The organism is Lactiplantibacillus pingfangensis (genome assembly GCF_005404945.1).
GTDB classification, from domain to species: domain Bacteria; phylum Bacillota; class Bacilli; order Lactobacillales; family Lactobacillaceae; genus Lactiplantibacillus; species Lactiplantibacillus pingfangensis.
The window spans coordinates 1-57,276 of sequence record NZ_BJDG01000012.1; the positions used below are offsets into that span (position 1 = coordinate 1).

The following is a 57,276-nucleotide window of genomic DNA, read 5'->3' on the forward strand; positions in this document are numbered from 1 at the left end:
GTCGTTGATTAAAGTATAGGTCTCCATGGCCTATTTGTTTACTTTACTTGGTGTTGCACTTCAATTTTAAATCCGGGAAGCCGATTAGGTCACAAAATCTTGGTTCTGCGTACTTGTATAAAGTTAGCAATAGGGAATATTATAGCGACATCAGAGCAGATTAACAGTTTTTCCAAATACGTATAATCGGTAAGTTGAAATAGTTAAAAATATTGCTGAAGCGAGGGTTAAATAATAAATTTCGGAGTTGATAAAGAGCTCTACGCTCCATTTAAAAGGAAAAAGCCATGCTTTAATTGCATATGAGGAACATTTTCATTTTCCTTATCCGCTTAATTTTGTCAGCGATGATACGATTGAAGAAATCCATCATGCAATTGCCACTAATACTGAGTGGGGACCAGATACGCACGGTGGGGAAATAATCTATTAATAAAAGTGTCCGGGACGCTAGAAGGTTTATTATTTATACAAAGGTTCTTTCTAAAAAATTATCACTATTGATATTGTTAGCAGTCAATAATGGGTAAATTTGAAGGTGTTAGTTAGATTGAATCAGAGTATGCTCGATGCATTAATAAAGGTGTCTAGAGCATTAAGCACTCAGATTGAAAGTCTGAATGCTTGTCTCATATGATAATTCTATTCAAATTAAATTACTAATATTAAAAATTAGAGTCGATTTTTTTCTCAGTATTTACCAGTTCCTCTTTCAATCGTTTAACCAGTCAACTATAATAATTAAATAGATAAATTATTGTGGTATTGGAGTAATACTGCTTAAGGGGACGATCAGGGTGAAACACAGAAAAGTCTTTGACATAATTGTGAGTAGTTGCGTGATGGTGGCAATTTGGGGGAGTGCTCGTTTAAGCGCACACGCCGATAACACCATGACTGATGTGACGGCCACGTTGACGACTGATAATCGCCAAGTCGGGAAAAATGACTCATTAGGAACAATTATTTATCCAAAACTTGAAAAAGTTATGGCAAATAACGTGGTTAATGGTCAAATAACTCGCCGAACGGATACATTTGAGGTGACCTACAGTGGACAGTTGGGGATTGGTTCAGCTTATGCGTTCAAGGCAGTTTATTCTGCAGTTCTGAATCCGTCAACGATTAAAGCTGGTAGTCAAGATTTATTGGCGCAGCTAGGGGTGGCGTCCAACAGTACTAATACGCTGAATTTGGATGGGGTAACGGCTACCAGTGTGTTATCATCTTCAATTGGTAATGGGACGGGGTGGTATCTCGGTTTTAACGTCATGGAGCAGAATCAAGTCAATGGGAACCGGGTCGGAATTGCCCAAATGCCTACCCCGGTGCAATATCCGTTAACGCCGACAATTGACAATGATCCAATCAGTGATAGTTCAACAGTGATCACTGGGAAGGGAACCTTTGCTGGGGACACCGTTTCCAGTGATGCAAGCAGTGCCACGGCTAAGGTTGGTAAGGACTTAACGTATCAGCTGGCTGTTGGGACTGGGCTGAGTGGGAAGAGCAATGTCACCGTTACTGAGAATTCTGGTTCAACCTATGACACGCCCGGCACTGCGACAGCGACGGTTAAACCGGCGGCCGTCTTAACAATTAGCAGCGTGACACCTAATGTTCAGTTAGTGCCGGATGATGTTGCGACGTTGACGACACAATCAGATAGTGATGTGATTAATTGGCTAGTGAAAGCAGCCGGTATCACGGCGATTGACGAAAATACGGGCACTAGCGATGACATTACTTTTTCAAGTGATGATACTGATTTAGGCACTAAGATTAACCAATTGGCTGCGGATGGGACCCTAACTGTGCCAATCTATGCGACTAAAGCCGGGGTGAAATCGACTGCGGTCAATGTCACAATTAGTAAGAGTGTTGGTAGTTTAAGCTTTGGGTCGGTTTCAAAGAATGTCGCGTTCAAATCGACGGAAGTCCCAGTATCGGAAACGTTGATTCCAACCACCGATAATTGGGATGTGGCAATTGAAGATACCCGTGAAAATGGGTCGCCGTGGTCGGTTTATGCGACTGCTTCAAAGATGCAGTCAGCTGACCATGAGTTGGCCGGAAACGTGGTTTACGTGGATGGCACTGAGCAGACGGTGATGACTAATAATTCAGTCTTGATCAAGTCTGGTACGCGGCAGAATAACACGAGTACTAATCAGATTACTAGCGATTGGTCAGCAACCAAGGGGATTTTCTTGGATGCACAACCGGGAGTCTATGCTGATAGTTATCAAGGAACGGTCGATTGGTCACTACAAGATACTGCGACTAATTAATTAAATCAAAGCGTTAATGCGCTCCTGAACTAGTTGAGCAACTAGTTTAGGGGCGCATTTTTAAGTACTGGTTAAGCAGTTCATTAATTTTATTGGAAATTATTTCTGGGTAACATTAAACCTGTTCTGAGAATAAATTTTATAACTATAACTATCATCCACAATTAGAATAAACAAGAATACTAAAGTTCCGGTAACTGCTGGCCACTCAAAAATTGACCACCAGCTGTCAAACATATAGGTATGCGTCTTGTCGGCTGCTTTTAAAATCGGTACGAATAGTAAGGCATTTCCAATCGTAGCTTGAATAAAGACAATTAACCCATAAATTTCTGCCTCAATCCGTTTTTCAGTCATAAGATCTTTCAAAGAAAAGCCAATCAGCTGTAATTGACGAATGCTAGTCGTTCGCTCAGAACTCGAAATGATGGTTAGTGAAATCGTATTGGCTAGGATAATCAAAAATGGCGCCCCAAGAAAGAGTGAGAGGGTTCCGACAATTTCGGCTAGATTGCGCTTGCTGGCAACGTTTGCCAAGTCGAAAATCATATACATGAAAAACGATGCGATTAAGGAGAAGATGACAAGTGGGACTGCAACTGTTTTTAAGAAGTCTTTTTTGTCTAAGACGTTCCAATAAGCGGTTTTAAAAGTTTTGATGAGAGTCGTCGGAAAAACAAGGGTCAAAAGTTTGACTAACCCGGGCAAAATGACCGTTTCAGCCGCATTGATTGTCATAATCATTAAGAAAATCAGTGCCAGCAGTGCTTGTGAATACGTCTCCACTAATGAATGACCGCCGAACAGGGCTGCTAGTCGCGTTGATCCTTGGAAAAAAAGCAGATAAACGTAAGCTAGGCACCCAACCACCATGACGCACCAAAGCCAGCCAAGGATGGAAAGGTTGCAGCTTCTTTTTTTGGTCAAGCGGTGTATTTTATGCCCATCAGAAAATACTTTTTTTGCATTGATGATGCCCGTAATGCCAATAAAAGCCCCCAGAATTAGGACGGTTAAAGTCAGCGAGCTAAGCTGCAATTTCATCTTAATTGCGGGAAACTCACGCATTCCTGGGGTGGAGATCACCCAAGCATAGTAAATTCTAACAATTGGCAAGGCCAAAAAGTAGCCTAAAAAGCCACCAATCATTCCCGACAAGCTCATTTGGCCGCCAATCAGCAGGGCTAGCTGGTTTGGATTTGCACCTAAGATCGCCCACAAGTTGTAATCAGTTTTGAATTTTGTAATTAAGAGCCTGGTGATGCCAGTTAAAATCAGCATTAGTGTGATTAGGCCGAAAATTGCGGGGGTTGCAAAAAAGGCGACTGGATTATAGTTGCCGTGGCCTAAATGAACACTAATTGTGGAAATGGCACCAATCATGGTGACGCCTAAAACAATGCCGGCGGCGATAAACACAACTAGCGCCCCAATCCAGGCTTGCCAAGTATAACGCAGTTGCAAAATGATTAGCTTAAACAATTGGCTCATCCTCTCTCAATTTCAGCAAGAATTTCTGAAGCAGTGGGGTTAGTTAACCGCTTGATGAGCTGACCATCCCTCAAGACCAATGACCGGTCTGTCATGGCAGCCAGCTCAATATCATGTGTCACCATGATCACACAAGCGCCGTTATCGGCCAGCGTTCTTAAACAGTCAAAAATAATCTTTTTCGAATTGGCATCGACAGCGCCAGTTGGCTCATCCGCAAAAATTATTTTGGCATGCGTGACTAGTACCCGTGCGATTGCAACTTTTTGTTGCTCGCCACCGGACAAAGTCGTTACAAAGCTGTCCATGTCAGCTGTAAAATTCAACTTTTTCAATAATTGTTCGACACTGGCTCGGTTGACTTGCTTGCCAGCTAAACGGAGTGGCAACACGATATTTTCAAACACCGGCAATGCTGGCACAAGATTATACGATTGAAAAATGAAGCCGAGGGTCGTGCGTCGCATTTTAGCCGTTTGTGAGGGGGACAATTGGTATGGATCCATATCATCAATACTGATTGAGCCGTTAGTTGGTCTTAGGAGTCCCGATAAACATTTCAGCAAAGTCGATTTACCACTGCCTGATGGCCCGACAATGCTGATAAAGTCATTTGAAGCCGCAGAAAATGAAATGTTTTTTAGAATATGAATTGATTTGTGCTTGCCTAGACTAAAGTCCTTTGAGAGTTCCTGTACCGCGATTACTTTTTCAGTCATCAATAGCTACCTCCGAATAGTTTAATCACAAAAGTTATTTGTATTTCAGCAATGATGCTAATTAATATTTTTTGAGTCGTTAATGTTATAATCATTTCCACCTCAGCTTTCACTCTAAGTAGACTACTTGGCGAGCATGCTGACTAACAATTAATTTGATAATCACGGTTTATGCGGGGGATTTTTTTGTTGTATTACATGTGTTAATAGATTTGATCAGGAGGCTGCCTTTCGTAAAAAAGTTGTAACAGGTGCCTAGTAACGGAAAACTAATCTTTGAAGCGTCAGCATATTGTCTAATACAAACGACGGTAACTTGAACAGCGCAGGTTGCTGACATAATAGTTGTATTGGTCAAATATCTAGTATTAGCAGGCTCCTAATCTGGACTAATGATTGGCTTAAACTAAACCAAGTAGTGGCAATTTTTTTCTGCATAGTTCAGTTATTCCTGTTTGCGACAACTGAGGGTCACTAATTTAATCGGATTCCAACTTCGTGCAGCCCGTTTTAACAGCAATTATCAAATAAATTGTTGGCACTATCTGCCTGTACATGGTCTACTTAAGAGGAATACTGAGGAGGACATAACGATGGCGGATACGATTGGACAGCGCATTAAACAACAACGTGAAAAAGTGGCTTTAACACAGGCACAAGTAGCGGAACGATTATATGTGACACAGCAGACGGTTGCACGTTGGGAAAGTGACAAACATGTGCCACCCGTTAAAGCAATTCAAGACCTGTCCGAACTCTTTGGTGTTGAGACTGCCGCCTTTTTTGGTGACGATCGGATTGTTGCGCATCAATTTAACTTATTGGCATTGATTGGTAGCGTCATTGTCAATGGCATATTCTTTGTAGTGGCACTGGTCGTGTTGGTGCCGCTACAACTCAGTTTACTAGGGCTAACTTTTGCTGGGGTAATTGCGCCGGTTGTCACAATTTGGCAAAGTCTCCAGCAAATTCAGCCGTTAACCCTTGGCAGACTGTTAGCCAGTCTAACCATGATGGCGGTGGCATTAATTGCTTTGCCGATAATTAAGCAGCTAAGTTGCTATGCTGGGCGGCTTTTACGGGCCTATTATCGTTATAATTTGACGGCGATTGTTTATGAAGTGGTGCCGAGAACTCGTGATTGATCAGGTTAAGGAAACTAATATTAGTTGACACTGGGGAAGCAAGCCTAAAAAATCACCTAATTATCTGAAACACACCTGACAAGCTCGTCATTGAGTCTGTCGGGTGTGTTTGTTTTATTGACGGTCACATTTCGTAAAAAGCTTTGTGGGGCTAAGCATTTTAATGAACAGGTCATCAACTCACAGTAATGCGTCTTAAAACATGACATTTGTCACCTAAGAGTCATGACAAAATCAACTACCGATGACGGACTAGGCTTGCTATGCTAAGACCAGTCAAAAGGAGATGACACTGATGCAACCAATCATTCAAGCGAACCATGTCAGTTTTAGTTACGGCAAGCAGGCAGTCCTAAAAGATATTAGTCTCACGATTAATCCGGGTGAAATCATCGGCTTAATTGGTGAAAATGGTGCGGGTAAAACCACACTTTTAAATTTATTGTTGGGAATCCGTACGGTGAAAACGGGTGAATTGGCCCTCTTTAATCAGCAGCCTGGTGGTCCATTAGCAAAGCAAAAAATCGGCTCGATGTTACAAGGGGATTTACCGGTTCGGGGTGTCACGGTCGGGGAATTACTGACGATGGCGGCGACGCACTATGCGGCGGCACTGTCACCGACGAAGTTAATGACTGATTTGGCGTTAACGAAACTGGCACAGCGGAAATTGACGACGTTATCTGGTGGTCAACTGCGACGGGTGACTTTCGCGTTGGCGCTAATTGGCAATCCTGACCTATTATTTTTGGATGAACCAACCGTGGGGATGGATACGAACGCACAACAGCTCTTCTGGCAACGTGTCCAAGACTTGAAAACCCAAGGAAAAACCCTGATTATTACAAGTCACTATTTACCTGAAATCGAAAAAATCGCTGATCGCATTTTACTATTACGTGCCGGTGAGTTCATGTTTCAAGGCACTTTTGCCGACTTACAACGTCAATATCAACACGTTGAAATTAAGTTTCAAACGGCACTTGAACTTACGACATTTGAACAATTGGCTGGGGTGACGAAGGTGATGCAAGTTCATGATCTCGTCCAACTGACTAGCACGGATGGTGACCAAACATTACAAGCCTTGGTCCCATATTTACCGCAGTTACATCAACTCACGCTCAATCGAGAATCATTGTCTGATATTTTTGTCCAGTTGACTAAGGAGGAAAAAGCATGAAACCATTTTTAGCACAGTTGAGGTTTGATGGTCGGCGATTAATCTTACGTAACTTTTCATTTCAATTTTTCTCAATTCTAATGCCGGCCGGTTTTTACTTGTTGTTCACTAAAGTGATGGTTTCCGGATCGGTTTCAGCGAGCTTTAACGTCAACTATATGGCTAGCATGATTGTGTACAGCGGGACGATCAATGCCTTATTCGGAATTGCGGCAATTTTAATGCGCGACCGTGAACAAGGGTTATTGCAGTGGTATCAACTCACGCCAACTGGGGTGCAACCTTATTATTTATCCGTCGGCATTTGGAGTATGGTCATGAACGGCCTGGCGGTGGTCGTTTTAGGGGCACTGGCCGTTGGGGTGAACCAGGTGAGCTTGACGGTTGGTCAATGGCTAGCAATCGCTGGCATTGCCTTAATTGGTCAACTGCCAACACTGTTACTCGGGGTACTGATTTCATTTATCAATCGTGCCGAAACGTTAAGTGTCGTTAGTAACCTCATTACATTTCCCATGGCGATTCTCAGTGGGCTATGGTGGCCGATGTCGATGCTCCCAAATTGGGTTCAGCCGATTGGCAAATTAATGCCAACTTATTTTGTGAATAATTGGTTGGGCGCGGTGGCAACTCATGCTACACTTAAATCAACAACAGTAATTGGCGTGGGTGTTTGGGTTGCTTGCTTATTAGCGCTCGTGATTGGCGGCACCCGTCAGTTACTTAAACGGGGTGATGGGGTTGTCAAAGCCTAAGTGGTCGACCAGGGTTAAAAATCTTGAATGGACAAGTTACATTTGGCTGGGCTATTTGCCCTATTCTGTGGCAGTTTATTTTCCAGTTAAAACGAGCCAAGATTATTTTTGGCTGGGACTATTAGTCGTTTTCTTAGTGCTATATATTTTAGTTGTTGAGAAAGCGGCTTGGCGACCAGTCACAATCCCATTGGAGTTATTAGTGACTGGGCTGTTTTCAGTTTTTGGTGCTAATAATTATTTGATTATTTTTCCGGGTTGGCAAGTGGCCTTCATCTTGGCACAACGGCCCAAAAAATATTTTTATTGGTTTTTAACGGGCTATTATGGCTTTATCTTGATTGGGATTATACAAGCTTATTCATCAGATCCGAGCCTTTTTGGCTGGCATAATGGTGAGATCATGGGCCTGATATTCCCATTATTGTCGCCAATCTTGGCCTATACATTTTCTAGATCAGTGCTTCGTCAACGTCAATTGCGCCAGACAAATCGGCGATTACAAACGATGGTCCAGCGAGATGAACGTGACCGCATTGCTAGAGATTTACATGACAACTTAGGACAAAGTTTTTCGATGATTACGTTAAAGACGGAATTGGCTAAAAAGCTACTCGTCAAAGCGCCCGATAAGGTTGCTTCAGAACTCGATGATATTGAGCGGACGAGCCGTGAAAATTTACAACTGGTTCGTTCAATCGTGAATGATTTGCACCAGCAGTCAATCAGTGAAGTCCTATTTGAACAAAATCGTAATTTATTAGCGGCCAACGTTTGGTTAGGGACGACTGGCGAGAAACAAGCCATTCAGTGGCCAACAATGGTTCAAGGCATTTTTGCCGCCACGCTAGTCGAAGCTTTAAATAATGTGATTCGACATGCGCATGCGCACCAAGTTCAAGTGGACTTTACCGAAACGCCCACTGCTTACCAAGTCGTTATTCAAGATGATGGCCGAGGGGGGCGCTTGGAACGCGTGGGTGCCAATGGTGTTGTTGGGATGCGAGCGCGATTATTAGAAGCACAGGGGACGTTTAAAATTGAGCATCCCAGCCGTGGAACCCAGTTAAATTTAAGCTTACCTAAGGAGGCGGCACAGTCATGATCACAATCTATTTGGCGGAAGATCAAAGTATGCTAAATTCTGCCTTGACGCAGTTATTGGAATTGGAAGATGAGTTACACGTCGTTGGGGCTGCCGGCGATGGTCAAACGGCTTGGCAGGAGTTACAACAGTTACAGCCGCAAGTGGCAATTTTAGATATTGAAATGCCGGGCCTATCCGGTTTAGACGTGGCCGACCGTATTCAGGTGAGCGACCTCTCGACTAAAGTTATTATTTTGACCACCTTTGCGCAAAAGGCATACTTCGAACGCGCGGTTAAGGCCCAGGTTGCGGGATATTTGTTAAAGGATAGCCCGAGTGATGATCTCATCGCGGCGATTCGCCAAGTGATGGCGGGCCAGACAATCTATGCGCCAGAACTGGTCGTGAATATGTTATCAGCCGATCAGAACCCACTGACTGAGCGTGAACTTGCCGTTTTAAATGCGGCAGATCAAGGGTTGCCGACTAAAACGATTGCCACTGAGTTATATTTATCCGCTGGAACCGTGCGCAATTATTTGTCGGCAATTTTTAGTAAGTTGGGTGTACACAACCGGCTGGAAGCCATACGAGTGGCGAAACAGAATAAGTGGTTGTAGTCTTGGTCGGTATGGTTAAAAAAATACGCTTATTAGGAGCGAATCCGATGGCTAAAAGAATCTTATTTTAATTGGTGGACCAATGGGCGTTGGGAAGACGACGCTTGGAAAATATCTCGTGGACCATCGCTTAAATCAGGCGGTATTGTTAGATGGTGATTGGTGTTGGTATATGCATCCCTGGATTTTTAATGACGAAAACAAAAAAAATGGTAATGCGCAATAGTCAATTCTTATTAAACTCATTTATTGCGAATAGTACGTTAGAAAATATTGTCTTTGTGTGGGTCATGCATCAGCAAGCAATTATTGATGACTTATTAAGTGGGCTTGAGGGTGATTTCACGACTTACTCGTTTTCCTTGGTTGCCAATGAGGCAGAACTGACAAAACGCTTTAGTCAAGATATTGCTAGCGCCAAACGAAAGCCGTCGAACTTGCCAGCAGCTATTCAGCGTTTGTCTTTTTATGAGTCAGTCGACGCAACAAAAATTGATGTGACCGGGCGTGATTATCCAGAGGTGGCGCAGTTGATCTTGGATCAGATAGCTGGGACTCCCGAATAACCTCATTTTGGTGTGTGTGACGAAGATGGCTAGTTTGAAAGAACTTACAGCTAAGTGTAAGAAATCATTTAAGGTAGTGATCCACTGGTGGAATTGTTGAAGTACGGGTGGTTTTTCATGAACCAATTTCTGCGCGTGACCTTCGGCGGTGTGACAGATGTAAAATTTAATTGCCAATAGGGTGGTAACAAGCTTGTGTTGGTAAGATAGTGCTAGGGATACTTTTGAAGTAATCCTAGCGCTTTTTTGATAGTCTCAAGGACATTGATAATTTTTTATGATCAGTTTCGGATAGCAGTGAGTTTTTCTACTACCAATTGTATATAGCAATTACCAATTTAGCGGTTAGCGTCACCATGAAAACCGATTGACTTTTCAAATTAGCCGTAACATAATATTATATGTTGCTAATTATTATATTATTAATTGATAGGCCGACTTTTGACGCATTTTTTGAGAAAATTAAAAGTTAACTTTACTAACAAATAATAGACCACTTTAACAACTGTGCTACACGGTTAGGGTGGCTGATAACTAGCTGGAATCGTAAAAGTTATGGGGGAGAATTGATGAAAAACAGTTTCAAGAGTGCCATTGGGGGATTATTATTAGGATTGTTAGTTGTAGAAGTGATTGTGATGATTGGTTGGACGCGATATCGGTATGGTGGCGATTATTATTATATGAAAATTAACCATCCAACCAGTGTTTACCAAGTGACAGTGCCAGTTGCATATGCAGTCAATGCGTTTTCTTATCGTGGTCAGGCCGTCGATGCTGAGGGACATAAAATGGTTGCAACGCTAAATACCGATGCGACTGATCCGGGACCGTTTAAAAAAGGTCAAGTCGTGCGCCTGACCGTTAATGAGCATTATGGTATTACCAACTATAAAGTTGTTAATGACAAGAATCTTATCACAAAGCTCAAATTGGACAAGCATTAGCAATTATTCAGAATATGTATAGTGTGATTGCACATAACAAAGCCGCTCTACACTTGGTGAAAACTAGTGTAGAACGACTTTTTTTCGTGATTTAAAGAACAACTTTTTTCAAATAAGTCATCAATTGAGCATTGCTGCCATTCGCAAAGATGTAATCAAACACATCCTGTTTTTGGCTGATTGGTTTCATGAAGTCTGCTGACAGTCCGGCGATAATTTTCGGCATTGTCGTTTGTGAAAGTTGCTTGATTTCCTGTAACATCTGAGTGTCATGTACTTTGCGGTTAGCTGCTTCCTGGGGGTAGCCGATGTTCATTGGACCCGCAAATAATTTTTCTAATGTGAATTGAAGATTTAATTCACCAGCCCAACCAAAGTTAAGCCCCAAAGGCAGGGACGCACAGTTGCCGTGATTGATACGTCCGAATAAATATGCGTCACTCGGAGTTGGTAAGTAGCCACAAGTCACGTTGGGCAGGGTATTGCACGCGATGGTCATCCCGTTGCCAGAGCTACAGCCAGTCACAACGTAGTCGACAGCCCGCGTATTTAACAGTAAGCCAATCAATATGGCGACTTGGACGTAAGACAGGACTGGCTCATTTTCAAAGACGCCAAAATTAATGACTTCATTTGAGGCGCTGGCTACCTGCTGAGTGGCTTGGAATAGTAGCTTGTTTTTACTAATTTGGGTGGTAGCTTGAATGACGGCAATTTTCAAGAGTAGCAGATCCCTTCATCTATCAAAATAATTGTACCGCTTTTGAGGCCATGATTGGCCGAAAATTGAAAAGGCAAGCATAACCAGATTGTCCCATTTTCTGATTGTGCTTGCCTTTTCAGTTTTAGTCAGTCATGGCTTACCTAGTAGTTAAAATGGGTCACGACGGCGTAGAAAGGCATTATCAATGTGTTCAAAACGCAACTTCGGATAGTAGGTCATGGCGGTTGGTGCAGCTAATAACACTAGCGAAACCTGTGGACCAATTTCAGTTTTTAGATGATTTACCAATTCTCGGCCGATACCTTGGTGTTGATAAGCTTTAGCGACGGCCAGGTCGGATAAATAACAGGCGTAACTGAAATCTGTCAGTGCTCTGGCAACTCCGACCAACTGGGAGCCATCCCAAGCAGTCCAAAGGCTATCGGCATGGTCTAGCATTTGCTGTAATCGCGGTAAATCGCTTGTCGGTCGATGAATTCCAGAACTAGTAAAGAGCCTCGCTAAGTCTATCGCCGTCAATGGTGCCTGATTAGTATAAGTAATCATTTGTTGTGCCTTCTTTAATTAGATTCTAGTCATTAATGATATGCTGGCTGACTGTTTTTGTAAACTAGCAAGAGTGACACAATCATTGCCGACAATCATTTGTGGCGTGACCCTTTCGTTAGAAAGTATGAGTAGGCGTGAGTGCGCCACATTTCATTGATCGTATGATAACTGTTTTGTTTTAGACATGTTTAAAGCAAATGTTAGTAGCATCAATAAATTAAAGCCAAGAATTAGCGCACCGAAAATAAGGGTTTCAGGCAAGATACTGTTACCGATTGACAGGGTACTACGAAAGGCATCAATCGAGATGCTCATTGGCAAATACGGATGAATGACTTGGAAAAAATGATTTGACAGTTGGATTGGATAAGTTCCCGCCGATCCACCTAATTGAATAATCATAAAGATTAACATCAGCCAAGCACCGGTTTTGCCTAGGACTAAGTTGAAAAAGGTGACAATGCTGCCAAATGTCCAGATGGTTAAAACACAAAATGCCCAAGTCTTGAGTGGTTGTAATGGTGTTAGCTGGTTAATCCATAACAACAGTCCATACATGATGCTGGCAGCTAGAAAGGCGAAAGTTAAGAAGAAAGGTATTTTTTCACACCACCAATCAAACGCATTTCTGGGCCGACGATGCGGTGTGAACATATCGTAAATAATATTAAACGTAATACAACCGACAAACAAGGCGACTGACATCAGATAGGGGGTCATGCCAGTACCATTATTTTTGACGTGGGTCGTATCAGTGTGTGCTAGTTTGACTGGCGCGACGAGTGTCTTGAGCTGTGCGGGTGTGCTAGCGGCGGTACTGGTGAGTTGATTGCCACCTGCTTTGAGGCCAGTGGCAAGTTTAGCGTTAGTTTGTTGAACCAGATTAGTTCCTTGGGCAACTTGCGTCTCATGATTAGCGATAGTTGTCGCTGCTTGACGGAGCTGAGTCGTTCCGGTATTGAGACTGGTTATGCCGGCCTGAGCTTGGGTATTCGCGGTGATCAGCTGATTGGCAGTGCGTGTGTTGGTATTGAGTAACTGTTGCGCTGATTGGGTGCTCGTGCTTAAGGTTTGCAAATGATTAATCGTTTGCGTGAGTTGTGAATTGATCAATTTAAGTTGCGCGATAGTCGGATTTTGACTGGCTAAAGCTTGGGTTAGCCTTTGGTGTTGCGCGGTAATTGATGCGATCAGCTGAGGATAGTTGGTTGTTTGAGTTGTCAGCAGCTTTTGTAATTGTTGATCATTTTTGGTTATTAATTGTTCGCCAGTAATGGCTTGTTGGCTGCCGTTGGCGAGTTGGGTTAATCCCGTGGCAACGGCTTTTTCGTGGTTGCTTAAAGATTGGGATGCCGTTGCCAACTGGGTTTCACTAGTGGTGACGTGATTGAGGCCAGCGGTGGTTTTAGTGAGCACTTTATCAGCGGCCAAGAGTTGATTACCAGTCCCGGTTAGCGCCTTAGACAATACTTGGAGATAACTGGTGGTTAATTGTGCGTTAACTGAGGCTTGGACTTTCTCCGCCGTGGTCGTGGTCATTTTCATGGCAATAAAACTGAAGCCCGCGTTAGTATGGTCATTGAAAGTGATTGGTTTAAAATCACGGTGGCCTAATTGTGTCGCGCGTTGAGAAAAATTTTTAGGAATGGTGATGACCATATAAAGACGACCGGTTCTAAGGTCTCGAGTCGCTTGAGCTGGGGTGACTGTCTTGAAGTCAGCCGTTTGCGACTTGGTCAAATTGGTGGTAAGTTGTTTTCCCAACTGGTACTTATGATGGCTTTTGATGATGGTCGTGTCATTATTGACGACCCCAACGGGCAAGTGTTTGACATTCCCATATGGGTCCCAAAGTGAAGCTAAAAAGATGACCGCATAAAAAGTTGGCACTAATAAAATCCCCAAAATGATTTTCAGTAAGCCTTTAGTACGAAAAACGTGTTGCCATTCATCTAAGAACATAACTAAAGCCCCCAAGCTTTATAATGAACGATTCATTCATTTGACGGATTAAAAGAAAAACGGTGTTCTTAATCGTCAACTAGACGGTCGAGACCGTTTTATCAGTAGTTTAGGTATAACTCAGTGTGAGCTGTTGTAAGACGCAATTTTCCATTTGTTGGCGGTCAAAATGGGTGGTTACGGTGTCAAATGAGTCGTAAGGCTTATGTGCAGACCACCAAAAAATTTGGTCGATAATTAACATGGCGTCATTTTCGGGATGCGCCAAATAACGAATTTCGCCAGTGGTTGCTAAACTAGTGAGTAACTCAGCGATATCGTGATAGAGTTGTTGGCGGTAATGTTTATATAAGTTTAATAGTCGGGCGTTCAGGTGTGGATTACGTTCGAGCATTAAAAAGTAAGCACCATATTGATGGAAGTTCTTGAATAGATAAGCTAGAATTGCGGCAAATCGGGTGTCGGCAGGATGCTGAGCCACGATGCTGTGTAAGTTAGCGGTCGCCTGTTGGTAGACTTTAGCCGTGCGTGTGACGAGTTCATCATCTGGGACCGGTTGCACGGGAAAGGTCTGAATCTGATCACTGATAGTCGGGTCGAGCGTACTTGCAAAAACAAATTTTAAAAGATCGTCTTTGCTCTTGAATAGATGGTAGAGTGTTCCCACTGCTAAATTGGCGTGACCAGCAATATCGATCATTTTAGTCTCGGCATAGCCGGGGACAATAAATAAGGTCGTGGCACTCGTGACCACGCGAGTTAATTTTTCAGTTGATTCCATGAGATTTCACCTCCAGTGAATGAAACGAGTATAGCACCGGTCCAAGATAGAATGAACGATTCATTCTTACTAAGGATGGTATACTAACCAAGTCACGTTAGGTTAAAAAAAATACAATGGTTGGCACTAATTTAGAAAGGATGTTGCAGGATGAAAGCAGGCTATTTTACCGAATTTGGTGGTCCAGAAGTCTTACAATATGGCACGGTCGCTGATCCGAAATTAACAACGACCGGATTGATTGTTAAAACTCAGTATATTGGGCTGAATTATGCTGATATTTATCGGCGTCGAGGAACTTATCATCTCGAAAAACAGACGCCGTATATTGATGGCTATGAGGGCATTGGCGAAGTTGTCGCTTGTGGGACCGCGGTGCAGCATGTCAAAGAGGGTGATCGCGTTTTGTTTGTCGATGTGCCATTCGCCAACGCTGAATTGGTTGCTGTCCCAGAAGCACGGGCAATTCATGTGCCGGCGGCAATCAGCGATCAAGTGGCCGCGACCATCGGCTTGCAAGGTTTAACAGCTGATTTTTTAGCGCATGATTTGGCACAAAATCGGGCTGGTGATCGGGTCCTCATTCACGGGATTAGCGGCGGCGTCGGAAATTTATTAACACAATTGCTCACGGCAGACGGTGTGAGTGTGGATGGGGTTGCTTCAACGACGGCCAAGCAACAATTGGCATATGCCGCCGGCGCCCATGAAGTGTTTTTACGCCATAGTGATTGGGCCGCCACGCACACGAATTATTTTGATACTGTCTTTGATGGCGTGGGGTCAACGTTACCGGTAAGTCTCGCAATCACGCGGCGGCGTGGTCGCATTGTCTTTTATGGGATGGCAGGTGGCAATCCACCTAAAGTTGATCCAATTGACCTGATGAGTGGGTCGAAGAGCTTGATGACGGGTGATTTGTGGGATTTTCTGACGGATGAAACCATACGGCAAGCACGAGCTGACCGGCTGTTTAAGGCTGTTTTGAGACAAACGATTGTCCCAACGACACCGACGATTTACCCACTATCGGCAATTTCAGCTGCGCATACCGCTTTAGAACAAGGTCAAGTGGCGGGTAAAATCTTGTTAGCGCCATAAGAAAAAGTCTGGGACAAAATCCCAGACTCTTTCGTAGCCCCGAATAGTTATAGTTGAAACGTGGAACAAGAGGCATGGATGCAACAGAGCTACGAAAACCGAACGATTGAAAGTCCCAATCATCCGGTTCCCTAGGCTATGCTCGGTAGCAACCCGCCTTTTGTTCCACTCTCTTAACTTAGGCTTCTTTGCGGGCAAAGAAAAATAGCCCAATACTAAGAAAGAGAATGGTATATCCGAGATTACCAATTAAGAGCTGAGTCGTTGATAAATTGGTGATTTTTGCCATGAGTTCTGGTGAATTGAGTTGTAGCGGATAATTCAGAAAATTAAGTGGGTTCCATTTCAACACGGACCACTTGTGAATTAAGAGTCCCATTAAGGTGCCCACCACTGGTAGCGCAAAATAGACCACGATTCCGACCGTGATGGCGACACTATTCTTTTTGAATAATGCTGCGAGTAAAAAGACTAAACTTAACAATAACCAGAGGTTCACAAAGTTGCCAAAAATATTTGTGAGCCACCATTGCCAGATTGGGATGCCTAATTCAGGGATCGTATCCGTTAGTGAAAAAATATCTTGAAAAAAGAACAGTTGGGCCAAGAGCGTGATTAGTGATGTTAGTAGTAGCAGGCTCAATGTATAGCCCAATATCGTTAGCCACTTGCTGATTAAGATGACTTGGCGAGAACTCGTGCGCGGAATCAAACTTTTAAGCGTCTGATAGTCGAACTCGGACGAAACGATTGAGGCAGCGGTGGCAATGGTAATCAGTTGGATGGTCGAAATGGTGCCAAAATTACCAGCAAATAAAAAACGAGCTGGAAAGAATTTTGCGATCTTAAGACTAAGTACGGTAAACGCCAGATTTTGGATGACTAGAATGATGATAAAAATTAAGGTACTACGCTTCTTGACCAGTTTATAACTCTCTTGCCGCGTTAAGTTAAGCATTTTGGGCCTCCGGTTCATCAATCATTTTTAGAATTGCTGTTTCAAGATTATCATCCAAATGACGCATATCTTGAATGGCTAATTGATGCTTGGCCATCAGTTGGACAACTGTTTCAACGGTTTTATCAGGTGTTAGCTCAATCAGCAGGCCGTCTTCAAAACTAACTATATAGTGAGCAGCACGCAATAATTCTTCGGCTTGGTGATCATCATTGGTCTTTAAATGCAGTCGATGTTGACTTTGGTCGAGCAGCTTACTCATGGTGGTCTGTTTGACCACGCGGCCCTTTTGAATCACAATCACATCATCTGCGAGTCGCTGTAGCTCTGATAAGATGTGACTGGAAATGAGAAAAGTTACCCCGGTGGCACTGGTTTTGGTGATGAGTGCTCGCAAGTCACGTGTAGCTTGGGCGTCCAGTCCATTGAGTGGTTCATCTAAAATAATTAACTGTGGCTGGTTTAAAAATGCGAGTGCGATGCCCAGTTTTTGTTTCATGCCGAGTGAATACTTTTTAGTTTTGAGGTCAATGAATTTTTCTAAGCGAAAATCAGTAATGAGTTGTGTGATATGCTGGGAATTGGATTTAAGGGGATTCAAAAAGAGCTTTAAATGCTCACGTCCGGTTAAATAAGGATAGAGTCCGGGTGTCTCAATTAACGAGCCAATTTGGTCTGGCTGCTGATTATGGTTGAAGCTGAGTTGCGCTTGGTTCATAAAAATCGTGCCGTCGTAACGAATTAATCCTAAAATTGCACGCATGATGGTCGTTTTTCCGGCGCCATTTGCGCCAACTAAGCCAATGATACGGCCTGTTTGGCAGTTAAAGTTGACATCGAATAAGGTCTGTTGTGAGCCATATGACTTTTCTAAATGTTGAACCTGTAGCAGGTTGTCGGCATTTTCCATATTGTGTTTCCTCTCAGGAACTAAGTTTATTGACAGTATAATTCTGGATAGAACGGGTTTATGAAGTTAGTGTAACTTAACCAACTAATTTAAACAATGGCAACTGGCTGAATGATTTAGGACATTTCTAGTGTAAAATAAAGCTGGTTATTAGAGACTATTAATGTAAAAATTGACGGCGTTGGCAGCTATGAGAAGCTCTCGTAAAATTAGTAGCGGTGATTCTGAAGTCGATCAGAACTGACCGACCGCTGTTAAATTATATTTTGAAAAAATTTTATCATTCTTTAGTATAATGAAATTAACTCTAGCAGTGTCGAGGTGACATATGGAAAGTCTTAAAGTTTCACAAACGCTGTCGGTCAGCAATCATCGGGTCTTTTCATCTGATTTGAATGAACATGCGACCGTGTTTGGCGGTAAAATTTTGGCGGCAATTGATGATAATTCATCAATCCCAGCATCGCGAGTCGCGCGTATTGAAACGGTCACGGCATCCGTTGATCAAGTGAACTTTATTTTACCGTTTCGTTTGCAAGATTCAATGTGTACGGAATCTTATGTGTCGGGTGTGGGTCACCGGTCAATCGAGGTCTTTACGAAGATTATTGGTGAGCATCTAAAGACGGGAGAGCGCTTCCTCGGTCTGACTTGTTTTTCATCATTTGTGGTCATGGCGCCTGAGATTGTCTTGCCACAAATTGTGCCAGATCGTGATGAATACCGGTTCGTTTGTCAGGGCTATCCTGCCCGACAGGCGGAACGAATGGCGAAGCTCAAACGTCAAGAACAGTTTAACCAGCAGATTAGCCTCCAGTTTCCATGGCAAGATCAGCAGATTTAATGAAAACAACCCACTCAAGATTAGTTGTGGCTAATCTTGAGTGGGTTGTTATTTTGATTAATCAAATCATCAGTATCGCGCGGGACTAAGCGCCCGTTTTATAAGTTTAAATCCGTTTGATAATTTAACGGGGATAAATCCGTACTTTGGGTAATCAACTCTGCTGATAAGTCGCGAACTGCGGTCAAGGCAATTTTGGCGGCTTGTTCATTAGCTTGCGTTAATGTTGCCGTTAAGTCAGTGGCAGAGACGTTAGTCAAGGCTTGATCGGTCATAATTAAATGATGCCCCAATGCGATGGCCGTTTCCTTTTGCACGTCGTTTAGCTGTGAATGCAAGTCATGGTAGTGCGCATCGACTAACACGCCCGCCAACTTGAAAATCCAGTAAGCGGAGTGTGCGTCGTATTTTTCAGTCGCAACTTGATAGGCTGCGGGGGTCGTCTCCACGTTACTATAAAATGGTACATAAATACTTTCGGCCGCCACGCCCATGGCTAACCAGTGAATGCCACGCGTCCCAGCCGGTTTATCTGGTCGAATTTGTAAAATATGTGATTCCTGTGTCTTGGCTAAGCTAATCGGTCGGTAGCGGTGTTTCTCTGCATCACTGCCGGCACCAACTGGGTCAAATGGGGTGCCTTCATAATGTGAGGCTAAATAATGTTGCGCTTCATCAATATGAATTAACCGGTTGGCACGTTGCACAAAAGGCAAATTAAATGATTCGGGTTCTTGAACGACATCCGGCGTAAAGTACTGTTGGCCGCTCCAAACGCGGGGGGTATTGTAATGCAAGTCGGATAAGTCGGCAGTGCCAAACACTTCTCGGAAGTTTAGGCCGTTTGCCATCGAGGCTAATTGATTGTCAACGACAAAATCACGAATTCCCTTGGCATATAAAAAGTTTTCATGGTCAGCATAGTCGACTTCCTGAATCGCCAATTGATTTGCAACGACTGCATAAGCATCATCTGGAATTCGTTGTGCGACCCAATAATGCCCAGCACCGGTCTCCATGTACCAAACCTCGTCGTCATCGCTGAACAGAATACCGTTGGTTTCGTAAGTGCCGTGCTCTTCAACAATTTGACCCAAGCGTTCGACACCTTCACGGGCAGACTTGATATATGGCAACGTGACAGTGACCATCGCTTCTTCACCAATCCCATCCTGAACATAAGGGTCGGCAGCTAAGACGCGCGCGTTACAATAAGCACTTTCGGTTGCACTCATGGCAACCCCATGTTCATTGATCCCATCTTCTTCAAATAAACCGTATTTCGGTGTCCATTCTGGCGTGGCGGTATACTTTGCTCGGATTTTCGGTAGGGTCATGGTGAATGGGTGATCTTGGTCCGTAGACTTGAACGTTTGTGGCTGATCAAATTCGGTATGTGAATGGACCACGAATTTTTTAGCCCAAGCGGCCCGTGAGTCTTCATTACGGCCAATCATGGTTGAACCATCGGCAGTGGCATTTTTACCAATTAAAATACTGGTGCAAGCTGAATAAGGATTAAACTGATGCGTCAGCATAAAGAACCTTCTTTCTATAACGACTCCTCAAAATTTCACTAAACTTATTCTATCATTTAACTGTATCAAGTGGGGTTTTTCGCTATAATAAGTGCAACGAGAAAATTGTAAAGAAGGTTTGAGTATGTCACATCTTTCAAATCCACGGTCAGCATTTCTTTGGCAATTAGTGGTCATGGTTGCCTCGGCAGTGGTTTCAGCAGTTGCCTTAAATGAGTTCTTGATTCCGGCGAATACGTTTAGTGGTGGTGTCAACGGGATCGCCCAGATTTTATATTCGGCCGGTAAACCGATGGGACTACATATTAATACCGGTTATTATATTCTATTATTTAATATGCCAATTGCCTTGCTCGGTTGGTTCAAATTGGGCCATCGTTTCACAATTATGAGTTTTGCAACGGCCTTTTTGACTTCCGCGGCTGCAGTAGTGATACCAGTCGTTAATATTGCCCACAATCCACTATTAGGGGCGCTGTTTGGCGGTATTTTAACTGGCGTTGGGATTGGCATTACGATGCGATATGGTTTCTCGACCGGAGGGTTTGATATCATCGTGCTAGTTTTGGAACGGATTACAGGTCGAACGGTTGGTAGCTTAATGTTTCTGACTAATTTTGCGATTATTTTGATGTCAGGGATCTTGTTCAACTGGGAAAATGCCTTGTTTACCATTATTTCGATCTACGCGTCGACTCGCATGGTTGATTTGATTCACACCCGCCATCAAAAATTAACGGCGCTGATTGTGACAACGGAGGCTGAGGCAGTTGCTAAAGCCATTCAAGCCGCGATTTTGCGTGGGGTGACGATTACAGATTCGCGCGGGGGCTATTCTGGTCGGCCAAACGCAACGTTGATGGTCGTTCTCAGTCGCTATGAATTATATGCGCTACAAGCGGCCGTGCAACAAACCGATCAGCACGCATTTATTAATATTTTAAATACGGTTGATACCTCTGGGCTGTTTATGAATGAACGTCAGCAAGCAGAACAACGCAAGAGTTTACAAAATTAGAAAGTTAAGATATGATTAGATTCAATTCAATAAAGATGATTCAGAGGAGCGTGACAACGATGCCAATCGTACACATTGATTTAATTGCCGGTCGTTCACAGGCACAACTTAAAGGGTTAGTTAAAGACGTGACGGCAGCCGTCAGTAAAAATACTGGCGCACCTGCCGAACACATTCATGTGATTTTAAGCGAAATGCAAAAGGACCGTTACAGTGTTGGCGGTGTTTTGAAGAGTGACGAAGAAGCTAAATAAGCTTGATTGTCCAAACCGGCCCGGGTTGAGTGGCCGGTTTTTTTGAAAGTTGAGTGTTGTCTAAAAAGTGAGGTTAGATCGTGAACGAACAAATTACGGCCGCTGATTTGAATGCGGAACAGCATTTAATGGTTGGTGGCGTGGATACCTTAGCGCTAGTACAGCAGTATCAAACGCCATTATATGTCTATGATACTGGTGAAATTCGGGCTGAAATCAAGGCTTTCAAACAAGTCTTTGAAGCCAACCAAGTTAATTATCAAATTAGTTATGCCAGCAAGGCTTTTGCAGCCGTGGCAATGTATCAAGTTATTGCGCAAGAAGGGATTCATTGTGACGTCGTTTCTGGTGGCGAATTGTACACGGCCCAACAGGCTGGATTCCCGATGGCGAAAGTCTCTTTTCATGGGAATAATAAGTCATTAGCAGAACTGACCATGGCATTGGACGCAGGTGTTGGTTGCATTATTGTCGATAATTTTTATGAATTAAAGTTATTATCTGATTTAGCCGCGGCCCGTGAGCAACTGACCACGATCATGTTGCGGGTTGCCCCCGGAATTTCTGCGCACACGCACGAGTATATTTCGACTGGTCAAGAGGATTCTAAGTTTGGCTTCGACTTGAACAGTGGACAGGCGGATGAAGCGGTTAAACAAGCTCAAGCAGCCCCATTTTTGAACTTAGTTGGAATTCACTGTCATATTGGCTCACAAATCTTTGAATTAGATGGTTTCAAGATGATCGTTGATAAATTAGTCAGCCTGTTTGCGCGCTGGCAAAAAGAGCTGGGGTTTTACCCACAAATTATTAATGTTGGCGGTGGTTTTGGGGTCAAATATACTTCGGAAGATCAGCCGTTGTTACCGACTGAATTTGTTGATGCGATCATCAAAGAAACGATTGCTCAAACGCAGGCCAAGCAAGTTCCCATGTTGGAAATTTGGATTGAGCCCGGCCGTTCATTAGTTGCGACCGCTGGTATGACGCTTTACACGCTCGGTGCCACTAAAGAGATTCCTGGGATTCGCAAGTATTTATCCGTGGATGGCGGGATGGGCGATAATATTCGACCAGCCCTTTATGATGCCAAGTACGAAGCGGTTTTAGCTAAAAATCCGACCTTGGCAAGCAACGAAGTGGTGTCGATTGCAGGTAAATATTGTGAGTCGGGTGATATGCTGATTTGGGATCAAAAATTACCACAAACGCAACCCGGCGATATTTTGGCCATTTTGGATACCGGTGCGTATGGTTATTCCATGGCAAGTAACTACAATCGTAATCCACGGCCGGCCGTCGTCTTTTGTGAAGATGGGCGTAGTCAACTCGTCGTTCAACGAGAAACCTATGCGGACTTGACGCGCTTAGATGTGCCATTAGTGACGAAAACTGAAGTGACGGATTAAGTTTTAGAAGGCGAGAGAATTATTTCTCGTCTTTTTTTTTATGAATTTGCTTGTATTAAATACATATTTGGATTATAGTGTGTACATACACGATAGCAAGAAAGGAAATGGTGTTTAAATGGCAACTCATCATTTTACGCGAACATGCGCCTACTTTACCGCGGCCCGCTACATGCGGAGTATTGAGCAGCTGGCAGATCAAACCTATGCCCCAACTGGGATGAAACCGGCCTATGCTTATATTATGATGACACTGCAAGACGCGCATCCGCTAACCATCATGCAGTTAGCACAAGCATTGGGATATGAGCGGTCGACGGTCTCACGGATGGTCAAGACGTTAGCGCAGCAACAATTAGTGACGCTGGCTGCGGCTGGACGGGCAACCACGATTGACTTAGGCCCAGCTAGTTCAGAATTTTTAACGACTGCCAATCAGTGTCTGGTTCAATTTGGTCAGTTGACTGATCAGCTATTAGGAGCTGATAAGCCAGCTATGACGACATTATTAACAACCAACAATCAAAAATTAAGGAGTGCTTTCAAATGATGACCTATCAAACAATTGAAGTAGACGGCTTGAGTATTTTTTACCGAGAGGCGGGGGATCAGACTAAACCAACCATGTTACTGTTACACGGATTTCCATCCGCGAGCCATATGTTCCGGGACTTGATGCCAGCATTGGCTGATCGTTTCCACTTAATTGCCCCCGATTTTCCAGGATTTGGGCAATCCAGTGCGCCTAGTCATGATGATTTTAGCTATACGTTTGATCATCTAACGGCTGTGATCACCGATTTCTTACAAGCATTGAATTTAACACAATTTTATTTATATGTTTTCGATTATGGCGCGCCGATTGGGTTTCGGATTGCCATGGCTCATCCAGACTGGATCGAGGGCATCGTGAGTCAGAATGGGAATATTTATCAAGAAGGGCTCGGGCCAAAATGGGCGACGCGGCAAGACTTTTGGGATCATCCGACAACTGCTAAACGTGACAGCTACCGCTCAGCATTTGCTTCCAAGACGATTATTGGGCAATATACGTTTGGGACGCAGCCAAATCGGGTGTCGCCGGATGGCTATCTGTTGGATATCGCCTATACGCAATCCGCGGGTTACGCCGAACGACAACTTGATCTGATCTATGATTATCAAAATAATATTAAATTGTACCCGAAATTTCAAGCATATTTGCGCGCCCATCAGCCTAAATTATTGGCCGTGTGGGGTAAGAATGATCCGTCCTTTATTTATCCCGGCGCGGAAGCTTTCAAACGTGATGATCAAAATACCGATGTCGAATTAGTGGATAGTGGCCATTTTGCCTTAGAGACACACGCCGTGGTCATTGCGGCCATGATTAAAAATTATTTTGAATGAGAGGAATTATGATGACAAATTTACAAGCGCCAATTGGTGTTTTTGATTCTGGTGTCGGCGGTATCAGTACGTTGCGGACACTTGCGCAAGCTTTACCGAAAGAAAATTTTATTTTTTACGGTGATTCTAAGAATGCGCCTTATGGGGAGAAAGCCGCCAACACGGTTATTGCCTTATCCCAGCAAGTGGTTGACGAGTTACGAAAGCAGCAAGTGAAGGCGATTGTGATTGCTTGTAATACGGCAACTTCGGCGGCAAAACCGGCATTGATTGCGGCAAATCCTGACATCCCATTATTAGGAATTGAGCCCGCCTTAAAAGAAGCGGTCGATGCGGGCAAAAAACATATTTTAGTGATGGCCACGCCATTAACGCTGAGTCAACCGAAGTATTTAGCGCAACGTGATCGGTTTAGCCAGCAGGCCTTGATCCAATCCTTACCATGCCCGGGTCTGGCAGACTTGATTGAAGGCGGTGCCGCCCAGTTGCCAGCAATTGAAAGGTTGCTCGCATCGTTGTTGCGACCACTCAGTGATCAGCCCATTGATGCAGTTGTTTTAGGCTGTACGCATTATCCATTTATTACTGAGCTGATTCGCCAAAAGTTTGCGCCATCGACGGCATTTTATACCGGTTATGAGGGGGTGGCCAATAATTTGAAGGCAACCCTGGCACAAGCGCAATTATTGCGGCCGGAGTCGCATCAACAACAAGTTCGGTTTATGAGCAGTCGGAATACCGTGTCAGAATTAAAGTTATATCAACAGTTATTTGATCATGGCATTGAGATCGCGCACGGGTAGCAGAACCGTTTCAAATTGCCATTTTAGCAGTTAACGCCTCGGTAAGTGGTAAAATAAGCCAATATCATTTCAGAAGTGAGGTTAACTTAATGCGCATAAATGTTTTGCAACATACGCCGAATGAAGGTCCAGGCGCGATTCAAGCTTGGTCGCAGGCCCATGGTCATCAGATGTTTATTTATCATCCCTATCAATTTGGCCAATTACCAACAGCGGCTGAAACTGACTTACTGATCATTTTGGGTGGGCCAATGAGTCCCAATGATAATTTGGATTGGATCAAAGCTGAACGCGTCTTGATTAAGGCTTTAATAGCTGCGAATAAGCCAATCTTTGGCGCTTGTTATGGGGCCCAACAAATTTCAAAGGCACTCGGTTATTCAGTAAGCAAATCACCAGCCAAAGAGGTCGGTTGGGCACCGGTTTATCGTCAAAGTACGGTGATCCCGGGAATACCAGCCAAGCTAATCGTTTTACATTGGCATGAAGAACTGTTTGAAGTGCCAGCGGAAGCGACACTGCTATTTTCGAGTGACTGGGTTAAAAATCAAGGCTTTGTGATGGGCCATCGAATTGTCGGGTTACAATTTCATTTTGAGCCACAAGCGGATGATGTTCGCGAAATCGTGGTCAACGACGGCGCCTACACGAGGGGATCTGTTTTAGCCCAAACGCCGCAGATGATTTTGGCGACGCCCGTTCCAGCCGAAAATCGCGAAATGATGTTTAAAATATTAGATTATATTACGGCCTAAACCACGAGTCCTGTTAATTGTGAAATTAATGGGACTCATTTTTAGTAATAGGCGCCGCGGTGGTTCGGCTTGAACCTTAACAAAGTTCTAAGTTTAAATTGTCGTGGCTAGTTAATTTAACCAGATAAGACTATATTATTAATTAGCTTATATCTAGGAGTCTGATTGAATGGAAAAGCAACGCCAAAAATCGCTAACTATCGGTTATCATCTTGTAGTCACTGTCTTAACTTTGTGGTCGGTAGTGAATGTCGTTTTGATGATCTTTCATATTGGTCATTGGCAACTTGAAATGAACATTGCCAACGCATTATTAGCGGTGTTTGCGGTAGATTATTTTAGTCGCCTGGTCATTGCCAATGATCGTAAGACTTTCTTGATTCATTCGGCGTTTGATCTGCTCGGAATCATACCGATGCACCCAGTATTTGCACTTTTTCGGCTCGGTCGATTGGCACGGATGATTCAATATCATCATCTTTTTTGGCGCTTAGGACTGGATGGCAAATGGAGTCATGATTTTCATCGGTTCGTCTATCGTACCGGGTTCATTTATTTGTTTTCAATCAGCATTGCCATCATTGTTTTGAGTGCCTTACTGTTTTCAGTTTTTGAACATCAAAGTTTGTCTGATGCGCTTTGGTGGGCCGTCACGACCGCAACTACGGTTGGGTACGGCGACGTGACACCCCATACGCCAGTGGGTAAAATCATTGCGGCGGCACTGATGTTTGGTGGAATCGGCTTTATTGGGTTGTTAACGAGTACGATTACCGATTTCTTTACAACGCAAACCCGTCAGAATTTAGGTCATCAAGAGGATGAAAAAGAGCTCGAACTTAAGTTGTTACTGGCAAAGATAGAGTCGTTGACGCAAAAAGTTGATCAACTCCAAACCGACTTGAAGCGGCAAGAGTCAAGCCATCACCAGTCTAAACAAAAGTAGTGTTCGGTAGCTGACCAAATGAAACTTGCAGCTGTGTTTTTGGGTTGGGCTGCGCTAAAGTTGTTGCTGTATAAGTGAACAGCTGGGGGCGACAGTGATGAAAAGTCATCAACGCGTTTTAGTTTGGTTAACGGGGCTGCGCGAAAACGGTCACAAATGGCGATGGTTAATTGTTTTGATGATGAGTTTGGTATTAGTTTTTGGTGGCTTGAGTTGGCAAATTAAGGCCAGTACGGCACGCTCCGAGTCACCGGCTCATCCGGAAAAGTCAGAACTCTTTGATAGCCGAACTGGTGCCATGTTGGCTATGGCAACTAATCAAGATGCTAATGCCAATAAGGTGAATCAATTGAGCCTGGCGTTAGTAGTGGCCGGTGGTTCAGTTGGAAGTTATTGTTGGTATCGTGCGAAACATGTTAAGAAGTAACATGTGAAGATCAGTTGCAGACTAAAGGCGCCATGACTAAGGTCACAGCGCCATTTTTACGGCCTTTTTTTATCTGACTGATGGTCAAAGGCTGATGTGCCAATCATTTATTCTGCAATGTCGAAGTGTTCATTCAAATAACGGGCAACCCCATTTTGATCATTGTCGTAGGGGGTAATATCGTCAGCAGCGGCTTTAATCGCGGCGGTCCCATTGGCCATTGCGACCCCTAAACCAGCATATTGCAACATTTCCAAATCGTTATGCTCATCACCGAATGCAATGATATTTTGGCGCGAAATTTGGAAGTGATCGGCAAGATACGCCACTCCTTTGGCTTTATGAACCCCTTTAGAAGTGACTTCAAGGATTGCATTTGGTCCGCCCCACACGCCAACGTCTACCAAGTCACCAAAACGGTCGTTAATCCAGTCGATAATAGCCGATCGCTTATCTAGTTGAACGAGTAGCACTAACGAATTGGGATTGCGTGTCAAGGCTGCTGGTGTTAACCGGGGACTGTCAGCGATCTCAGGGAAAAATTTACCGGCAATCAGGTCTTGACCGGCCGTCATCGTACTGTTTTTATTTTCGGCAATAATTTCATTGATACCTAACTGCTCACGGTATTTAACGAGCGCCAAGACAATTGCCTTGTTAAGGGTAAATTGATATTCAGAAGCCCAACTTTGATGGGGCAGATGACCTAGTGACCCGTTAAAGTTGATCATTGGGCTCGTGAGATGTAGGCCGTCATAGATTGCCTGAGAGCCTTGGTACGACCGGCCTGTAATAATACTAACAATGTGACCAGCGGCTTGTAGTCGCTGGATCGTTTGAATTGTTGGGTCATTTAACTTAGAATCGGCGTTTAACGTTGTGCCGTCCAAATCTAAAGCAATTAACTTGCGCGTCATGGTAAAAAGTCACCTCAGTTTTCAGAATTGTTTTAAGTGCATTAAATTTAGCATAGTTTCTGAAAGAATGCGAATTCTGAGCGGTGTTGACTGGCTAAAATGTGGTAATCTATTTGAGGAAGTGTTTCGTAATAGGAGGAATTTTGAGTGAACCTACCAGCAGAATTTATAACTAAATATCAAAAATTATTAGGTGATGAGGCGCCGGCTTTTTTTGCGGCCTTTGATGGGACGGTGGAAAAGGGCTTTCGTGTCAACCCGATGAAGCCTATCACGCCCGCCATGCAAGCAAAGATGACCGCGCCAATCTCGTATAGTCCGATTGGTTATTATGGCAAAGTGAACGGCAATGCGCTTGAACATTTGGCCGGAGCCGTCTACAGTCAGGAACCAAGTGCGATGACGGTTGGTGAAGTCGCCAAGCCTGAATTAAATGAACGGGTCCTGGATTTATGTGCGGCACCCGGCGGCAAAACGACGCATTTATTAAGTTATTTGAAGCAAACGGGGCTATTGGTCACGAATGAAATCAATCCAAAACGGGTGACGGCATTGGGTGACAATGTTGAACGTTATGGGGCGCGTAACACGGTCATCACCAATGAGACGCCAGCTCATCTGGCTAAGGCCTTGCCGGGCTTTTTTGATCGCGTGCTCGTCGATGCCCCTTGTTCTGGTGAGGGCATGTTTCGAAAAGATCCAGCCGCGATGCAATATTGGACACTAGATTATCCGGCAGAATGTGCGGCTCGGCAACGTGAAATTTTAACCGAGACAGTCAAACTATTGCGGCCCGGGGCCCATTTGATTTATTCAACTTGTACCTTTGCCCCTGAAGAAGATGAGCAGATGATTGCTTGGCTACTACAAACTTACCCACAATTTGAATTAGAGCCGATTGAAAAAGTGGCCGGGATGGTTGACGCGAAGCCAGAATGGGCCGATGGTAATCCCGAGTTGGCAAAAGCAGCTCGGTTATTTCCACATTTGATGCGCGGTGAAGGTCACTTTATTGCCAAATTGGTTTATCATGGGGCAGTCGAGCCCAAAGACCCTAAACTAGTTCGTCCTGAATTAAAGCCAGAACAACGACGGTTATGGGAAAGTTATGCGACTCAGGCTGGCTTGGACGACCTAGCTGGTTTGGCCTTGCAAGTCCACGGTGATCAATTGTATGGCGTGCCAGCCATGATGCCGGTTACGCGGCGGTTAAAGATTTTTCGACCAGGGATTCAACTCGGAATTTTTAAGAAAAATCGCTTCGAACCAAGCTATGCCTTGGCCCTAGCTAGCACGGACTTGGCGTTGCCAAAATTGGCGATTGATCATGAGCAATGGGAGCGTTACGTTCATGGCGAGACGTTCCAATTAGCTCAGGCAGGCGACAATGGTTTTGCTGTCCTGACTTGTGCCGGATTACCAGTTGGTTTTGGTAAAGTGGTTGGTCGAACCGTTAAAAACTTTTTTCCGAAAGGCTTACGTTTTTTGGCGACAGACGAAAATACGGCACTATAAAAAAACGTGTGACGATGGGTCTAATCGACCGTTGTCACACGTTTCGTATTTGCCTAGTAGCCCCGCCGTATTAATTATTAGAACTTGCCGTTTTTTCACGTAACACTTCAATACAATCCGCACAATATGGGACAGCATTACGGGTTAAAAAAGTTGTGATTTCAGTCAGTGTATGTGGCGGTACCTCGAGTAAAAAATAGGCATTGTCCCACTTCTTAAGCACTTTTCCGCAATTCTGGCAGACAAACATTACCCACACCCCCCGATGTCATTTAGGAGCAAGTTTACGCGACACAGGCTAATTTGGCTATTAGTCACGCTTGTTAAGTTATTAATCAAATATTTAGGTGAAGTGAAGTTGCGTTTTCTAAAATTTGGTTATAACTGGTTCTAAAAAGGGTGAAATTAGTCAATTACTGGTATGCTATGACTAGTTAGGGCTAATTACATGGGAAAGCGAGCATGGGTGAATGTTAAACAAGAATGGACGGATCGTGCTCGGCGTTGCTGGCGGCATTGAAGTTCTGTTACTTATCTGGCAATGGGGATCGATCTTAACGAATTTGTATACGATTGCGCTGATTGGCGTCGTTGTTTGGCTAAATCAGAAGCAACGCCAGCATCATGATGACAGTAAGAAGCATTAAATAAGTCAAACTGGCAGTCAATGAGTCTGGTAATGATTAAAAAATTAAAAGGTGCTTGACTAATCAGTGGTCCGATTAACGGACTGAATCTGATTAGTCAAGCACCTTTTGTATTACGCAAGTGATTGACGATAAGCTTGTATTTTAGCAGAGTAAATGAGCTTATCAGATAATCGCGGTAAATCTGAGAGCTTTTTTGCACCAACTAATGCCATTAATAAGCGTAATTGGTATTGCCAACTAGTTAACATGGCGATGACTTCATCGTCACTATGATGCAACAGCTCATGCAGGATAACGCCAGCCACGCCCACGGCATCGGCACCTAGCATTAACGCCTTTAGCACGTCCAGTGGTTGCCGAATACCGCCAGCTGCAAAAATCGTCAGGTCCTTGGGATGATCGTTTACGGCCAGCAAGGATTCAACCGTTGATAGGCCGAATGACCTTAAATAAGTCATTTCTTGTTGTGGTCGCCGCCGATTTTCAATTTCGGCAAAGTCGGTCCCACCGCGACCACCAAGATCCAAATAACGAACACCGGCCGCATACAATTGTTGCATTGTCGGTCTGGAAATACCGAAGCCGACTTCTTTAACGATTACCGGGCGATCCAAATGGGTGACTAGGTGGTTAATATTAGCTAACCAGTTGAAGTCACGCTCGCCTTCAGGCATGACAATTTCTTGAACGGCATTCAAATGTAGTTCCAAGGCATCCGCGTGTAACATTTTGATGGCGGTGTTGGCTGCGGCCAATGACTGTCCAGCACCCAAGTTGCCAAAGACCAGCCCGTTCGGATTGTTTTCACGCAACACGGAAAACGTGGGGGCGAGGCTAGGATCCTTAATCGCGACACTTTGAGAACCAGTTGCAATAGGCAATTTGCATGCAGCCGCGATTTTTCCGAGCCGGGCATTCAACTTGCCAGTCTGAATTGAACCGCCTGTCATGGCTTCAATGTATAAAGGCGATGACCAATGCCAAGGCCCAATCGTAGTGTTCGTTGAAATTTCTGCGACGGTTGTTTCCGGTAACGCATCATGACGAATACGAACTTCATCGAAATCGTTGGGCTGATCGCCGTGAAAATAGTGCTCTGCTAACGAGACATGCTCGTCCTTGCGGTGAGATTGTTTACTCTGTGGCATACGGCCACCTCCAAAATTTTCAGAAATACTAACGAGAATGGGACAAAAGAACGAAACCCGAATGATTGAAAGTGCCAACCATTCGGGTTTCTAGGCGATGCTTGGTTGTGTTTAAGCGACGGGGTTATCTGCAACGGTGTGCACATTGAGATTTAGGCGCTCAATGCCTTCACTGGCCCAGTCTTTTAAGAGTTGTTGTGGATTGATGCTGCGGTCGATGAGCACAATCCCGCAATCACCACCACCGGCACCAGAAGTTTTAGCTGCTGCCCCGGCGGCCTCAGCAATTGCAATCATTTTTTCCAAAATAGGCGTTTCAATGGTCACATGGCTGAATTCTCCGAGTGTCTGCAATAGGGCCCGATTTTGACGTAATTCGGTTTGAATCGTTGCCAAATCGCCAGCTTGAAACCCAGCAATCATGCGCTTTAAACAAGCTTTACTGTCTTGTAAGAAAGTTTGATATTCACCACGTTGTTTGGCCTTAACGAGCGCGACCTTATCAACCAAATGGGACGTTGACGCGGGTGAGCCGGTCCAACCAATCATCAGGCGCAAGTCGCGTGGTGGGGTCAGTAGATCAATTTTTAAATCTGGCCAGTCCATGCCGAGTAATTCAGTTAAGGTTGATTTTTCACGCTGACGATTGAGCCAGTCGCGATCAAAAGAGTGGTACGCGATCCAACCACCATAAACGCTGGCAGCGATATCACCGAGCGACCCGTTGCCCTGAACGGAAAGGTGCGCAATAGCTGCCAATTTGAATAATTTAGGCTTATCCATTGGTAACTCATAAAATTGGCAGAGGGCCTTAACAGTCGCAACTGTCACGGCGGCTGAAGAGCCGAGACCATACTTTTTACCGTCCGCACTGTCAAGATCACTATTGATGCCAAGGTGGTAGACGCCTAAGTTTCTGCCAGCCTCATGAGCATAATTTTCGGTCAAACTGATGGCGGCAAGGATGTAATGGAAGGGGTTATCCCGATTATCAAAAACCATCGCGTCTCCTTGTCGACGCCAGAAAATTGAGTTTTCTTGATACTGTTCTGAAACGATACTCCCAAAAGTATCGCTTGGTGAAATTGTCGCTGTGACAAACTGATTCAATGCCACGATAATGGCTGGAAATCCGTGTTCAACTACGGCATATTCTCCCGCAATGTAGAGTTTTCCAGGTGCTTTCACCGTAATCATGCCATCATGTCCTTTCATGGTTGCGGGGTGAACCGCTCACCAGTCAATATAATCTTTTTAAAGTTAAGCTTCGGTTATTGAGATCCCAGGTCCTGGTTTGGCAATAATCAATTGATCGGCAGCAAAATACTGCTGCAATGCTGTCGTAATCACTGCCGTGTCAGTGCTGGCACAAATGATTTTCACGTTTGGCCCGGCATCCAAAGTATAATAACAGTTTATCCCATGGGCACGCAAGTTTTGAACGGCATTAATCGCCGTTAACGTGTCGGCGGTAAAGTAATTGAAGGCGGGCTTCGCGCTCAAATTGAGTGCATGCATCCGCATGGCGTTCGTTTCAGCTAAAGTGCCTACTTGCGTCAAGTCTTTATTGGCGATTGCTTGCCGCATTGCGCCCAAGTCTTGGTTGGCGGTGTCGACCCAGGCAGGGTAGTAAGGCGAGGTTTCGACGACTCGTTGCATCCCAACTGTTGAGCTAACGGGTTTTTTGCTGGCCTGAAGCACGACGGCAATCATTTGGATATCCCAATCAACCGGATCTTGGAGTGGTTCGGCAAACGAACTGGCGTCATCGTGACCAGCATGCCACTCGACAAAACCACCAAAAATCGAACGCGTCGCTGATCCGGACCCACGGCGTGCGAGGCGACTTAGCTCCGAGCGACTCAGTTCAAGGCCAGCTGCCCGACTCCCAGCCGCGGCGAGCGCGGCGAAACCAGAAGCTGACGACGCCAGGCCGGCCGAAGTTGGGACGTGGTTACGCGTTTCGACAATGGCGCGGTTGGTTTCACCGCTCTTTTGTCGAATCAAGTCTAAAAAGGTGATGATTCGTTGGGCCTTAGCTGCCGTTAAACGTTGACCATTAAAAGTGACTTGGTCATGTGTGAGAGTCGGCTCAAACTTGACGCTCGTTTCCGTGTAAAAATGGTCCAAGGTTAATGAGATGCTCCCATTTTGGGGCAGCATCAATTGGGGATCTTTTTTTCCCCAGTATTTAACGAGCGCAATATTCGTGTGCGCTTTAGCGATAATCGTTTTTGACATGGCTCCTCCAAGTTAGTCGGTTGGTAGTAGTGGTTCGACCCAGGTCGCAGTGGCTCCGGCGGCCGAAAGTTTTTGTGATAGCGTATTAGCGATGCTTTCCTCGGGAGCCACAGCAATCATGCAGCCACCTTGACCACTACCAGTCAGCTTCGCGGCAATTGCCCCATTTTGACGGGCAACCGCGAGTAATTGCTCCAAGGCGGGATGACTCACACCCAGTGAACGTAAGTCATCTTGTGCCCCGTTTAAGGCAGTTGCTAGGCTGGTTAATTGGCCATCTGCTAAGGCTGTCCGTGTTTGTCGAGTTAAGCGTCCCAGATCATCAATGCGCGCCTGAATCGTTTCACCTTCAACCATCAGTAGGTTGCGAACCGTGGCGACGGCAATTTTGGTCTGGCTCTTAATGCCAGTATCAGCGATAACGAGGTAGCCAGGTAATTTGACGGGAATCGTATAGTTCTCACGACCCTTAATAAACCAAACCGGCGACTTGGCGCTAGCGGTTGCGACATCCAGGCCACTTGGCTGACCATGCGTATAGCTTTCGGCAATATTAGCCGTTTTTAGCAAAATTTGATGGGTTAACGGTTGCTCAAAAAAGTCATAAAAGGCACGCGTGACGGCCACAGCCGCTGCTGCAGAAGACCCCATCCCACGTTCAGAAGGAATATCACTCGTAATATGAATATCGAAGCCCTGATCTGGGGCGTCAAAGCGTGCGAGCAGCGTCTTGATTAACGCTTGAATCCCCCCTAAATTAGCGCTCATGGTGTTGAAATCACCATTAAAGTAACGACTTTTAACGGTTTGTTCGCCATCAGTTTGGCGGTGAATCACTGCTTGCATCTGGATCGTTGAAATTGGGAGCGCAATTGCAGGTTGACCATAAACCACGCCATGCTCGCCAATTAGAATAATTTTGGCATGACTAGTGCCGGTAGCTAGATTTTTCAATCGTGTCGCTGCCTTTCTAAATAGATTAATAATAGGATAATAATACCGTATAATGACGGTTTTGACCATATTTCAACCGATAACTAGCCGGTTTTAAGCGACTTTATGTCAAATCGCTTGAATTTATCATTGATAACTGGGACCAAAAACCTTGTCTTTTGAGTTAAACCAAGTAGGCAAGCGGGTCGCCCTGTGATAAAATTAGAAAATGATAAAAAGATAATGGGGTTTCTATTAAAAGACTGCGTGTGTGATCAGAATATTGAAAAAGTGAGTAGCAGTTCGACTAACAGGGCGAAGTTAATCAGACGGGCACGAGGTCACCATAGGCATTGCGGCCAATTGTCTCTGAGGCGTAATTATTGAGGCGGCTATGCTATAATTTAAGTCGAATCTAAAAAACGACGACGTTGTCCTTTGACGTCTGTCGCTTTAAATCTTAATCACTGATTTGGGGCAATAACCATGAAACCAAACACGACCTATGCCGTGGTAGATATTGAAACCACTGGTACTAGTGTTAAGGATGGCGATCGTATCATCCAGATTGGCTGTGCGTTCGTTAAAAATAATAAAATAATCAATACGTTTGCAGCGGATGTCAATCCGTTGACCACCGTGCCACCTGTGATTGAAAATTTGACAGGGATTAGTAACGCGCGGGTACGCAAAGCGCCACCATTTGATGACTTAGCTGGGACGATTTACAGTCTGCTGCAAGGCACTGTTTTTGTGGCCCATAACGTTAATTTTGACTTGCCATTTATCAATGCTGAACTGCAACGGGTCGGTTATCCAGAGTTACCAATTCAAGCAGTCGATACGGTATCGTTGAGTCAGATTTTACTCCCAACGGCGCCTAGTTTTCGGTTACGTGATTTGAGTCGTCTACTGAATATCGAACATGATCACCCGCACGCGGCAGATAGTGATGCGGTTGCGACCGCGCATCTATTCATTTTCTTACAAAAACGATTGGCCCAGTTACCGTTGATCACGTTGCAACAGATGGTGCAATTGACTCCTGAATTGCCACGTGAAACGGCGGAACTTTTTGCGTATGCCTTACAGCAAGGTAAAAAGCAGCCGGGACGGTTACCAAAAGAACTGGTCATTCGCAATGGGTTGGCGTTACGAAAAAAATCATTGCCACAACAAGCAGTCGGTCGAAAAAAGCAGCGTTATCCACTGACAAAAGCACAAAAGATGCAATTATTTGGCGAAGATTTGACTTATCGACCACAACAAGCGCGCATGATGAACCAAATTTATCGGCACTACACGCAATCAGAGACGGCAACCGTGCCGTTAATGATCGAAGCACCGACTGGCACGGGAAAAACGCTGGGATATTTATTGCCACTGGCTTATTTAGCCCAAGGGGATCGGCAAGTTGTCGTTAGCACCGCGACAACGGTCTTACAGACACAATTGTTAGATCAAGGCGTCCAACTGTTAAATACGTTGTTACCGGTGCCGGTGACGGCCGTAGTAATCAAAGGTAATCAACATTACGTCGATTTGGATCGGTTTGCTAGAGGGCTCGCCTTGCATGAACATTCCAAGCAAACGCAGTTGTTAAAATTACGCGTGTTAGTCTGGTTGACCACAACGACGACTGGCGATTTGGACGAATTGCATCTGACGACTTATCAGGCGCCGTATTTTGCCGAAATTGCGCATCACGGGGTGGCTTCCTTAAAAGCAGATGATCCATTTTTTAAGGATGATTTTCTTCGTTTTCGTGATCAATTGACCGCGCAAGCTACTTTTATCATTACTAATCATGCTTATTTGATGCAGCATGTGGCCCAGTTAGGCAGTCGCCAACAACAACCATTGTTAGTGCTTGATGAAGCCCAACATTTGGCCGATGGCGTGTTACACGGCTCACGGCAACGGTTTGATTTCAATCATTACATGGCCGCTTGTCACAGCTTGACTAGCCGGATTGATCAAGAGCACGGGTTAAATTTGCGAGCGTTGTTTGCGGAACAGCCGCAATCGGATTATCGGTTGAAATTATTAGATAATTCATTGAATGATACTGATTTGCACTTTCAACAGTTGCAAGCGGCCTTGGCCAGAACTTTCGTGCCACATCAAAAGGGTGGCAGCCAGCCGGTTGAAATTGCGATTACCACCGAAGAAATTACGCGTTTCTTTGCAGAAAATAATGGCTTGGTTCGCCAATTGCAGACGGCCATTGAGAATTGTTTCTTACAATTCAAACAATTAAATGAACAGTATCAGCACGATCAGGCAGAGGTGTTGCCACCGGAACAACACGTTTTGGACGATTTTTTCAATCGGATGCAACAATTACGACAAGCCTACGATTTGCTTCAATCTTGGTTAATCCCAGCAACTCGAGACCAGCGTGTCTTCTGGCTGACCCTCAACCAATGGCATGACCGTGGCAGCTTGACCTTGTCTGGTAGCCTGATTGAAACGAAAGGTTATTTTGAGTCGCAATTGTATCCTTACTTTAGCGCACCACTATTTACGGGGGCGACCTTATTTGCCACTGGCAAGTCTCAATACGTTTATAGTCAACTGGATTTGGATCCAAAGACGACGGTTTATCATCGTTTATCGACACCATTTGATCTGGCCAAACAGTCCAGATTGCTCATTGCCACGGATGCGACTGCCGCTGAAGAACCAAGTGGTAAACAACGGGTCGCATACTTGACTCACGCGATTCACGAGATTGTAACGGCTGCGCCCAAACAGACGTTGATTTTATTCAATTCCTTAAATTTAATTGAAGCCGTTTTTTACAGTTTGCATCAGACCGGGCTCAGCGCGGATCGAGAATTGCTCGCGCAAGGTGTGAATGGCAGTCGTGAGAAGTTATTGCGTCGCTTTGTTCAAGGCGATAACGCCATTTTATTAGGGGCAGCTAGTTTTTGGGAAGGCATTGATTTGCCACAAGAACAGTTGGAACTGTTGATTGTGACTCAGCTACCGTTTGACTCGCCTGATCAAACGGTGACTAAGGCCCGTTATCAACAATTACGGCAGGCCAAGCTCAACCCATTTTATAATGAAGCCTTACCAAAAGCGGCCTTGAAATTATGGCAAGGATTGGGCCGTTTGATTCGAACGGACCAAGATACCGGGGCCGCAGTCATTTTAGATGACCGCCTCGTCACTAAACGATACGGACAGACCATCTTGACCGCCTTGCCAAAAGCGATGCCGCCAATCAATGGCTCGGTCACGGAGATTTCGGCGGAATTACAAAAGTTTTTCCAAAACTCTAATTGAAAGCGTTCCGGACTGAATGGAATTTGCTATAATGGGGCTATTGTTTTTTGAAAGGATCGGTAACTAATATGAGAGTGCAACGCAAACGGCGGCCAGAACGCTTGATTATGATTATTTTAATCGTTATTCTAGCGGTCATTGTTGCGGCCTATGGGACTTTGTGGATCGCGCAACGGCCAATGCATACGGCCCAAAAGAATGCCTATAGTTTAGCCACTAGTAAAGCCAAGTTAAAGACGACCACCGCTTTTTCCCAATATAACGGGACTGAAAGCTACTATGTTGTGACGGGGACTTCCAGCAAAAATGTGCCAGTCTATGCTTTGATCAACACTAATAAGTCACATCAAACCACGGTCGTGAAGCAATCATCCGGGATTACGCGGACGAAAGCTTTGAAAACGGTCTGGTCGAAACGCAATCCAAGCAAAGTCATCAAGGCAACATTGGGAAAATATGATGGTGAAGTTGTTTGGGAAATCACTTATTTAAATCAGAAAAAGGCCCTCTGTTATGAAGTCTTACAATATTCAAACGGCAGCCAATTAAAATCAATCATTAACATTTAAACGAAAAAGGAGTTCGGTTGTTCATGGAATTATCGCGTAAAGTTATGCAGATTCAGCCCTCTGCGACGTTAAAAATTAGTGCGCAGGCGAAACAAATGATTGCTGATGGCATTGATGTGATTAATTTAGGCATTGGTGAACCAGATTATCAAACACCTGACAATATCAAGCAAGCAGCGATTGCAAGTATTACTAACGGGCAAGCGAGTTTTTATACGCCAGCAACCGGCTTACCAGCTTTAAAAACGGCGATTAGTCGTCGGATTGAAGCCGATCACGGCTATCATTTTGACCCAAGTCAAATCGTGGTGACGGATGGGGCTAAAATGGCGCTCTTCACCTTATTTCAAGTTATCTTGAATCCGAAAGATGAAGTCTTGTTGCCGGTACCTTATTGGGTGAGTTACTCTGAACAAGTTAAGTTAGCCAGTGGCGTGCCCGTTGAAGTTGGCACCGACCGCCAGCTGCGGTTTACCATTGCAGATTTGGAAGCACAACGGACCTCGAAGACGAAGGCCTTAGTTTTGAATTCGCCACAAAATCCCTCTGGATTGGTTTTCAGTCGGGCCGAATTAACGGCAATTGTGAACTGGGCCGTCCAACACGATATTCTGATCGTGGCGGACGAAATTTATGAAAAGTTGCTGTACAATGGCAATCATTTCACCTCCGTTTTGGAACTTGGTGATGCCAATCTCGACCACGTGGTTTTAATTAATGGGGTCTCAAAAGCCTATTCGATGACTGGGTGGCGGATTGGTTATGCCGCCGGTCCGAAAGCTATTATGGCGAAGATGGGGATTGTGCTTGGTCACGCGGCCAGCAACCCAGCAGCGGTTTCGCAGTATGCCGCAATCGAGGCCTTTAGCGGCGATCAAAGTTCAGTTGAAACCATGCGTCAGGGATTCGAACAACGATTAAACGAATTGTATCCGTTGATTGCGGCGCTACCAGGGTTTAAACTACCTGGTGGTAAGCCGGCGGGCGCGTTTTATTTATTCCCAGATGTGACGGAAACGTTACGCTTAACTGGGTATGCGGACGCACCGGCCTTTGTGACGGCAGTCTTGAATGAAGCGCACGTTGGGCTGGTTCCCGGTGAAGCATTTGGGTTACCTGGGCACATTCGGATTAGTTATGCCACGGATATGGTTTCACTTCGTAAGGCCTACCAACGTCTGAAAACGTTCATTGAACACAAAATGGCCGAGCAACCGGCACCAAACTTATAATTGAATGCGCTGATAACGTGAGGATGATTGTCATTGCGCTTAACATAGAACCCCGAATGATTGGGTCTTTCAATCGTTCGGGGTTCTAAACGCAGTTGGTGGTTAATATTGGAGGAAAAAATGGATCAATTAACACAAGCGCTGATTAATGGTGGTCAAACGACCATTGCGAATGTGCTATTGCAGCATTATCGCGAAATTGGCTTAACTAACGAAGAATTGCTAGTTTATTTACAATTTAAACGATTGATGGACCAGGGGGAAACGTTCCCAGATGCCAATCAGGTGGCACAGAGTCTCGGTGAAACGAGTAACACAGTTTTTCAACATTTACATGAAATGTTAGCCAAAAAGCTATTAACCATCGAATCAGTGACGGCGGCTGACCAAAAGATTCATGACCGCTATAATTTTGATGGCCTGTACGAAAAACTCACGCTGGCGTTAAAGAAGGGTGCTAGCGCTGAAACCACCACGACGACTGGCACCCAAGAAAATTCACGACAAAAAGTCTTTAAATCAATCGAAACTGAATTTGGCCGAGCACTATCACCGATGGAAATGGAAAGTATTAGTAAATGGTTCGATGAGGATCATTATGATCCTGAAGTCATTTCCTTGGCATTACGCGAGGCCGTTTTACGGCAAGTTTATAATCTGACTTATATGGATCGAATTTTGTTGAATTGGCACAAGCGCAATTTGACAACCGCAGCGCAGGTTGAGGCGGATAAGCAGCGCGGTATTGAGAACCGGCTGAATTCAGCACCAAAACCACAACGCCAAACGGGAGCCAATGCGGGCCCCAAGATCCCATTATTTAAACTTGGCGAAGATCAGTCCAAATAAGGAGATTGGCTAATTAACTAAAGATGGAAAGATGAAATTCGCAAGTAATCCCCGTCGTGTCAATGATTAAGTCATGAAGATTAGTTGCCATGACCGCTTCCAGTCGCCACTGATCACATGCGGCCGTGGGACCGGGGCAAGCCTGAGAAACGTCTTGGCCCTCGTCCGGAACCCTTGCACAAATCGCAAGTGTCCCGGACCGTCCGTGGCGTAACGCCGGCAAGAAACATGCCGACCCAACGCCACGGTCACGGCCGATGGGATCAGCGGCGACTTCCAGCTAATTTAACTATTTTTAGGTTAGGTTTAGTGGAAGCAGGCAGAAATCGTTGTGCTGTGTCGGTAAGATTGGCCGGCGGGTCTTGGCCGCCTAATCTTACAGGGCGATTCAAAGACGTGGGGTATCGGCTTTAAATCGAAGTTGCAGACCGCACTATGGCTGCGACTGTCCCACCATAGCACAGCGATTTCTGCCTGCTGAAGCGGAATTACCACTAATTTGGAAATGTCTGTTGTCTATATGACAGTGCTTACAAGCCCTTTTGTTCTTTCAACCTTTAGTCATTAAACAAAAAGCACTCAAATCGCAAATAACTGCGATTTGAGCGCTTTTCGTTTGTAGCTGACTTACTGACCTTGATTGTTATTAGCAGGCTGCTCAGTTGAGCTTGAGGAGGCTGGTGCTGACGATTCACTCGAACTGCTGGATTCTGAACTGCTTGATGAGGATTCAGAACTTGAGCTTGATGAAGACGACTCAGAACTCGATGAGCTCGACTCGGAACTGGATGAGTCACTAGATGAAGAACTGGAATCTGAACTAGCTGACTCACTGCTTGATGAAGCAGCAGACGAAGTTCCGGAACTCGCTTCGGTGGCAGAGAAGATATGCCCAACGACATACAATTCTTCAATACCGTTCTTCTTAACTGTGCCAACGGAGCTTGGTTTGGTCCAATCAGAATTTGGTGAATGTTCTTGCAAGTAGGTCATCATTTCACGGTAGATCACTTGTGAGATTTTGACAGTGCTGGAATCAATATAACCATTGGCTTCATTTGGCTTGTCATAACCTGTCCACACGGCGACTGAGTAGTTCTTCGTGTAACCGGCCATCCAAGAATCCATATCTGCGTCAGAAGGCTTATTAGCGCTCTTTGGATAACCATCAGTCCCGGTCTTACCAGCTTGGTAGACGCCGGAGATTTTAGCAGTGGTCCCAGTCCCAGTTGAACTATTAATGACGTCTTTCAACATGTCCGTGACCATGTAAGCAGTCGATTTTTTCATGACTCGTTTGCCATTACTGCTATAACTCGTTGTCCGGTTATCTTGGGTCACAATCTTATTGATATAGTAAGGCTTGTGGTAAGTCCCACCATTGGCAAAGGCAGCGTAGGCACCAGCAACTTGCAGGGAGGACACGTTAGCCCCAATGGCGTAGGCGTAAGGAATCGTTCCAGTAAAGTTCATGCCAAGGTTGTTCGCAAAGGTGGTGGCGTTCGCCCGACCAACTTGTTGCAACGTCTTGACGGCGGGAATATTACGCGATTGCACCAGTGCTTGCCGCATGGTCATGTTGCCTAAAGTATTGTTATCAAAGTCGTTGACTGACGTATTACTGCCCGGATACTTGTATTTCGTATCTGAGACAGTTTTATAAGTTGGCCAGCTCTTGTACTCGATCGCGGGACCGTAGTCTAAGATTGGTTTCATGGTTGAAGCGTTCGACCGATCTTGTTGCACGGCGTGGTTCGTCCCAAAGGTGACATTCTCATTTTTACGCGCACCGACCATCGCGGAGACTTTACCAGTGTATGAATCAACCACGGAAACCCCTAGTTGGAAACGATTCGCGGCGGTATCATTTGGATACGAAACATAATTGTCAGTGTTGGCAATATCATAAAGCCGTTGTTGGGCGTTGGAGTTTAAGTTTGTATAAACTTTTAAGCCATCTTTGTAAGGATCGTAACCCTTAGCTTTCAAATCGGCGATGACTTCTTTCAAATAAGCATCAATGACCTTATGTTTCTGTTGGGCAATGATACTCGTCCGTTCAGAAGTTGAAGCTAAATCAGTTTTAATGTTTTCATTGATGGCGGCCGTCTCTTGTTGCTTCGTGATGACTTTATTGTCGTACATCGCTTGTAACACCAAGTTTCGACGGCTAGTCGCATATGTCGGATATTGGATTGGGTCATAATAAGTTGGTGACTGGGGCATGCCGGCTAATAAGGCGAGTTGGCTGAGACTCAACTTGTCGAGCGACTTACCGAAGTAGTAATGTGCGGCGGTACCCATGCCGTAGATCCCATTACCCATGTAGACTTTATTAATGTAGTATTCCAAAATCTGTGATTTGCTGAAATGCTTTTCAACATTCAAGGCGAGCCAAGCTTCTTGGGCCTTGACCTTAAAGTTTCGATCAGAATCCTTGGTTGAGAAGACGGAGAGTTTAACCAATTGCATGGTTAAAGTACTCCCGCCTTGCATCCCGAGTGAGCTGCCTCTAAGGTTTCCGAGTGCGGCACCCAAGATTCGGTAATAATCGACACCCTTATGTTGATAGAAGCGTCGGTCTTCAATTGAAACGACCGCACTTTTAAGTGTCGCGGGAATGTTTTTTGAACTAACATAGTCCCGGTTGCTAGCACCAAGATTGGCGACTAGCTTGCCATTGGCATCGTAGATTCGCGTTGAATTCTCACTTTTTAGATTACTCTCTGTAATCGTTGGTGAACTTTGGGCATAGTAGAAAAATAAGCCGACGCCTGCTAGGCCGCCGATGACAATCAGCGCGACAATCGCCAAAATGATACGTCGGAACCAATGCTTTTTAGGTGGCTTTGGTTGGGTACGGTTGCGTGCAACCCGTGAATTTTGTTCATTGTTACCTGCCATGATGATCTCCTTTAACTAGGTGATAATTACCCCTCAATCAGCTGATCAATTGCGTCTAGATAGGGGATGAGAGGGTTGATGTGATAGTGCAACTCAGTGGCCAATTTTTCAATATCCTTAAGTGGAATTGATTTTCGGCCACCGTCAGCTTGATGATCCCAATAATGAAAGAGGTCGGTCGCTGTGAGTAAGAACAAACGGTTTAAGACCGCAAAGCGAATGATGACAAAGCAGATGCCATCTTGTGCCAAACATTTACGCATGTGTTCAATCTGATGTTCATGAAAGTTTTTGAGGGGGAAAGCGGTGGTGCTTTTAGTTTCCTTGGCCTCAAAATCTAAGTATCTCCCACGATAAACCCCGTTATAGTCAGTTGTTGAAGCTTGTTTGAAATAAGCCTCGCGAATCACTGCGGCACTACGGTTTGGATAATCAACTTTAACAATCTGGATGGGAATTGGCTTTTTATGAATAACTGCGATATCATTTTCGAGATAATAGGTATTGCTGCTATTGAGCTCTGATTCTAAGCTCATTCCCCGATCACCGAAGTTAACGTTGGCAAACTTAGTGGACTTTGATTTAGAATGAGAGGGTTGGCGAAATGCTTTGCCGTTTGGATAACGAATCGTCACATTATCAACCTCCTAATAATTTCATATTTTACCATTAAAGCAAGTAATGTGAAATAACTGTGACAGTTTGAAGACCTAATCCCGTGTAAAAAGGAGATTTTTTTGTGAGTCGATTATGGATGAGTGGCTATCGAAGTTATGAATTAAGTGTGTTTAGTGATCAAGATGATAAATTAAAAGTGATTAAATATGCACTCACGCGGTATTTGACCGAACAGATTGAAGACGGCATGGACTGGCTAATCACTGGCGGTCAACTTGGTGTGGAACAGTGGTGTGCCGAGGTCGGACTGGCGTTGAAGCAGACCTATCCTGAGTTGAAAGTGGCTATGATGCTCCCTTACGGTGAATTTGGGGGACGCTGGAACGAAAACAATCAGGCTAAATTGCAAACCTTATTAGCCCAAGTTGATTTTCACGCCGCAGTTAGTAAACAAACTTATGAAAATCCACAACAATTAAAAAATTACCAAGAATTCATGTTAACGCACACGGATGGGGCGGCTTTGGTGTATGATCCAGATAATCCCGGGAAACCGACTTATGATTATGATATTATTCGGTCGTTTGATGAGACCCATCCGTATCCATTGACCATCATTGATTTTGATTGGTTACAAGAAAGTGCGAATGAGTATGCAGAAAAACAGAATAATGGTTTTAATTTTGAATAAAGTCTGCTACAATGTTTTAAGTAATGCGGATGCCGACTTGGTGTCGCGCGAATAACAATGAGGTGTTTTTAAATATGGCTAAACGTAATTTTACTCCCAAAGACATCCTGCAAAAAGAATTTAAACCAAAAATGCGGGGTTATGATCCTGCTGACGTGGATGGGTTCTTGGACAATGTCATTAAGGACTATGAGTCATTTACTAAAGATAACCAACAACTTTCAGATGAAAACGAACGGTTGCGGGCCAAAGTCGACGAACTGACAAAGCAAGTCGCCGTTGGTGCAACCAGTCCATCTTCACAACCAACTAGTACGGTGACGAACATGGATATTCTGAAACGGTTATCTAACTTGGAACGCCACGTCTTTGGTGCCCAATTAGATAATAATCAAAACGAATCACATCGTCTATAACAGTGATTCAATGTAAATTCTGGGTAATCGCGGTCGGCTTAAGTCGGCTGAGGAAGGTCCATGCCCGCACAAGCTGCGATGCTTGTAGTGTTCGTGCTCGGTGAAAAAATAAGCTGGGGAACCGATTTTATCGGTTACGGCGGAAAAAACGACTAAGGCGCAAGCTATGCCCGAGTATTCCTGAAAAGTGCCACAGTGACGATACTTAGTTGGAAACGACTAAGTTGGAACGCGGTAAACCCCTCGAGCGGGCAACCCAAACTACGGTAGGGGCGCTTCACATAAGTAAATGAACTAAATGTGGGGGGAGATCCTTGTGATCTCGAGATAGATGATTGCCGCCTAACTAATAGACACCTGTGCTTTAGTTAGGTACAAAACATGGCCTACAGGAATTTACATTTAGACAGGAGACTAGGACAAAAGCTTGCTTTTGTCCTAGTTTTTTAATACGGAAAGTTTGCGAACTTTGAAGTATGCTAAACTAGAGTGTGCAGGCCGGCGGAGTCTCCAGCTGGACTGAGCACATTTCGGAAGCAGCCAAGCTTACGAGTAAAAAGAACTGCTTGCCAGTAAAAATAGTTAAACGATAAATTTTAATTAAAAACAGTAATCGGGAGGAACCTATGCAAGAATTTAGATTAATTGCAACATGTGCGAGTGGGATGGAAGCTTTGGTAGGACGCGAATTGCGCGACCTCGGCTATCAAACCCAAGTGGAAAATGGCCGTGTCCGTTTTAATGGGACCATTGAAGATATTTTACGGGCGAATATTTGGCTACGAACTGCCGATCGTATCAAAATTATTGTCGGTGAGTTTAACGCCTACACCTTTGATGAGTTATTCGAAAAAACATTAGCCTTACCATGGGATCAATTGTTACCGATGGATGCCGAATTTCCGGTCGAAGGCAAGTCACGTAATTCGAAACTACACAGTGTGCCAGATGTGCAGTCAATCGTCAAAAAGGCTATCGTGAATCAGTTAGCCGCTACCTATCATCGAAATGGTCATTTACCCGAAACTGGGGCGTTGTTCCCATTAGAAGTCGCTATCAATAAGGATAAGGTCATGTTGACATTGGATACGACCGGGAGCAGCTTGTTTAAACGGGGTTATCGTCTGGAAAAAGGTGGCGCGCCGCTGAAAGAAAACATGGCCGCAGCCTTAGTGTTGTTAGCCAAATGGTACTCAGACAATCCGTTTGTTGATCCGGTTTGTGGGTCGGGAACGATTCCAATTGAAGCCGCCTTGTTGGCACGCAACATTGCGCCTGGGATCAAGCGCGCGTTTGCTTGTGAAAAGTGGGATTGGGTGCCGGCAGGTCTGAGCCAAGACCTACGTGATGATGCTAAATCTAAGATCAATCATGATATCGAACTTGATATTAGTGGTTATGATATTGATGGTAAAATGATCGACATTGCAAGATTAAACGCGCAGGAGGCTGGTGTCTTACATGACATCAACTTCAAACAATTGGCCGTCAAAGACTTCACGACTGATAAGGTTAATGGTGTGATTATCGCCAATCCACCTTATGGGGAACGGTTAAGTGACCGTGATACTGTCCGCATTTTGTACCGTCAAATGGGTCAAGTTTATGCGAAGTTGCCTAGTTGGAGTAAGTATATCTTAACTAGCGACTTAGAATTCGAAGACTACTTTGGCAAAAAAGCGACGAAACGTCGGAAACTGTATAACGGGGCGTTACGTACCGATTACTTCCAGTATTGGGGTAAACGAATTCGACCTGCCCGTACGAGTGATTAGTTAACGGCGATTGCTGACATGATTGCGCCTGAAAGTCGTAATTAGCCTAAAAATAATGACATCGTCGACTTGACGGTGTCATTATTTTTAGGCTTTTTTTGGTTGGCCTGATCGAATCTGAACGCAGTCGTGACAGTAGATTTTCGCCCCATTAAGTTTCAAATAAGCCTGAATCTCAGTCATGCCACGCGGTGGAATGGGCATGTCGATATAAGCGCGCTCATCGTGTTGCAACGCTTTACCACAGTTGGCACAGTTAAATTTCATCATGACCCTCACTTTCAGTGATTCAGTCGGTCAAATAGTAGTCAAAAAAGTTAGCGATTTTTTCCATCAATGGAATCTTAACCAGATGTTTCGCTTGATAACCCGTAATAAAAGCCACTTGTTCAGCATAGGGTTGCGGCTGAATCCGGTCAAAGAAATCGCGCGACTGGGCATACGGAATCCGTTCGTCATCAGTGCCATGCCAAAATAGTAGTGGTCGATGATTAATCGTTTCCGGATGTCGATTTAAATCATAATAATCAATCCAACTGGTTAATTGTTGCATATCATCTGGTAAATACAAGTGATGCTTGGCGGCGTGTTCACGAACTAATTGGGCATAGGCATTCAAATTTGGGGTTCCCATAATAATAGTGGCGGCTTTGATTTCAGGATGTTGCGTCAATAGGGCGCCAGTGGTCATCCCACCCATGGAATAGCCGCCGACTCCAATTTGGTCATTTAAAATTAAGTGGCGTTGCCGATAGAAGTCAATAATCAATTGAAACTCGGCTAAGTTTCCCTGAATGCTATTCCAAAAAGTCATGGACGGCAAGGTACTGACGGGCTGCTGGCGCTGACCATGATTCATCGCATCCGGTAAGATGACCCGGATGTTTTTTTGTGCCAATTTGCGCGCCTGAGTTAAGACGAGTTCTTTTTCTGAGCGCCAACCGTGGTAAAAAACCACTAGGGGTGTGGCTTGGTAACGGTGCTCGTCCGCGACAACTTCTAGGATGGGCACATCTTGTAACTTTCTTTGCAAAATTTCAACCATTGCAATAATCTCACTTTATTATTTGATAACTTAACTTTGACAGAAAAAGTTATAAAAAACAACTGAGATGCTTATATGATTGCCAGTGATTGTCTGTTAGTCAAATGCGGTTGAAAGATGAAAAGAAGTCAACGTTGTCGCTTCCAGGCATCACTGATTACATGCGGACGAGGGACCAGGTCAAGCCTGGGGAGCGGTCTTGCCCTTCGCCCGGAATGGTTGCAAAAACCGCAACTATCCCGGACCGTCCGTCCCGTAAGACCGGCTAAAAAACGCCGCTCAAACGGGAATTTCACGTCCGATGCAATCAGCGACGCCTTCCAGCCAGGCTAATGGTTATAAAGATAAAAAAGTTTAAAAATATTTGATCTTTAAAAATAATGGCGTCAGTTTATTAGAATCTAAAAATTGAAAGATGAAATTCGCGAATAATTTCCATCGTGTCAATAACCAGCTCATGCAGATTAATTAGGAACCGGTACTGATATGGTTCTGTTCACACTTATTTTTAAACTTGCAACCTGTAGTTAGGATTGTTTAGCTGGTCAAACCATGCCATAATTATTAGTAATCAGCGTAAATGAAATGCGGTCTAGTGTCAGCAATCAATTGAGGATGGTGAAAAGATGACAGATGAGGCTTACATCAAAAACATCTTACGAACAACGCCGGATTTATGGCAAATCTTACAGTTAATTCGCCGCTTGGGACTGCCTCAGGGCTGTTTAGCTGCAGGCAGTATTCGGAATTCAGTTTGGCAGGCATTGAGCGATCAGCCCATCGAACTGTTGAATGATGTCGATGTGGTATTCTTTGACCCACAACGACCGGCAAATGATGACTTAGCCATTGATGGGCAGCTCCAACAGTGGGCGCCGCAATATCAGTGGCAAGTTAAAAATGAAGTCTATATGGCGCATTATAATTTTAATGATGGACCGGCGTTTGACTCGGTAGCGGATGCGATCGGCCATTTTGTCGAAGTCCCGACTTGTATCGGTGCGCGATTGACCAGTGATGATCAACTGGAACTTATTACGCCGCATGGAGTCCAAGACTTGATGACACTAAAATGTCGACCGATTCCCATGTATCAACAAGATGCCCGCCATTTAGCCATTTATCGGCAACGCATGCAAGCAAAGCAGTGGCAACAGCGCTGGCCGAAGTTGCAGGTCAGTGATCATTAATGAAACCAGCAGTCTTGCAATCGCAATGGGTTAAGACTCACACAGTTGGCACTAACTAAGGACATCTGAAAGCAGGCCTATTTTGACAACACTTAAAGCGCACCAAGCATGGTTAGTTAAATTTTATCAGCAACGGCAGTGGTATCAATATTCCCCGTTTATTCGCTTGAATTTTCTGACTGAGGAAGTCGGTGAATTGTCACGAGCCATCCGCGCTCTTGAAATTGGCCGTGATCATCCCGGTGAGTCAACGCCTAGTCAGGCTGACTTAAATGCGAATTTAGAAGAAGAGCTAGCTGATGTTTTAGATCAAGTCTTAATTATGAGTAGTAAGTTCAAACTTGATCCAGAACAATTGTTACAGGCGAGTGAGCAAAAGTTAAAACAGCGCTTTAAAGACCAAGCTGGTGATTAAACTGTTAGAACGAACACTTGAGTTGTTACGACGCTTAAAAAGCACTTATTCAAAAACATTGGGCCAAAATCTGGTGGGAATTTACTTACATGGGTCGTATGTCCTGGGGTCATATCAAGAACAAGTCAGTGATCTGGATTACATTGTCATCGTCAAGCGACCGTTAAAGTTGGCCGAAAAACAAGCTTTGATGACGCAAACTTTGACCAAGCTATGGCCGCTTGCACCGGCAAAGGGACTTGAATTTCATGTGTTACTATTGGCGGATACTCTGCATTTTCAGCAACCCTTACCGTTCGACTTCCACTTTTCAAAGATGCACTATGCGGAATATTTAGCGCGACCGCAAGCTTATTTAGCACAGATGCATGGGACTGACCCTGATTTGGCAGCGCACTTAACGATTTTAACGACTACCGGTCAGGTGTTACTAGGCCCCGCGATTGCAAACGTTTTTGCACCGGTTCCCAGCGAAGATTATTGGGCTAGCCTAGTTTTTGATATTGCGGATGCACGACAGACGATCCATGAGACCCCCACGTATACGGTTTTAAACCTATGCCGAGTTTTGGCCTATCGCACTGATGGCCTGATTCTGTCAAAAGCTGGCGGCGGTCAATGGGGATTAACGCATCTGCAACGACAGTATTGGCCGGTCATGCAACACGCGTTAACCGCTTACCAGTCACCAGCGGCCAAGCCGCCGAAATACGATCAAGCACAATTGACGGCCTTTGCCAGCTGGATGTTAGCCAAAATCGGCATCGCGGAATCGTTGACTTGATGACGATAAAAATGGTTATTAGAGCTGACAAAGATCATGATGATGATGTAAAATAAGTCGTTGTATTAATCAATAAGCAAATTAAAAGGGATGAGTTAATGACACTATCAGATGTGTTACTAGTGATTGATATGCAAACTGGGCTCAGCGATACGGTTGATTACGCGAGCGTTTTAACGAAAGTTAGTGCACGAATTGAGCAGTACCACTCAGCCAAACGCCCGGTGGTTTTTATGCAACATACGGATGATGAGTTAGTCTACGGCAGTGCAGCCTGGCAATTGGCGCCACAACTGCCACGACAAGCGGTTGATCGGGTCATCTTAAAAACGCACTCGGATTCATTTTTTGAGACTGGGCTGGCCGACTATTTGCGGCGTTTGCAAGTCAAGCAAGTTGAAGTTTGTGGCTTACAAACGGAATATTGTGTGGATACAGCGATTCGAGTTGGTCATTTTTGCGGGTTTCAAATGATGATGATTCGGGGAAATAGCACCACTTATGATGCCAACGGGTTAACTGCAGCTCAAATTCGGCAACATCACGAAAGTATTTGGGACGGTAGTTTTGCCACACTGATAGATTAGTATCGAAACCAGGATGGCTAGTAGCGATCCTGGTTTTTTAAGCGAATTTAGCGACTTGTTGCGCTAAATAGGTCGGTGATTCAGGAAAATCATGTTGTAACCAAGTTGCGGCTAAATTAACGACCGCGCCTGAGAAAAATTCTAAATAATAGGGTTCATTAATGATTTGACTATGGGTCGCAATACGGTCTTGACGAAGCAGTGCCACAAAGACCGTTTGAAAAGTTTGCGTGAAAATTAAACTTTTACCATTTTGTAAGAGCAGACGATTGTTGACAGCATCTTGCTGAATGATTTCAAAATAGTTCGCCATCAACTTGGTCAACGTTACTTTAGGGGTGTTCGGTAAGCCCCGTAAATAGTGGCTCATATATTGTATTTGATAAGTAAAAATAATTTTATCAAAATTACCAAAATTCCGATAAAAATAAGTTCGTGACACTTGCGCGGCTTGGCAGAGCTCAGTGATGGAAATTAAGCTCATAGGTTTGCGAGACATTAGTTGGAGCAAGGCACGGTAGGTGGCAGCGAGATGTTGCTGCTTTTGTTCTTGTGGACTCATAGTTAACAAAAACCTCCTTTTTGTAACCTAACTGTTTACCCCTTTAGTATCGCACAACTATACTGCGATTATCACTTAGGGGGAATTTAGTATGACGAAAACAACCAAAATTATCTTAACGATGGCGCTCGGAATCTTTCTATGTCTATTAGATACGACTGTCATGAACATTGCGTTACCGGCGATTCAGACCGGATTATCGACGAATTTAACGCAATTATCGTGGGCTTTAAATAGTTATACGATTCTATTTGCCAGTTTGACCATTCCATTAGGACGGGTTGCGGATTTAATTGGCCGTACCAAAATTTATGTGCTGGGGCTAGGCCTTTTCCTAGTGGGCTCTTTAAGTTCTGGACTCGCTGGGACTGTTGATTGGCTGATCTTCGGACGATCAATCCAGAGTATCGGTGCGGCAATTGTGTTTCCCGCTAGCATGACGATTGCGATTCAAGCTGTTCCGTTAGCTAAAAGAACGACGGCCATCGCAATGTTGGGTGTTACACAAGGTTTAGCGTCCGCCATGGGACCAACGATTGGTGGGGCGGTCACGCAATGGTTTGGTTGGCGCGGAATTTTTCTGATTAACGTGCCCCTGGTCGTCATTGCACTGATTAGTTGTGTCTGTTTGTTAGATTGGCACGACCGTCGACCAGATCAGCTTCGCTTAGACTGGCTAGGGAGCGGGCTATCAATGGTGACTTTGGGTAGCTTGACGCTGGCATTAGTCAAAGGGAGTGATTGGGGCTGGACAAGTGAACTCATCCTAGGGTTACTGGGACTTAGCCTGTTGGCATTAATTGGATTTATCGTGACGGAAGCTCGCGTCTCACAACCAATGATGCCGTTAGCGTTATTTAAAGCGCGTCAGTTTAATGGTGCCGCCCTGATGACAGTACTATCCGGAATTTTCTTAGTGGCGTTGCTCGTTTTAATGCCCAGCTTTTTTACGAAGGTTCAAAATGCCTCAGAGTTAATGGCAGCCCTGATGATTACGCCCGCTTCCGTGATGATATTTATTTTTTCACCGCTCAGTGGGGTCTTGCTTGGAAAAGTGGGGCCTCGTTTGGTCATTGCCATTGGGACAATCGCGATGATTGGGGGCTATTGGCAGCTGACTATGATGAACCCCAATGTTTACTGGCAGGTCATGTTGGCGGCAATGTTAATTGGGGGTGGTTATGGCATCATTATCGGTCCCATTACCGTGTTAGCCGCCGCTGATTTTACTGGCGCGTTGTTGACGGCCTCACAAAGTGTAATTGGTGTGTTCCGTCAAATTGGGACCTCATTAGCTGTTGCCATCTTCGTTTCGGCGCTGTCGACGAATTTAGTGACCGCCAAGCAGCATATTTGGCGAGCAGCACAAGCGAATGTGTCCGAATTGGCGATTTCTACACAAGCCAAGCGCGATACCTTGACACAAGTGAAGACGCAATTAGCGACTGAAAAGACACCGACGCAGACGACCAAGACCTTCATCACCCCGGCCAAAACTAAACGGCTCATTGCTGAAAATGAGGCCAGTGTGTTGCAACAACCACAACTGGTGCAAGCGCCAGCAGCGATTAAAGCGCAGGCACGATCGCAAGTCCGTCAAAAGGTGACCAACTCAGTCGCTTTGACGAATCAGCGCATTTATTCGGCGGTCTTGAAAATCAAACATCAAACTAAACGTGAGTTGACCAAGGCATTTATTCAGCCTTATCAGCGGGCGCTGCCTTTCACATTCGTCATGTTACTCACGATTGGTCTGTTTGATCGGCGGCGTGATTATTTGGCCAACTCAGTGTCAAAATAAAGTTAACCTGGCCGGGGAGACTGACTAAGAAAATCTCGACAGGCAAAAGAATGGAAACCAGCAAAAAACATCACTGGTAAAGTGGCATAGCGTAACGTTTGTCATGACCAATAACCGTGATATAGCCTTTGACAGCTGACACTAGAGTCGTTATGCTAAAAAGACTAAGAAATGAGGTGACGACCATGTCATATCGCCAAATTTTGGTTTGTGTTGCTGTAGATGGTCGAGGACGTTTTTCCGTAGATTAAATTTTAGGAGAAATGATCATGAAAAACGTCCAAAAAAACGGACCATCTTTAATGCTAATTATTACGTTGGTGGGCTTTCCCCAAATCAGCGAATCAATTTTTACACCAGTTTTACCTGCGCTCAGCCGGGCGCTACGTGTCAGTGCTAGTCAAGTTCAGTTGACGATGAGTAGTTATTTTGTTGCTTTTGCCATTGGCGTCCTATTTTGGGGGCAGTTAGCCGATTTGGTCGGTCGCCGGCCAGCCATGTTGGCAGGCATCGCCGTTTACTTGTTAGGTAACATCGGATTATTTGCAAGTGCCAATTTCGGTTGGCTAATTGGTTGGCTCTGCGTGCAAGCGTTTGGTGCCAGTGCTGGCTCCGTCGTGACACAAACAATCATGCGTGAGAGTTTTAGTGGCATGGCTGGGGCAAAGATTTTTGCCCAGACGAGCGCCGCGATGGCACTAGCACCTGCTTTAGGACCACTAATTGGTGGTCTAGTACAAGCTTGGTTTGGCTATCGACAAGTTTTCAGCACGCTGATTGGCATGGCAGGGTTAATCTTGCTCTATAGTGGTTGGCGTTTACCAGAAACGCGACCAATTGGAATGACGGCCGGAACGACAGCGTCAACGCCAGTCACTTTAAAGCGGCTGGCGCGAGATCCCGTCGTCTGGGAGTACGGTTTTTTAATTGGTGGCATTAATGGCATCTTGTTTAGTTATTACGCTGAAGCGCCGTTTATTTTTGAAACGCACTTTGGTTTTTCAACCGTTCAATATGGCCTACTTGGCTTAATCTTGGCGATGGCTAGTTTGGTTGCCGCACTACTCGTGACACAGTTGTTGACGACTCATCGGCCGGAGCAACTTATTTTAGCTGGGTTTAGTTTGAGCACGGTTGCAGCGGTAGGCTTATTGCTGGCGGCCCAATTTGATCAAGTGGTTTGGCTATTGGTAAGTATTTTTATGACTTTTTTAGGCTTGAATATTGCCTTGCCCAATTGCTTGAATCGCGCATTAATTGGCTACGAAGCCATCATGGGTCGCGCTAGTGGGTGGTTCAGCTTAGCCTACTATCTCGTCGTCAGTGGGCTGACTTATTTAATGAGTTGCTTGCATAATGGCACGATTTTGAGGTTGCCAGCTTATATTATTGTTCTTAGTAGTTTAATGCTGACCAGTTATTTCTTGGTCCAACGGCATTATTTAAAAAATTAAAACAACTGCGCGCAAGTCAATTTGGCTAGCGCGCAGTTTTAGATTGCTGTGATGAGCTGGCGCCGACAAGCCTGAACACGGCTTAAACGCGTTGCATCCTGATTTTCGTAAAGGTAAAGGGTCCGGTTAGCCGGCTGATAATCGGTGACAGTCAGGATTTTTAGAACTTGAGCCGTTAATAGCGCCTGTACACTGGCAGCGGCACAGAAATAGATTCCTTGTTGTTGCCTGACAAGCTGCATGGCCGTGGTCTGGTCGTTAGTTTCCAAAGGATGTTCAAACTGATCCGTTCCGAGCACTTGGGTCAGGACGGCCTGCGTGGTACTGCCAGGTTCGCGAATGATCAAAGGGAGTTGCCGTAATTGGGCTAAAGTGACTGCTGTGATTGGATAACTTTTGGCTGCGACGAATACCCAATGATCCTGAGCTGCGATAAAGCGACGATAGTCTGAGCAAGTTAGTTTTTTAGGTAATAGTGCCAAATCTAGCTGATGCCGTTGTAGTCGGTCGATAATTTCAGTGGTATTCAAACGTAACACTTTAAGTTGGGCGTGCAACCTGAGTGCTGGTGTGAGAACTTGGTTAAGGGCTAATTGGGTCCCGGCTAATTGCAAGACCGTTGCCTGACTGGTGGTCAACAAGGTCTCAATGTAGGCCGCCTGTTCAAACAAGGGGTGGGCTGCTTGAAAGATGGTCTTTCCAAAAGGCGTCAATTGGATGCCACGACCTTGGGCTTCCAGCAACCGGACACCGTAAGTCGTTTCAAGTTGTTTTAATTGTTTACTAACTGCTGGTTGACTAATATGAAGCTTTTTAGCCGCCTGGCCGACGCTTAAGGTTTGTGCAACGACGTAAAATAAGTGAAGTTGATGTAAATTCATCGGAAGCCTGCCTAACTGATAACCTCAAGTTATCAATAATGATTATTTTGTATTATACCGCAATAATCAGGTCTCGTATAATCGTTTTCAGAGAGGAATGATTAGCATGACAATATTATACTTTGTTCGGCATGGTCAGACGATTTGGAACCAGGAACATCGGATGCAAGGATTCAAAAATTCAGCTTTAACCCCGCGAGGATTACAGCAGGCGGATCAATTGGGGTATCACCTGACAAAATTACCAAAGATTGATCGGATTTTAGTTAGTCCGAGTCCGCGCGCGCAACAGACGGCCCAACATTTAAATGCCCAGATCAAGCGACCCATCACGACGGTTCCGGAATTTCAGGAATTGAATATGGGATGTTGGGAAGGACAAACACACCGGGCCATTCAACAAGTATCACCGGTCGAATGGCAACGATTTTGGCATGATCCCACGGCGTTTGAGGCCTTGAATGGCGGTGAGACATTTGCGCAGTTACAACAGCGGGCACAGCGAGGGTTCGAACGAAGTTTACAAGTTTATCCCAAGGAAACTTTGTTAATCGTTGCGCACCGAGTTACGTTGCGCGTGTTGCTAGCGCAGTTATTACAACAGCCAATTGTTGCAATTCCGGATCCGCAACCAACCAGTTTGACGAAGTTAACCTTGACTGCTGGACGCTATCAGGTCGCCTTTATGAATCGTATCAGCCATGATGAATGATTAATTAAAATTAGCTTGCCATTATGGTGATGAGTAATGAGTATAAAAAACTGGCAACAACCGATTTTGGTTGTTGCCAGTTTTGGGTTTGCTAGTAAGAATAACTACTGTAAGCGGCCATTAGTGTCACGTAATAGTAACTTGCTAAGATGATCAACCAAATTGCGATCCAAATAATACTTGCGGCGACATGGCTGACCCGTAAATGGTAACGGAAGCGGGCAACTGTCGTTGGTTCAGCAATTTTGAATGGTAAGTTGGTCGTGTCTAGCCGATCAAAGTCCTCATAATGATGAGCTGGCCAGAAAAAGCTGACGGCCTCTACACAGATCAAGCCAACTAAAGCAATAATCGTGGCTGGAAAGACAGCGGTTAGATCTACTGAGAAGGCTGGGGCGATAATATTGCGATAGAGGATAGAGATTGAGATCAAGCCTAAAACGTACCCAACGATACGAATCACGTGTGCAGTGATAACCTTGGTCTTCAACGTAGGTTCGTGATGTAGTAACGCCTTAGTCGCTTGGTAGTGGCGTTGCCCCCAACGGATTTCGTTACTTTCAACTAATAAATATCGGTTTTGATGTAAGTAAGGAATTTGCGCTAAAAGCACGACTAACGCGATGATTGGGATGGCCGCAATTAAAGCCATGATTAAATCTTGAACCGAGATAACCGGTTGTGTCCCAATTGCTAAAATACGACTGGCCCAGAGCAAGAGCCCAGCGGCCGCAATGGCGATTGTTCCCCAGATTTGTTGGCGGCGATAACGGTTAAACGATTTTGTGTTAGCTGGAACAAAGGCTTGTTCGTTCGAAGCGTGGTTGACCCAATAAGTGTAACTTTGGCTAGGCCATACCAGTGGGTAAACAAGCAATAACGCTCCCCCAGCAACCATTAAGCTGGCGCTGACCCAGGATA

At 44.8% G+C, this 57,276-nt stretch carries 57 protein-coding genes and 1 other RNA gene (1 of these 58 only partly in view); 37 read left to right on the forward strand and 21 right to left on the reverse strand.

Annotation, left to right across the window (positions count from 1 at the left end):
* The first annotated feature begins 842 nt into the window (after positions 1 to 842).
* On the forward strand, positions 843 to 2,291 hold the full coding sequence (locus FFM74_RS06905) for a hypothetical protein (protein WP_137625900.1): 1,449 nt from the start codon (positions 843 to 845) through the stop codon (positions 2,289 to 2,291).
* 99 nt (positions 2,292 to 2,390) lie between these two features.
* Here FFM74_RS06905 and FFM74_RS06910 read toward each other — a convergent pair whose 3' ends face one another.
* Both FFM74_RS06910 and FFM74_RS06915 read right to left on the reverse strand, forming a co-directional pair.
* Positions 2,391 to 3,773, reverse strand: a complete 1,383-nt coding sequence (locus tag FFM74_RS06910) for a hypothetical protein (protein ID WP_137625901.1) — start codon at positions 3,771 to 3,773, stop codon at positions 2,391 to 2,393.
* 5 nt (positions 3,774 to 3,778) lie between these two features.
* Complete coding sequence (locus tag FFM74_RS06915) at positions 3,779 to 4,501, reverse strand: ABC transporter ATP-binding protein (RefSeq protein WP_137625902.1); 723 nt, start codon at positions 4,499 to 4,501, stop codon at positions 3,779 to 3,781.
* Between the two features lie 593 nt (positions 4,502 to 5,094).
* Between FFM74_RS06915 and FFM74_RS06920 the strand changes: the two genes are divergently transcribed.
* The 8 genes from FFM74_RS06920 to FFM74_RS06950 all read left to right on the forward strand — a co-directional run bounded on the left by FFM74_RS06920 (position 5,095) and on the right by FFM74_RS06950 (position 10,804).
* Positions 5,095 to 5,646, forward strand: a complete 552-nt coding sequence (locus FFM74_RS06920) for a helix-turn-helix transcriptional regulator (protein WP_137625903.1) — start codon at positions 5,095 to 5,097, stop codon at positions 5,644 to 5,646.
* 295 nt (positions 5,647 to 5,941) lie between these two features.
* The gene (locus FFM74_RS06925; RefSeq protein WP_137625904.1) at positions 5,942 to 6,829 is read left to right on the forward strand and encodes an ABC transporter ATP-binding protein; all 888 of its coding nucleotides are present in this window, start codon (positions 5,942 to 5,944) and stop codon (positions 6,827 to 6,829) included.
* Entirely contained in the window at positions 6,826 to 7,584 is a 759-nt protein-coding gene (locus FFM74_RS06930) for an ABC transporter permease (protein WP_137625905.1), read from the forward strand. The genes FFM74_RS06925 and FFM74_RS06930 overlap by 4 nt, the downstream gene beginning before the upstream one ends.
* On the forward strand, positions 7,565 to 8,689 hold the full coding sequence (locus FFM74_RS06935; RefSeq protein WP_137625906.1) for a sensor histidine kinase: 1,125 nt from the start codon (positions 7,565 to 7,567) through the stop codon (positions 8,687 to 8,689). The genes FFM74_RS06930 and FFM74_RS06935 overlap by 20 nt, the downstream gene beginning before the upstream one ends.
* Positions 8,686 to 9,291 (forward strand): response regulator transcription factor, encoded by a 606-nt coding sequence (locus FFM74_RS06940; RefSeq protein ID WP_137625907.1) that lies wholly within the window; start codon positions 8,686 to 8,688, stop codon positions 9,289 to 9,291. The genes FFM74_RS06935 and FFM74_RS06940 overlap by 4 nt, the downstream gene beginning before the upstream one ends.
* A gap of 82 nt (positions 9,292 to 9,373) precedes the next feature.
* Complete coding sequence (locus FFM74_RS13900; RefSeq protein ID WP_464412023.1) at positions 9,374 to 9,517, forward strand: hypothetical protein; 144 nt, start codon at positions 9,374 to 9,376, stop codon at positions 9,515 to 9,517.
* Complete coding sequence (locus tag FFM74_RS06945; protein ID WP_223877191.1) at positions 9,483 to 9,857, forward strand: hypothetical protein; 375 nt, start codon at positions 9,483 to 9,485, stop codon at positions 9,855 to 9,857. Before FFM74_RS13900 ends, FFM74_RS06945 begins: the two co-directional genes overlap by 35 nt.
* Before the next feature lie 569 nt (positions 9,858 to 10,426).
* A complete protein-coding gene (locus FFM74_RS06950; RefSeq protein ID WP_137625908.1) occupies positions 10,427 to 10,804 on the forward strand; it encodes a YxeA family protein in 378 nt (125 codons plus the stop codon).
* Between the two features lie 91 nt (positions 10,805 to 10,895).
* Here the strand turns inward: FFM74_RS06950 and FFM74_RS06955 are convergent, their stop codons facing one another.
* From FFM74_RS06955 to FFM74_RS06970, 4 genes are all read right to left on the reverse strand, one after another.
* A complete protein-coding gene (locus FFM74_RS06955) occupies positions 10,896 to 11,525 on the reverse strand; it encodes an RpiB/LacA/LacB family sugar-phosphate isomerase (RefSeq protein ID WP_137625909.1) in 630 nt (209 codons plus the stop codon).
* Positions 11,526 to 11,675: 150 nt separating this feature from the next.
* The gene (locus tag FFM74_RS06960) at positions 11,676 to 12,074 is read right to left on the reverse strand and encodes a GNAT family N-acetyltransferase (protein ID WP_137625910.1); all 399 of its coding nucleotides are present in this window, start codon (positions 12,072 to 12,074) and stop codon (positions 11,676 to 11,678) included.
* Between the two features lie 153 nt (positions 12,075 to 12,227).
* Positions 12,228 to 14,039: a YhgE/Pip domain-containing protein gene (locus FFM74_RS06965; RefSeq protein ID WP_137625911.1), complete on the reverse strand. Its 1,812-nt coding sequence runs from the start codon at positions 14,037 to 14,039 to the stop codon at positions 12,228 to 12,230.
* A 109-nt stretch (positions 14,040 to 14,148) separates the two neighbouring features.
* A complete protein-coding gene (locus FFM74_RS06970) occupies positions 14,149 to 14,820 on the reverse strand; it encodes a TetR/AcrR family transcriptional regulator (RefSeq protein ID WP_137625912.1) in 672 nt (223 codons plus the stop codon).
* 150 nt (positions 14,821 to 14,970) lie between these two features.
* Between FFM74_RS06970 and FFM74_RS06975 the strand changes: the two genes are divergently transcribed.
* Entirely contained in the window at positions 14,971 to 15,921 is a 951-nt protein-coding gene (locus FFM74_RS06975; RefSeq protein ID WP_137625913.1) for a zinc-binding dehydrogenase, read from the forward strand.
* 178 nt (positions 15,922 to 16,099) lie between these two features.
* On the opposite strand, the gene FFM74_RS06980 is transcribed toward FFM74_RS06975, so the two are convergent.
* Positions 16,100 to 16,879 carry an ABC transporter permease gene (locus FFM74_RS06980; RefSeq protein WP_171000673.1) on the reverse strand — a complete coding sequence of 260 codons (780 nt, stop codon included), beginning with the start codon at positions 16,877 to 16,879 and terminating at the stop codon, positions 16,100 to 16,102.
* Positions 16,872 to 17,789, reverse strand: a complete 918-nt coding sequence (locus FFM74_RS06985) for an ABC transporter ATP-binding protein (RefSeq protein WP_137625915.1) — start codon at positions 17,787 to 17,789, stop codon at positions 16,872 to 16,874. Before FFM74_RS06985 ends, FFM74_RS06980 begins: the two co-directional genes overlap by 8 nt.
* A 328-nt stretch (positions 17,790 to 18,117) precedes the next feature.
* Here FFM74_RS06985 and FFM74_RS06990 point away from each other — a divergent pair, with 328 nt between their 5' ends.
* Positions 18,118 to 18,633 (forward strand): acyl-CoA thioesterase, encoded by a 516-nt coding sequence (locus FFM74_RS06990; protein ID WP_137625916.1) that lies wholly within the window; start codon positions 18,118 to 18,120, stop codon positions 18,631 to 18,633.
* A gap of 98 nt (positions 18,634 to 18,731) precedes the next feature.
* On the opposite strand, the gene FFM74_RS06995 is transcribed toward FFM74_RS06990, so the two are convergent.
* A complete protein-coding gene (locus FFM74_RS06995) occupies positions 18,732 to 20,171 on the reverse strand; it encodes a C69 family dipeptidase (RefSeq protein ID WP_137625917.1) in 1,440 nt (479 codons plus the stop codon).
* Positions 20,172 to 20,295: 124 nt separating this feature from the next.
* Here FFM74_RS06995 and FFM74_RS07000 point away from each other — a divergent pair, with 124 nt between their 5' ends.
* From FFM74_RS07000 to FFM74_RS07040, 9 genes are all read left to right on the forward strand, one after another.
* Positions 20,296 to 21,189, forward strand: coding sequence for a YitT family protein (locus FFM74_RS07000; RefSeq protein ID WP_137625918.1), 894 nt, complete (start codon positions 20,296 to 20,298; stop codon positions 21,187 to 21,189).
* 35 nt (positions 21,190 to 21,224) lie between these two features.
* Complete coding sequence (locus tag FFM74_RS07005; RefSeq protein ID WP_137625919.1) at positions 21,225 to 21,443, forward strand: 2-hydroxymuconate tautomerase; 219 nt, start codon at positions 21,225 to 21,227, stop codon at positions 21,441 to 21,443.
* Between the two features lie 80 nt (positions 21,444 to 21,523).
* The gene (lysA, locus tag FFM74_RS07010) at positions 21,524 to 22,852 is read left to right on the forward strand and encodes a diaminopimelate decarboxylase (protein ID WP_137625920.1); all 1,329 of its coding nucleotides are present in this window, start codon (positions 21,524 to 21,526) and stop codon (positions 22,850 to 22,852) included.
* A gap of 118 nt (positions 22,853 to 22,970) precedes the next feature.
* A complete protein-coding gene (locus FFM74_RS07015; protein WP_137625921.1) occupies positions 22,971 to 23,402 on the forward strand; it encodes a MarR family transcriptional regulator in 432 nt (143 codons plus the stop codon).
* Positions 23,399 to 24,241, forward strand: a complete 843-nt coding sequence (locus tag FFM74_RS07020) for an alpha/beta fold hydrolase (RefSeq protein WP_137625922.1) — start codon at positions 23,399 to 23,401, stop codon at positions 24,239 to 24,241. The genes FFM74_RS07015 and FFM74_RS07020 overlap by 4 nt, the downstream gene beginning before the upstream one ends.
* Before the next feature lie 11 nt (positions 24,242 to 24,252).
* Entirely contained in the window at positions 24,253 to 25,044 is a 792-nt protein-coding gene (gene murI, locus FFM74_RS07025) for a glutamate racemase (RefSeq protein ID WP_137625923.1), read from the forward strand.
* Between the two features lie 89 nt (positions 25,045 to 25,133).
* Positions 25,134 to 25,799 carry a type 1 glutamine amidotransferase gene (locus tag FFM74_RS07030; RefSeq protein ID WP_137625924.1) on the forward strand — a complete coding sequence of 222 codons (666 nt, stop codon included), beginning with the start codon at positions 25,134 to 25,136 and terminating at the stop codon, positions 25,797 to 25,799.
* 169 nt (positions 25,800 to 25,968) lie between these two features.
* Positions 25,969 to 26,745, forward strand: a complete 777-nt coding sequence (locus FFM74_RS07035) for a potassium channel family protein (RefSeq protein ID WP_137625925.1) — start codon at positions 25,969 to 25,971, stop codon at positions 26,743 to 26,745.
* Between the two features lie 97 nt (positions 26,746 to 26,842).
* Positions 26,843 to 27,172 carry a hypothetical protein gene (locus tag FFM74_RS07040; protein ID WP_137625926.1) on the forward strand — a complete coding sequence of 110 codons (330 nt, stop codon included), beginning with the start codon at positions 26,843 to 26,845 and terminating at the stop codon, positions 27,170 to 27,172.
* A 107-nt stretch (positions 27,173 to 27,279) separates the two neighbouring features.
* Here the strand turns inward: FFM74_RS07040 and FFM74_RS07045 are convergent, their stop codons facing one another.
* A complete protein-coding gene (locus FFM74_RS07045) occupies positions 27,280 to 28,089 on the reverse strand; it encodes a Cof-type HAD-IIB family hydrolase (protein WP_137625927.1) in 810 nt (269 codons plus the stop codon).
* 147 nt (positions 28,090 to 28,236) lie between these two features.
* Between FFM74_RS07045 and FFM74_RS07050 the strand changes: the two genes are divergently transcribed.
* The gene (locus tag FFM74_RS07050; RefSeq protein WP_137625928.1) at positions 28,237 to 29,604 is read left to right on the forward strand and encodes an RsmB/NOP family class I SAM-dependent RNA methyltransferase; all 1,368 of its coding nucleotides are present in this window, start codon (positions 28,237 to 28,239) and stop codon (positions 29,602 to 29,604) included.
* A gap of 470 nt (positions 29,605 to 30,074) precedes the next feature.
* Positions 30,075 to 30,251 (forward strand): hypothetical protein, encoded by a 177-nt coding sequence (locus FFM74_RS13650; protein WP_171000674.1) that lies wholly within the window; start codon positions 30,075 to 30,077, stop codon positions 30,249 to 30,251.
* A 113-nt stretch (positions 30,252 to 30,364) separates the two neighbouring features.
* Here FFM74_RS13650 and fni read toward each other — a convergent pair whose 3' ends face one another.
* The 4 genes from fni to mvk all read right to left on the reverse strand — a co-directional run bounded on the left by fni (position 30,365) and on the right by mvk (position 34,597).
* Entirely contained in the window at positions 30,365 to 31,402 is a 1,038-nt protein-coding gene (gene fni, locus FFM74_RS07060) for a type 2 isopentenyl-diphosphate Delta-isomerase (protein WP_137625930.1), read from the reverse strand.
* Positions 31,403 to 31,513: 111 nt separating this feature from the next.
* Entirely contained in the window at positions 31,514 to 32,599 is a 1,086-nt protein-coding gene (locus tag FFM74_RS07065; protein ID WP_137625987.1) for a phosphomevalonate kinase, read from the reverse strand.
* A gap of 63 nt (positions 32,600 to 32,662) precedes the next feature.
* Entirely contained in the window at positions 32,663 to 33,643 is a 981-nt protein-coding gene (gene mvaD, locus FFM74_RS07070) for a diphosphomevalonate decarboxylase (RefSeq protein ID WP_137625931.1), read from the reverse strand.
* A gap of 12 nt (positions 33,644 to 33,655) precedes the next feature.
* Positions 33,656 to 34,597 (reverse strand): mevalonate kinase, encoded by a 942-nt coding sequence (gene mvk, locus FFM74_RS07075; RefSeq protein ID WP_137625932.1) that lies wholly within the window; start codon positions 34,595 to 34,597, stop codon positions 33,656 to 33,658.
* Positions 34,598 to 35,062: 465 nt separating this feature from the next.
* Between mvk and FFM74_RS07080 the strand changes: the two genes are divergently transcribed.
* The 4 genes from FFM74_RS07080 to FFM74_RS07095 all read left to right on the forward strand — a co-directional run bounded on the left by FFM74_RS07080 (position 35,063) and on the right by FFM74_RS07095 (position 40,520).
* Positions 35,063 to 37,870, forward strand: a complete 2,808-nt coding sequence (locus FFM74_RS07080; protein WP_137625933.1) for a helicase C-terminal domain-containing protein — start codon at positions 35,063 to 35,065, stop codon at positions 37,868 to 37,870.
* Between the two features lie 68 nt (positions 37,871 to 37,938).
* Positions 37,939 to 38,439, forward strand: coding sequence for a cell wall elongation regulator TseB-like domain-containing protein (locus FFM74_RS07085; RefSeq protein WP_137625934.1), 501 nt, complete (start codon positions 37,939 to 37,941; stop codon positions 38,437 to 38,439).
* Positions 38,440 to 38,462: 23 nt separating this feature from the next.
* The gene (locus FFM74_RS07090; protein ID WP_171000675.1) at positions 38,463 to 39,671 is read left to right on the forward strand and encodes a pyridoxal phosphate-dependent aminotransferase; all 1,209 of its coding nucleotides are present in this window, start codon (positions 38,463 to 38,465) and stop codon (positions 39,669 to 39,671) included.
* Positions 39,672 to 39,791: 120 nt separating this feature from the next.
* Entirely contained in the window at positions 39,792 to 40,520 is a 729-nt protein-coding gene (locus FFM74_RS07095; protein ID WP_137625936.1) for a DnaD domain-containing protein, read from the forward strand.
* Between the two features lie 627 nt (positions 40,521 to 41,147).
* Here FFM74_RS07095 and FFM74_RS07100 read toward each other — a convergent pair.
* Both FFM74_RS07100 and recU read right to left on the reverse strand, forming a co-directional pair.
* Positions 41,148 to 43,424 (reverse strand): transglycosylase domain-containing protein, encoded by a 2,277-nt coding sequence (locus tag FFM74_RS07100; RefSeq protein ID WP_137625937.1) that lies wholly within the window; start codon positions 43,422 to 43,424, stop codon positions 41,148 to 41,150.
* Positions 43,425 to 43,450: 26 nt separating this feature from the next.
* On the reverse strand, positions 43,451 to 44,059 hold the full coding sequence (recU, locus tag FFM74_RS07105) for a Holliday junction resolvase RecU (RefSeq protein WP_137625938.1): 609 nt from the start codon (positions 44,057 to 44,059) through the stop codon (positions 43,451 to 43,453).
* A 104-nt stretch (positions 44,060 to 44,163) separates the two neighbouring features.
* Between recU and FFM74_RS07110 the strand changes: the two genes are divergently transcribed.
* From FFM74_RS07110 to FFM74_RS07125, 4 genes are all read left to right on the forward strand, one after another.
* Positions 44,164 to 44,733: an SLOG family protein gene (locus tag FFM74_RS07110; protein WP_137625939.1), complete on the forward strand. Its 570-nt coding sequence runs from the start codon at positions 44,164 to 44,166 to the stop codon at positions 44,731 to 44,733.
* A 74-nt stretch (positions 44,734 to 44,807) separates the two neighbouring features.
* Positions 44,808 to 45,149, forward strand: a complete 342-nt coding sequence (gene gpsB, locus FFM74_RS07115; protein ID WP_003638751.1) for a cell division regulator GpsB — start codon at positions 44,808 to 44,810, stop codon at positions 45,147 to 45,149.
* Between the two features lie 15 nt (positions 45,150 to 45,164).
* An RNA gene (gene rnpB / locus FFM74_RS07120) (RNase P RNA component class B) lies at positions 45,165 to 45,543 on the forward strand.
* 232 nt (positions 45,544 to 45,775) lie between these two features.
* Positions 45,776 to 46,924: a THUMP domain-containing class I SAM-dependent RNA methyltransferase gene (locus tag FFM74_RS07125; protein WP_137625940.1), complete on the forward strand. Its 1,149-nt coding sequence runs from the start codon at positions 45,776 to 45,778 to the stop codon at positions 46,922 to 46,924.
* Between the two features lie 87 nt (positions 46,925 to 47,011).
* Here the strand turns inward: FFM74_RS07125 and FFM74_RS07130 are convergent, their stop codons facing one another.
* Entirely contained in the window at positions 47,012 to 47,194 is a 183-nt protein-coding gene (locus tag FFM74_RS07130) for a hypothetical protein (RefSeq protein WP_137625941.1), read from the reverse strand.
* A 19-nt stretch (positions 47,195 to 47,213) separates the two neighbouring features.
* On the reverse strand, positions 47,214 to 47,969 hold the full coding sequence (locus FFM74_RS07135) for an alpha/beta fold hydrolase (RefSeq protein ID WP_137625942.1): 756 nt from the start codon (positions 47,967 to 47,969) through the stop codon (positions 47,214 to 47,216).
* A 626-nt stretch (positions 47,970 to 48,595) separates the two neighbouring features.
* Between FFM74_RS07135 and FFM74_RS07140 the strand changes: the two genes are divergently transcribed.
* From FFM74_RS07140 to FFM74_RS07155, 4 genes are all read left to right on the forward strand, one after another.
* Positions 48,596 to 49,159, forward strand: a complete 564-nt coding sequence (locus tag FFM74_RS07140; protein ID WP_137625943.1) for a nucleotidyltransferase family protein — start codon at positions 48,596 to 48,598, stop codon at positions 49,157 to 49,159.
* Positions 49,160 to 49,241: 82 nt separating this feature from the next.
* Positions 49,242 to 49,574, forward strand: coding sequence for a MazG nucleotide pyrophosphohydrolase domain-containing protein (locus FFM74_RS07145; protein WP_137625944.1), 333 nt, complete (start codon positions 49,242 to 49,244; stop codon positions 49,572 to 49,574).
* A 1-nt stretch (position 49,575) separates the two neighbouring features.
* The gene (locus FFM74_RS07150) at positions 49,576 to 50,358 is read left to right on the forward strand and encodes an aminoglycoside adenylyltransferase domain-containing protein (protein ID WP_414672074.1); all 783 of its coding nucleotides are present in this window, start codon (positions 49,576 to 49,578) and stop codon (positions 50,356 to 50,358) included.
* Between the two features lie 98 nt (positions 50,359 to 50,456).
* The gene (locus tag FFM74_RS07155) at positions 50,457 to 50,945 is read left to right on the forward strand and encodes an isochorismatase family protein (RefSeq protein ID WP_137625946.1); all 489 of its coding nucleotides are present in this window, start codon (positions 50,457 to 50,459) and stop codon (positions 50,943 to 50,945) included.
* 37 nt (positions 50,946 to 50,982) lie between these two features.
* On the opposite strand, the gene FFM74_RS07160 is transcribed toward FFM74_RS07155, so the two are convergent.
* Positions 50,983 to 51,507, reverse strand: a complete 525-nt coding sequence (locus FFM74_RS07160) for a TetR/AcrR family transcriptional regulator (RefSeq protein WP_137625947.1) — start codon at positions 51,505 to 51,507, stop codon at positions 50,983 to 50,985.
* Between the two features lie 91 nt (positions 51,508 to 51,598).
* Here FFM74_RS07160 and FFM74_RS07165 point away from each other — a divergent pair, with 91 nt between their 5' ends.
* Both FFM74_RS07165 and FFM74_RS07170 read left to right on the forward strand, forming a co-directional pair.
* Positions 51,599 to 53,308, forward strand: coding sequence for an MFS transporter (locus FFM74_RS07165; protein ID WP_137625948.1), 1,710 nt, complete (start codon positions 51,599 to 51,601; stop codon positions 53,306 to 53,308).
* Between the two features lie 269 nt (positions 53,309 to 53,577).
* A complete protein-coding gene (locus FFM74_RS07170) occupies positions 53,578 to 54,762 on the forward strand; it encodes a multidrug effflux MFS transporter (protein WP_137625949.1) in 1,185 nt (394 codons plus the stop codon).
* A 38-nt stretch (positions 54,763 to 54,800) separates the two neighbouring features.
* On the opposite strand, the gene FFM74_RS07175 is transcribed toward FFM74_RS07170, so the two are convergent.
* Positions 54,801 to 55,643 (reverse strand): LysR family transcriptional regulator, encoded by an 843-nt coding sequence (locus FFM74_RS07175; protein ID WP_137625950.1) that lies wholly within the window; start codon positions 55,641 to 55,643, stop codon positions 54,801 to 54,803.
* 106 nt (positions 55,644 to 55,749) lie between these two features.
* Here FFM74_RS07175 and FFM74_RS07180 point away from each other — a divergent pair, with 106 nt between their 5' ends.
* Positions 55,750 to 56,355, forward strand: coding sequence for a histidine phosphatase family protein (locus FFM74_RS07180; RefSeq protein WP_171000676.1), 606 nt, complete (start codon positions 55,750 to 55,752; stop codon positions 56,353 to 56,355).
* 91 nt (positions 56,356 to 56,446) lie between these two features.
* On the opposite strand, the gene FFM74_RS07185 is transcribed toward FFM74_RS07180, so the two are convergent.
* Positions 56,447 to 57,276: the 3' portion of a hypothetical protein gene (locus FFM74_RS07185; protein ID WP_137625952.1), read on the reverse strand. 292 nt of this gene lie beyond the right edge of the window; 830 of the gene's 1,122 nt are visible here — the last part of the coding sequence; the start codon falls outside the window, past its right edge; the stop codon is at positions 56,447 to 56,449.

What these genes read in the sequence shown, in the direction of transcription:
- FFM74_RS06905 (WP_137625900.1), top strand. Translation starts at nt 843, where the DNA reads ATGGTGGCAATTTGGGGGAGTGCTCGTTTAAGCGCACACGCCGATAAC.
- FFM74_RS06915 (WP_137625902.1), bottom strand. Translation starts at nt 4,501, where the DNA reads ATGACTGAAAAAGTAATCGCGGTACAGGAACTCTCAAAGGACTTTAGT.
- FFM74_RS06920 (WP_137625903.1), top strand. Translation starts at nt 5,095, where the DNA reads ATGGCGGATACGATTGGACAGCGCATTAAACAACAACGTGAAAAAGTG.
- FFM74_RS06925 (WP_137625904.1), top strand. Translation starts at nt 5,942, where the DNA reads ATGCAACCAATCATTCAAGCGAACCATGTCAGTTTTAGTTACGGCAAG.
- FFM74_RS06930 (WP_137625905.1), top strand. Translation starts at nt 6,826, where the DNA reads ATGAAACCATTTTTAGCACAGTTGAGGTTTGATGGTCGGCGATTAATC.
- FFM74_RS06935 (WP_137625906.1), top strand. Translation starts at nt 7,565, where the DNA reads ATGGGGTTGTCAAAGCCTAAGTGGTCGACCAGGGTTAAAAATCTTGAA.
- FFM74_RS06940 (WP_137625907.1), top strand. Translation starts at nt 8,686, where the DNA reads ATGATCACAATCTATTTGGCGGAAGATCAAAGTATGCTAAATTCTGCC.
- FFM74_RS13900 (WP_464412023.1), top strand. Translation starts at nt 9,374, where the DNA reads ATGGGCGTTGGGAAGACGACGCTTGGAAAATATCTCGTGGACCATCGC.
- FFM74_RS06945 (WP_223877191.1), top strand. Translation starts at nt 9,483, where the DNA reads ATGACGAAAACAAAAAAAATGGTAATGCGCAATAGTCAATTCTTATTA.
- FFM74_RS06950 (WP_137625908.1), top strand. Translation starts at nt 10,427, where the DNA reads ATGAAAAACAGTTTCAAGAGTGCCATTGGGGGATTATTATTAGGATTG.
- FFM74_RS06960 (WP_137625910.1), bottom strand. Translation starts at nt 12,074, where the DNA reads ATGATTACTTATACTAATCAGGCACCATTGACGGCGATAGACTTAGCG.
- FFM74_RS06965 (WP_137625911.1), bottom strand. Translation starts at nt 14,039, where the DNA reads ATGTTCTTAGATGAATGGCAACACGTTTTTCGTACTAAAGGCTTACTG.
- FFM74_RS06970 (WP_137625912.1), bottom strand. Translation starts at nt 14,820, where the DNA reads ATGGAATCAACTGAAAAATTAACTCGCGTGGTCACGAGTGCCACGACC.
- FFM74_RS06975 (WP_137625913.1), top strand. Translation starts at nt 14,971, where the DNA reads ATGAAAGCAGGCTATTTTACCGAATTTGGTGGTCCAGAAGTCTTACAA.
- FFM74_RS06980 (WP_171000673.1), bottom strand. Translation starts at nt 16,879, where the DNA reads ATGCTTAACTTAACGCGGCAAGAGAGTTATAAACTGGTCAAGAAGCGT.
- FFM74_RS06985 (WP_137625915.1), bottom strand. Translation starts at nt 17,789, where the DNA reads ATGGAAAATGCCGACAACCTGCTACAGGTTCAACATTTAGAAAAGTCA.
- FFM74_RS06990 (WP_137625916.1), top strand. Translation starts at nt 18,118, where the DNA reads ATGGAAAGTCTTAAAGTTTCACAAACGCTGTCGGTCAGCAATCATCGG.
- FFM74_RS06995 (WP_137625917.1), bottom strand. Translation starts at nt 20,171, where the DNA reads ATGCTGACGCATCAGTTTAATCCTTATTCAGCTTGCACCAGTATTTTA.
- FFM74_RS07000 (WP_137625918.1), top strand. Translation starts at nt 20,296, where the DNA reads ATGTCACATCTTTCAAATCCACGGTCAGCATTTCTTTGGCAATTAGTG.
- FFM74_RS07005 (WP_137625919.1), top strand. Translation starts at nt 21,225, where the DNA reads ATGATTCAGAGGAGCGTGACAACGATGCCAATCGTACACATTGATTTA.
- FFM74_RS07015 (WP_137625921.1), top strand. Translation starts at nt 22,971, where the DNA reads ATGGCAACTCATCATTTTACGCGAACATGCGCCTACTTTACCGCGGCC.
- FFM74_RS07020 (WP_137625922.1), top strand. Translation starts at nt 23,399, where the DNA reads ATGATGACCTATCAAACAATTGAAGTAGACGGCTTGAGTATTTTTTAC.
- murI (WP_137625923.1), top strand. Translation starts at nt 24,253, where the DNA reads ATGACAAATTTACAAGCGCCAATTGGTGTTTTTGATTCTGGTGTCGGC.
- FFM74_RS07030 (WP_137625924.1), top strand. Translation starts at nt 25,134, where the DNA reads ATGCGCATAAATGTTTTGCAACATACGCCGAATGAAGGTCCAGGCGCG.
- FFM74_RS07035 (WP_137625925.1), top strand. Translation starts at nt 25,969, where the DNA reads ATGGAAAAGCAACGCCAAAAATCGCTAACTATCGGTTATCATCTTGTA.
- FFM74_RS07040 (WP_137625926.1), top strand. Translation starts at nt 26,843, where the DNA reads ATGAAAAGTCATCAACGCGTTTTAGTTTGGTTAACGGGGCTGCGCGAA.
- FFM74_RS07045 (WP_137625927.1), bottom strand. Translation starts at nt 28,089, where the DNA reads ATGACGCGCAAGTTAATTGCTTTAGATTTGGACGGCACAACGTTAAAC.
- FFM74_RS13650 (WP_171000674.1), top strand. Translation starts at nt 30,075, where the DNA reads ATGTTAAACAAGAATGGACGGATCGTGCTCGGCGTTGCTGGCGGCATT.
- fni (WP_137625930.1), bottom strand. Translation starts at nt 31,402, where the DNA reads ATGCCACAGAGTAAACAATCTCACCGCAAGGACGAGCATGTCTCGTTA.
- FFM74_RS07065 (WP_137625987.1), bottom strand. Translation starts at nt 32,599, where the DNA reads ATGATTACGGTGAAAGCACCTGGAAAACTCTACATTGCGGGAGAATAT.
- mvaD (WP_137625931.1), bottom strand. Translation starts at nt 33,643, where the DNA reads ATGTCAAAAACGATTATCGCTAAAGCGCACACGAATATTGCGCTCGTT.
- FFM74_RS07080 (WP_137625933.1), top strand. Translation starts at nt 35,063, where the DNA reads ATGAAACCAAACACGACCTATGCCGTGGTAGATATTGAAACCACTGGT.
- FFM74_RS07085 (WP_137625934.1), top strand. Translation starts at nt 37,939, where the DNA reads ATGAGAGTGCAACGCAAACGGCGGCCAGAACGCTTGATTATGATTATT.
- FFM74_RS07090 (WP_171000675.1), top strand. Translation starts at nt 38,463, where the DNA reads ATGGAATTATCGCGTAAAGTTATGCAGATTCAGCCCTCTGCGACGTTA.
- FFM74_RS07095 (WP_137625936.1), top strand. Translation starts at nt 39,792, where the DNA reads ATGGATCAATTAACACAAGCGCTGATTAATGGTGGTCAAACGACCATT.
- FFM74_RS07100 (WP_137625937.1), bottom strand. Translation starts at nt 43,424, where the DNA reads ATGGCAGGTAACAATGAACAAAATTCACGGGTTGCACGCAACCGTACC.
- gpsB (WP_003638751.1), top strand. Translation starts at nt 44,808, where the DNA reads ATGGCTAAACGTAATTTTACTCCCAAAGACATCCTGCAAAAAGAATTT.
- FFM74_RS07125 (WP_137625940.1), top strand. Translation starts at nt 45,776, where the DNA reads ATGCAAGAATTTAGATTAATTGCAACATGTGCGAGTGGGATGGAAGCT.
- FFM74_RS07130 (WP_137625941.1), bottom strand. Translation starts at nt 47,194, where the DNA reads ATGATGAAATTTAACTGTGCCAACTGTGGTAAAGCGTTGCAACACGAT.
- FFM74_RS07135 (WP_137625942.1), bottom strand. Translation starts at nt 47,969, where the DNA reads ATGGTTGAAATTTTGCAAAGAAAGTTACAAGATGTGCCCATCCTAGAA.
- FFM74_RS07140 (WP_137625943.1), top strand. Translation starts at nt 48,596, where the DNA reads ATGACAGATGAGGCTTACATCAAAAACATCTTACGAACAACGCCGGAT.
- FFM74_RS07155 (WP_137625946.1), top strand. Translation starts at nt 50,457, where the DNA reads ATGACACTATCAGATGTGTTACTAGTGATTGATATGCAAACTGGGCTC.
- FFM74_RS07160 (WP_137625947.1), bottom strand. Translation starts at nt 51,507, where the DNA reads ATGAGTCCACAAGAACAAAAGCAGCAACATCTCGCTGCCACCTACCGT.
- FFM74_RS07165 (WP_137625948.1), top strand. Translation starts at nt 51,599, where the DNA reads ATGACGAAAACAACCAAAATTATCTTAACGATGGCGCTCGGAATCTTT.
- FFM74_RS07170 (WP_137625949.1), top strand. Translation starts at nt 53,578, where the DNA reads ATGAAAAACGTCCAAAAAAACGGACCATCTTTAATGCTAATTATTACG.
- FFM74_RS07175 (WP_137625950.1), bottom strand. Translation starts at nt 55,643, where the DNA reads ATGAATTTACATCAACTTCACTTATTTTACGTCGTTGCACAAACCTTA.
- FFM74_RS07180 (WP_171000676.1), top strand. Translation starts at nt 55,750, where the DNA reads ATGACAATATTATACTTTGTTCGGCATGGTCAGACGATTTGGAACCAG.